This window comes from Bacillus yapensis (assembly GCF_005280205.1).
Classification (GTDB): Bacteria; Bacillota; Bacilli; order Bacillales; family Cytobacillaceae; genus Robertmurraya; species Robertmurraya yapensis.
Genome location: NZ_SUND01000005.1, coordinates 1 through 57,671, shown reverse-complemented (window position 1 = coordinate 57,671; position 57,671 = coordinate 1). Strand labels below are relative to the sequence as shown.

Annotated in this window: 48 protein-coding genes and 1 pseudogene; 42 read left to right on the top strand and 7 right to left on the bottom strand. The window is 39.9% G+C overall.

What is annotated here, in order from left to right:
- The first annotated feature begins 465 nt into the window (after positions 1 to 465).
- The 16 genes from FAR12_RS07950 (at position 466) to FAR12_RS23365 (ending at position 15,599) form a co-directional block, all read left to right on the top strand.
- Positions 466 to 840 carry an NADH-quinone oxidoreductase subunit A gene (locus FAR12_RS07950; protein WP_126408136.1) on the top strand — a complete coding sequence of 125 codons (375 nt, stop codon included), beginning with the start codon at positions 466 to 468 and terminating at the stop codon, positions 838 to 840.
- A gap of 26 nt (positions 841 to 866) precedes the next feature.
- The gene (locus FAR12_RS07945) at positions 867 to 1,343 is read left to right on the top strand and encodes a NuoB/complex I 20 kDa subunit family protein (RefSeq protein WP_425456151.1); all 477 of its coding nucleotides are present in this window, start codon (positions 867 to 869) and stop codon (positions 1,341 to 1,343) included.
- 3 nt (positions 1,344 to 1,346) lie between these two features.
- Positions 1,347 to 2,585 carry an NADH-quinone oxidoreductase subunit C gene (locus FAR12_RS07940; RefSeq protein ID WP_126408132.1) on the top strand — a complete coding sequence of 413 codons (1,239 nt, stop codon included), beginning with the start codon at positions 1,347 to 1,349 and terminating at the stop codon, positions 2,583 to 2,585.
- Between the two features lie 3 nt (positions 2,586 to 2,588).
- Complete coding sequence (locus tag FAR12_RS07935) at positions 2,589 to 3,689, top strand: NADH-quinone oxidoreductase subunit D (RefSeq protein ID WP_126408130.1); 1,101 nt, start codon at positions 2,589 to 2,591, stop codon at positions 3,687 to 3,689.
- Positions 3,689 to 4,690 carry an NADH-quinone oxidoreductase subunit NuoH gene (gene nuoH, locus FAR12_RS07930; RefSeq protein ID WP_126408128.1) on the top strand — a complete coding sequence of 334 codons (1,002 nt, stop codon included), beginning with the start codon at positions 3,689 to 3,691 and terminating at the stop codon, positions 4,688 to 4,690. Before FAR12_RS07935 ends, nuoH begins: the two co-directional genes overlap by 1 nt.
- Positions 4,691 to 4,754: 64 nt before the next feature.
- The gene (gene nuoI, locus FAR12_RS07925; RefSeq protein ID WP_126408126.1) at positions 4,755 to 5,180 is read left to right on the top strand and encodes an NADH-quinone oxidoreductase subunit NuoI; all 426 of its coding nucleotides are present in this window, start codon (positions 4,755 to 4,757) and stop codon (positions 5,178 to 5,180) included.
- Entirely contained in the window at positions 5,177 to 5,698 is a 522-nt protein-coding gene (locus FAR12_RS07920; protein ID WP_126408124.1) for an NADH-quinone oxidoreductase subunit J, read from the top strand. Before nuoI ends, FAR12_RS07920 begins: the two co-directional genes overlap by 4 nt.
- Positions 5,695 to 6,009 (top strand): NADH-quinone oxidoreductase subunit NuoK, encoded by a 315-nt coding sequence (gene nuoK / locus FAR12_RS07915; RefSeq protein ID WP_126408122.1) that lies wholly within the window; start codon positions 5,695 to 5,697, stop codon positions 6,007 to 6,009. The genes FAR12_RS07920 and nuoK overlap by 4 nt, the downstream gene beginning before the upstream one ends.
- A gap of 82 nt (positions 6,010 to 6,091) precedes the next feature.
- Entirely contained in the window at positions 6,092 to 7,960 is a 1,869-nt protein-coding gene (nuoL, locus tag FAR12_RS07910; protein ID WP_126408120.1) for an NADH-quinone oxidoreductase subunit L, read from the top strand.
- Complete coding sequence (locus FAR12_RS07905; RefSeq protein WP_126408118.1) at positions 7,957 to 9,444, top strand: NADH-quinone oxidoreductase subunit M; 1,488 nt, start codon at positions 7,957 to 7,959, stop codon at positions 9,442 to 9,444. The genes nuoL and FAR12_RS07905 overlap by 4 nt, the downstream gene beginning before the upstream one ends.
- A gap of 5 nt (positions 9,445 to 9,449) precedes the next feature.
- Positions 9,450 to 10,985 carry an NADH-quinone oxidoreductase subunit NuoN gene (gene nuoN, locus FAR12_RS07900; protein ID WP_126408116.1) on the top strand — a complete coding sequence of 512 codons (1,536 nt, stop codon included), beginning with the start codon at positions 9,450 to 9,452 and terminating at the stop codon, positions 10,983 to 10,985.
- Positions 10,986 to 11,289: 304 nt separating this feature from the next.
- Positions 11,290 to 11,526: a DUF1146 family protein gene (locus tag FAR12_RS07895; protein ID WP_126408114.1), complete on the top strand. Its 237-nt coding sequence runs from the start codon at positions 11,290 to 11,292 to the stop codon at positions 11,524 to 11,526.
- A 347-nt stretch (positions 11,527 to 11,873) separates the two neighbouring features.
- Positions 11,874 to 12,620 carry a YwmB family TATA-box binding protein gene (locus FAR12_RS07890; protein ID WP_126408112.1) on the top strand — a complete coding sequence of 249 codons (747 nt, stop codon included), beginning with the start codon at positions 11,874 to 11,876 and terminating at the stop codon, positions 12,618 to 12,620.
- A gap of 32 nt (positions 12,621 to 12,652) precedes the next feature.
- Positions 12,653 to 13,957: a UDP-N-acetylglucosamine 1-carboxyvinyltransferase gene (gene murA, locus FAR12_RS07885; RefSeq protein ID WP_126408108.1), complete on the top strand. Its 1,305-nt coding sequence runs from the start codon at positions 12,653 to 12,655 to the stop codon at positions 13,955 to 13,957.
- 224 nt (positions 13,958 to 14,181) lie between these two features.
- A complete protein-coding gene (gene spoIID, locus FAR12_RS07880) occupies positions 14,182 to 15,198 on the top strand; it encodes a stage II sporulation protein D (RefSeq protein WP_126408106.1) in 1,017 nt (338 codons plus the stop codon).
- 236 nt (positions 15,199 to 15,434) lie between these two features.
- Positions 15,435 to 15,599 carry a hypothetical protein gene (locus FAR12_RS23365; protein WP_170972134.1) on the top strand — a complete coding sequence of 55 codons (165 nt, stop codon included), beginning with the start codon at positions 15,435 to 15,437 and terminating at the stop codon, positions 15,597 to 15,599.
- An 81-nt stretch (positions 15,600 to 15,680) separates the two neighbouring features.
- Here FAR12_RS23365 and FAR12_RS07875 read toward each other — a convergent pair whose 3' ends face one another.
- On the bottom strand, positions 15,681 to 16,058 hold the full coding sequence (locus tag FAR12_RS07875) for a VanZ family protein (protein WP_126408104.1): 378 nt from the start codon (positions 16,056 to 16,058) through the stop codon (positions 15,681 to 15,683).
- 156 nt (positions 16,059 to 16,214) lie between these two features.
- Between FAR12_RS07875 and spoIIQ the strand changes: the two genes are divergently transcribed.
- The 15 genes from spoIIQ to ltrA all read left to right on the top strand — a co-directional run bounded on the left by spoIIQ (position 16,215) and on the right by ltrA (position 30,896).
- A complete protein-coding gene (gene spoIIQ, locus FAR12_RS07870) occupies positions 16,215 to 17,096 on the top strand; it encodes a stage II sporulation protein SpoIIQ (protein WP_126408102.1) in 882 nt (293 codons plus the stop codon).
- Between the two features lie 471 nt (positions 17,097 to 17,567).
- A complete protein-coding gene (locus FAR12_RS07865; protein ID WP_246010341.1) occupies positions 17,568 to 17,750 on the top strand; it encodes a hypothetical protein in 183 nt (60 codons plus the stop codon).
- Between the two features lie 143 nt (positions 17,751 to 17,893).
- A complete protein-coding gene (locus FAR12_RS07860; protein WP_126408098.1) occupies positions 17,894 to 18,196 on the top strand; it encodes a DUF4212 domain-containing protein in 303 nt (100 codons plus the stop codon).
- 39 nt (positions 18,197 to 18,235) lie between these two features.
- Entirely contained in the window at positions 18,236 to 19,906 is a 1,671-nt protein-coding gene (locus FAR12_RS07855) for a sodium:solute symporter family protein (RefSeq protein ID WP_126408096.1), read from the top strand.
- The gene (locus FAR12_RS07850; protein ID WP_126408094.1) at positions 19,884 to 21,758 is read left to right on the top strand and encodes a DUF294 nucleotidyltransferase-like domain-containing protein; all 1,875 of its coding nucleotides are present in this window, start codon (positions 19,884 to 19,886) and stop codon (positions 21,756 to 21,758) included. Before FAR12_RS07855 ends, FAR12_RS07850 begins: the two co-directional genes overlap by 23 nt.
- A gap of 195 nt (positions 21,759 to 21,953) precedes the next feature.
- A complete protein-coding gene (locus FAR12_RS07845; protein WP_126408091.1) occupies positions 21,954 to 22,601 on the top strand; it encodes a 3'-5' exonuclease in 648 nt (215 codons plus the stop codon).
- A 297-nt stretch (positions 22,602 to 22,898) separates the two neighbouring features.
- Complete coding sequence (spoIIID, locus tag FAR12_RS07840; protein ID WP_126408089.1) at positions 22,899 to 23,171, top strand: sporulation transcriptional regulator SpoIIID; 273 nt, start codon at positions 22,899 to 22,901, stop codon at positions 23,169 to 23,171.
- Between the two features lie 271 nt (positions 23,172 to 23,442).
- On the top strand, positions 23,443 to 24,444 hold the full coding sequence (gene mreB / locus FAR12_RS07835; RefSeq protein WP_126408087.1) for a rod shape-determining protein: 1,002 nt from the start codon (positions 23,443 to 23,445) through the stop codon (positions 24,442 to 24,444).
- Positions 24,445 to 24,648: 204 nt separating this feature from the next.
- Positions 24,649 to 25,485 carry a flagellar hook-basal body protein gene (locus FAR12_RS07830; RefSeq protein WP_126408085.1) on the top strand — a complete coding sequence of 279 codons (837 nt, stop codon included), beginning with the start codon at positions 24,649 to 24,651 and terminating at the stop codon, positions 25,483 to 25,485.
- A 24-nt stretch (positions 25,486 to 25,509) separates the two neighbouring features.
- Positions 25,510 to 26,352 (top strand): flagellar hook-basal body protein, encoded by an 843-nt coding sequence (locus FAR12_RS07825; RefSeq protein WP_126408083.1) that lies wholly within the window; start codon positions 25,510 to 25,512, stop codon positions 26,350 to 26,352.
- A gap of 13 nt (positions 26,353 to 26,365) precedes the next feature.
- Positions 26,366 to 26,650, top strand: a complete 285-nt coding sequence (locus tag FAR12_RS07820) for a DNA-directed RNA polymerase subunit beta (protein ID WP_126408081.1) — start codon at positions 26,366 to 26,368, stop codon at positions 26,648 to 26,650.
- Positions 26,651 to 26,907: 257 nt separating this feature from the next.
- The gene (locus tag FAR12_RS07815; RefSeq protein ID WP_126408079.1) at positions 26,908 to 28,050 is read left to right on the top strand and encodes a M20 family metallopeptidase; all 1,143 of its coding nucleotides are present in this window, start codon (positions 26,908 to 26,910) and stop codon (positions 28,048 to 28,050) included.
- A 93-nt stretch (positions 28,051 to 28,143) separates the two neighbouring features.
- A complete protein-coding gene (gene fabZ, locus FAR12_RS07810; protein ID WP_126408077.1) occupies positions 28,144 to 28,578 on the top strand; it encodes a 3-hydroxyacyl-ACP dehydratase FabZ in 435 nt (144 codons plus the stop codon).
- 148 nt (positions 28,579 to 28,726) lie between these two features.
- Positions 28,727 to 29,068, top strand: coding sequence for a hypothetical protein (locus FAR12_RS07805; RefSeq protein WP_126408075.1), 342 nt, complete (start codon positions 28,727 to 28,729; stop codon positions 29,066 to 29,068).
- A gap of 538 nt (positions 29,069 to 29,606) precedes the next feature.
- Positions 29,607 to 30,896: a group II intron reverse transcriptase/maturase gene (gene ltrA / locus FAR12_RS07800; protein ID WP_246010340.1), complete on the top strand. Its 1,290-nt coding sequence runs from the start codon at positions 29,607 to 29,609 to the stop codon at positions 30,894 to 30,896.
- 69 nt (positions 30,897 to 30,965) lie between these two features.
- Here the strand turns inward: ltrA and FAR12_RS07795 are convergent, their stop codons facing one another.
- Entirely contained in the window at positions 30,966 to 31,400 is a 435-nt protein-coding gene (locus tag FAR12_RS07795; RefSeq protein WP_126408073.1) for a YwpF-like family protein, read from the bottom strand.
- A gap of 274 nt (positions 31,401 to 31,674) precedes the next feature.
- Here FAR12_RS07795 and ssb point away from each other — a divergent pair, with 274 nt between their 5' ends.
- Positions 31,675 to 32,037 carry a single-stranded DNA-binding protein gene (ssb, locus tag FAR12_RS07790; protein ID WP_126408071.1) on the top strand — a complete coding sequence of 121 codons (363 nt, stop codon included), beginning with the start codon at positions 31,675 to 31,677 and terminating at the stop codon, positions 32,035 to 32,037.
- Positions 32,038 to 32,395: 358 nt separating this feature from the next.
- Here ssb and FAR12_RS07785 read toward each other — a convergent pair whose 3' ends face one another.
- Together FAR12_RS07785 and FAR12_RS07780 are read right to left on the bottom strand one after the other, a co-directional pair.
- Positions 32,396 to 35,200, bottom strand: a complete 2,805-nt coding sequence (locus FAR12_RS07785; RefSeq protein ID WP_126408069.1) for a DEAD/DEAH box helicase — start codon at positions 35,198 to 35,200, stop codon at positions 32,396 to 32,398.
- Entirely contained in the window at positions 35,193 to 36,809 is a 1,617-nt protein-coding gene (locus FAR12_RS07780; protein ID WP_126408067.1) for an SWIM zinc finger family protein, read from the bottom strand. The genes FAR12_RS07785 and FAR12_RS07780 overlap by 8 nt, the downstream gene beginning before the upstream one ends.
- Before the next feature lie 601 nt (positions 36,810 to 37,410).
- On the opposite strand from FAR12_RS07780, the gene FAR12_RS07775 reads away from it, so the two are divergent.
- The 5 genes from FAR12_RS07775 to FAR12_RS07755 all read left to right on the top strand — a co-directional run bounded on the left by FAR12_RS07775 (position 37,411) and on the right by FAR12_RS07755 (position 45,172).
- Complete coding sequence (locus tag FAR12_RS07775; RefSeq protein WP_126408065.1) at positions 37,411 to 39,687, top strand: YhgE/Pip domain-containing protein; 2,277 nt, start codon at positions 37,411 to 37,413, stop codon at positions 39,685 to 39,687.
- A gap of 534 nt (positions 39,688 to 40,221) precedes the next feature.
- Complete coding sequence (locus FAR12_RS07770; RefSeq protein WP_126408063.1) at positions 40,222 to 40,884, top strand: hypothetical protein; 663 nt, start codon at positions 40,222 to 40,224, stop codon at positions 40,882 to 40,884.
- 14 nt (positions 40,885 to 40,898) lie between these two features.
- A complete protein-coding gene (locus FAR12_RS07765; protein ID WP_126408061.1) occupies positions 40,899 to 42,134 on the top strand; it encodes an efflux RND transporter periplasmic adaptor subunit in 1,236 nt (411 codons plus the stop codon).
- Positions 42,135 to 42,246: 112 nt separating this feature from the next.
- The gene (locus FAR12_RS07760; RefSeq protein WP_126408059.1) at positions 42,247 to 42,795 is read left to right on the top strand and encodes a hypothetical protein; all 549 of its coding nucleotides are present in this window, start codon (positions 42,247 to 42,249) and stop codon (positions 42,793 to 42,795) included.
- 385 nt (positions 42,796 to 43,180) lie between these two features.
- Positions 43,181 to 45,172 (top strand): penicillin-binding transpeptidase domain-containing protein, encoded by a 1,992-nt coding sequence (locus FAR12_RS07755; protein ID WP_126408057.1) that lies wholly within the window; start codon positions 43,181 to 43,183, stop codon positions 45,170 to 45,172.
- 75 nt (positions 45,173 to 45,247) lie between these two features.
- Here the strand turns inward: FAR12_RS07755 and FAR12_RS23965 are convergent, their stop codons facing one another.
- Positions 45,248 to 46,315 (bottom strand): C40 family peptidase, encoded by a 1,068-nt coding sequence (locus tag FAR12_RS23965; protein WP_126408055.1) that lies wholly within the window; start codon positions 46,313 to 46,315, stop codon positions 45,248 to 45,250.
- Positions 46,316 to 47,035: 720 nt separating this feature from the next.
- Here FAR12_RS23965 and FAR12_RS07745 point away from each other — a divergent pair.
- Positions 47,036 to 47,290, top strand: a complete 255-nt coding sequence (locus FAR12_RS07745) for a hypothetical protein (RefSeq protein WP_170972133.1) — start codon at positions 47,036 to 47,038, stop codon at positions 47,288 to 47,290.
- Between the two features lie 242 nt (positions 47,291 to 47,532).
- On the opposite strand, the gene tagU is transcribed toward FAR12_RS07745, so the two are convergent.
- The gene (tagU, locus tag FAR12_RS07740) at positions 47,533 to 48,465 is read right to left on the bottom strand and encodes a polyisoprenyl-teichoic acid--peptidoglycan teichoic acid transferase TagU (RefSeq protein WP_126408051.1); all 933 of its coding nucleotides are present in this window, start codon (positions 48,463 to 48,465) and stop codon (positions 47,533 to 47,535) included.
- Between the two features lie 247 nt (positions 48,466 to 48,712).
- Here tagU and FAR12_RS23960 point away from each other — a divergent pair, with 247 nt between their 5' ends.
- The 3 genes from FAR12_RS23960 to FAR12_RS24155 all read left to right on the top strand — a co-directional run bounded on the left by FAR12_RS23960 (position 48,713) and on the right by FAR12_RS24155 (position 55,261).
- Positions 48,713 to 48,847, top strand: coding sequence for a hypothetical protein (locus tag FAR12_RS23960; protein ID WP_281275649.1), 135 nt, complete (start codon positions 48,713 to 48,715; stop codon positions 48,845 to 48,847).
- Positions 48,848 to 49,639: 792 nt separating this feature from the next.
- Positions 49,640 to 52,591: an N-acetylmuramoyl-L-alanine amidase gene (locus FAR12_RS07735; protein ID WP_170972132.1), complete on the top strand. Its 2,952-nt coding sequence runs from the start codon at positions 49,640 to 49,642 to the stop codon at positions 52,589 to 52,591.
- Between the two features lie 1,320 nt (positions 52,592 to 53,911).
- Positions 53,912 to 55,261 (top strand): LTA synthase family protein, encoded by a 1,350-nt coding sequence (locus tag FAR12_RS24155; protein WP_425456150.1) that lies wholly within the window; start codon positions 53,912 to 53,914, stop codon positions 55,259 to 55,261.
- A 298-nt stretch (positions 55,262 to 55,559) separates the two neighbouring features.
- Here the strand turns inward: FAR12_RS24155 and FAR12_RS24150 are convergent.
- Positions 55,560 to 55,743, bottom strand: a pseudogene (locus tag FAR12_RS24150) (IS5/IS1182 family transposase); the annotation flags it as partial.
- 601 nt (positions 55,744 to 56,344) lie between these two features.
- Between FAR12_RS24150 and FAR12_RS07725 the strand changes: the two are divergent.
- Positions 56,345 to 57,671, top strand: a 1,327-nt coding sequence (locus FAR12_RS07725; RefSeq protein WP_246010339.1) for a PA14 domain-containing protein, incomplete at its 3' end; no start/stop codon positions are given.

Sequence of the window (57,671 nt, the reverse complement as noted above, 5' to 3'; positions counted from 1 at the left end):
AATCTCTTTTACCCTGTTAATTCGTTGCTTATTGTTTTTTTTCGTAAATGTCCTAAAGCCGACATTTACACCTCATACGTGCTTTAGTGCAACATATTATTTTTGCAAGGCACTTTTCGCTACTTGATAATGAGTTTAAGAGGCACTATTACTATTCATTTAAAAAATTGATAGCTAGAAGCAATAATGTTTGCGAAAAGAGCCTTATTTTTAAGATTTCTGCAAATTTGAACAAAATTTGACAAAACTCACAGACAAACGATGCAAACTACCATTAAATAGTAATTAGAGAGAAAGGAGGAAAGTCACCGAAAAAAGCATTCCTTTTTTCAAAAAAATAGATTAGAAGATCAGTTGTTAAAAGTCTCCAGGCTTTGTCGACACCAGATTCTAACAATGTTATAATGAATTCGGTTACAAATTGTAAAGTTTTGAAAAGTTTTACGACTTTGGAGGGGAAGGGGTATGGAACTTTTTAACTTATATCAGAATAACTATCTGATTGTAGTAGTGTTTCTGTGTCTCGGGGTAATTTTACCTGTGGTGGCGCTTTTTTTAGCCAAGCTGTTACGTCCGAATGTACCGTCGGAAGCGAAATATACCACATACGAAAGCGGTAACGATCCATTTAATGATTCACTTGTTCAATTTAATGTTCGTTACTATATTTTTGCCCTGTTATTTGTCATTTTTGATGTGGAAACAGTCTTTTTGTATCCATGGGCTGTTGCCTATGAAAAATTAGGCATCTTTGCGCTCATTGAAATGCTAATTTTCGTATTCATGCTACTTATCGGACTTGTCTATGCATGGAAGAAGAAGGTGCTAAAATGGATTTAAAATTAGAGAATATTTCACCAGAAGAAATGGAAGAAGTGCAGCGTTCCGTACTAATGGCTTCATTAGAACAAATAAAAGGTTGGGCTCGGAGTAATTCATTGTGGCCAATGACATTCGGGCTTGCTTGTTGTGCCATCGAAATGATGGCGTCTAGTAGTGCCCATTACGATTTAGACCGATATGGTACTTTTTATCGTAACTCACCGCGTCAATCCGATGTCATGATTGTTTCGGGTACGGTGACAAAGAAAATGGCGCCAATCCTTAGACGTCTATACGACCAAATGGCAGAACCAAAGTGGGTTATTGCGATGGGGTCTTGTGCAACTGCGGGTGGACCGTATGTTAAATCCTATTCTGTGGTAAAAGGTGTGGATCAAATCGTACCGGTGGATGTGTATATTCCTGGTTGCCCACCAAACCCAGCTGCCCTAATCTATGGAATTAATAAACTTAAAGAAAAGATCCGTTACGAGGCGAAAACCGGGAAGAGGGTGATCTAATCGATGAGCGGGGAAAAAGATTTAGAACAACTTAAAAAAGAAGCGGCTGAAAAAGCGAAAGCTGCGGCTCTAGCAAAAAGAAAAGCGATGGAGCATAAGGAAGCCGCAGCTGAAAAGCCAGCTGAACCTGCATCAGAAGATGAAGACATGGCGAAGAAAAAAGCAGCTGCAGCGGCAAAAGCAAAAGCTGCCGCGCTAGCGAAAAAGAAAGCGATGGAGCAAGCGGAATCAGCAACTGAAGCAACAGCCGAACCTGAATCAGCAGCAGAAGATGATGATATGGCGAAGAAAAAGGCTGCAGCAGCAGCTAAGGCAAAAGCCGCCGCGCTAGCGAAAAAGAAAGCCATGGAGCAAGCGGAAGCTTCAGCAGAAGCACCAGCCGAGCCTGAATCAGCTGCAGAAGAAGATATAGATTTAGCAAAGAAAAAAGCCGTCGCTGCTGCCAAAGCAAAGGCCGCTGCAGCCGCAGCCGCGAAAGCGAAAGCTGCCCGAATGGCACAAGCGGAAGGCACAGAAACAGCACCAGCGAGCGATGATGAAAAAGCTAAAGCAATTGCCGCTGCTAAAGCGAAAGCCGCCGCAGCCGCGAAGGCAAAAGCTGCAGCAAAAGCAAAACAAGAAGGTGCCGATTCAGCTCTAGCTGGTGACGACGAAAAGGCGAAAGCAATTGCTGCCGCTAAAGCAAAAGCAGCCGCAGCCGCAAAAGCAAGGGCAGCTGCTGCAGGAAAGACAGCAGAAGCACCGGCAGAAGAGGTCAAACCTTCAGTCAATCAGCCTTATCTTGATAAATACGTGAAAGTCATTGAGGAGCACTTAGGGAAGGATGTTATAGAAGATTCCTATATTAATAGACTCTCCAAGGATGTTCCAACACTCGTGGCGAAGCGTGAATACTATTATAAAATTGCGCAATTCCTCAAATACAACGAGCAACTCGGCTTTGAATATCTTTCAGAGCTGCACGGGGTTGACTATGAAACGCATATGGAAGTGTATGTGCACTTGTATTCCTACATAAACAGTCAATCTGTTGCTTTAAAAGTGAAATTGGACCGTGATGAACCAGCTATTGAATCTTTGTCTACCCTTTGGGCAGGTGCGAACTGGCCTGAATGTGAAGCTTATGATTTACTAGGAATTCAATTCCATAATCATCCGAATTTACACCGGATCATGCTTGGTGAAGAATGGGTTGGTCATCCGCTTAGAAAAGACTATGAACCGTATGATGTGGAGGTGTAAAGAGTGTTACGAACAGAAGAAATGCTTTTGAACGTAGGACCTCAGCATCCGAGTACGCACGGTGTTTTTCGACTCATTTTAAAAATCGACGGGGAAACGATTAAGGAAGCAAAGCCGGTCATCGGCTACCTTCACCGTGGAACAGAGAAGCTGGCGGAAAACCTTCAATACACACAAATCATTCCCTACACTGATCGGATGGACTATGTCTCAGCGATGACCAACAATTACGTCATCTGTCACGCTGTTGAAACGATGATGGGAATCGAAGTACCAGAACGCGCTGAATTTTTACGTGTAATGGCAATGGAACTAGGACGTGTATCAAGCCATTTGCTTTGGTGGGGCACATTCGTCCTTGACCTAGGAGCGACAAGTCCACTACTCTATGCTTTCCGTGAAAGAGAAATGATTCTTAATCTATTAAATGAACTTTCAGGAGCTCGCTTAACCTTCAACTATATGCGTGTTGGCGGCGTCAAATGGGATGCACCAGAAGGTTGGGTTGATAAGGTGCGAGAATTCATTCCTCATATGCGCGAGCAAATCAAGGGCTATCATGACCTTGTAACGGGCAATGAAATTTTCCTTAACCGTGTAAAAGGGATTGGAAAATACACGAAAGAGGATGCTTTGAACTATTCTCTAAGTGGACCAAATCTTCGCTGTACAGGTGTGAAGTGGGATCTTCGTAAAAATGAGCCATACTCCATTTACGACCGTTTCAATTTTGATGTACCGGTTCGCGAAGAAGGCGATGTTCTCTCTCGTTACCATGTCCGATTTGCCGAGATCGAGGAAGCTTTGAAAATATTAGAGCAATGCGTCGAGCAGTTTCCGGAAGAAGGACCGATCCTCGCGAAGGTGCCAAAAATCATTAAAGCACCAAAAGGAGAAGCCTTTGTTCGAATCGAATCTCCTCGTGGAGAAATCGGCTGCTACATTGCAAGTGATGGTAAAAAAGAGCCATATCGTCTAAAATTTAGAAGGCCATCCTTTTATAACCTGCAAATCCTCCCGAAATTGCTTGAGGGAGAAAGCATTTCAAACTTAATTGCCATTCTAGGAGCAGTAGATATCATCCTAGGGGAGGTGGACGGCTAATGATTGAGGGTCTATTACATGATCAAGCTGGTCTATTAAACTTTGTCATTTTCTTTGTCCTCGGTGCCGTTTTACTATTAGTGATACTTGGTTTTGTTACATATGCAATTTTAGCAGAGCGGAAGGTAATGGGTTTTATGCAGATGCGCTACGGACCGAATCAGGTTGGGGGCCCATGGGGATTACTGCAAACTGTTGCAGACGTTCTGAAGCTTTTATTAAAAGAAGATACGATCCCGAAATTAGCGGACAAACCGTTGTTTATTCTAGCACCGGTGATCGCGTTTGCGCCATCCTTCATGGTCATCGCGACAATCCCGTTTACGGATAAGCTACAGTTTGCTGATATTGGCGTCGGACTGCTCTATTATATTGCTGTCTCTGGGCTAACGACGATTGGAGTTGTGATGGCAGGTTGGTCATCCAACAACAAATTCGCGTTACTTGGTGGAATGCGTGCCGCAGCACAGATGATTTCGTATGAAATTCCGTTAGTCATGTCCGTGCTCGGCGTCGTTCTTTTAACCGGCAGCTTAAACCTCAACGAAATTGTTTCAGCACAGGAGAATGTCTGGTATATCCTCCTTCAGCCGATTGGCTTTATCGTCTTTTTCATTGCTTCAGTGGCCGAATTGAACCGGATTCCATTTGACCTTCCAGAAGCGGAAAATGAGCTAATTGCTGGATACTTTGTTGAATACTCAGGATTCCGATGGGCATTCTTTATGCTCTCTGAGTACGTGTATATGTTTGCGATGGCGTCTTTAACAACCGTTCTATTCTTAGGTGGTTGGCTGCCATTATTCTCATTCCTGGACTTCATCCCAGGTGCTGTCTGGTTTGCACTGAAATTTAGTCTAGTGATATTCATTTTATTATGGTTCCGAAGCACGTTCCCACGTATTAAGGCGGACCAACTAATGGAATTCGGCTGGAAGGTATTATTACCAGTCGCACTCGCCAATATCTTCCTCACTGCCATCATCAAAAGCTTATTTTAGGTAGCAGGTACCACACTGTGAGGGGTTTAGTCATGGGAGTAAAATGTAAAAAGGGGTGAAGAACATGCTTGGGTTTGGATTAGCAAAAGGTTTAAAGTATACCCTGAAAAACTTAACGAAGGATAAGCCAACTTACGATTATCCGAAACAACCAATTCCATTACCCGATCGTTTCCGAGGCATCCAGAAGTTTTACCCGGAAAAATGTATTGTCTGCAATCAATGCGCCAATATTTGTCCGACGGATTGCATTCAATTAACGGGGAAAAAGCATCCGGATCCGACGAAAAAAGGGAAAGTCATCGATACGTATGACATCAACTTTGAAATTTGTATCCTTTGTGACTTGTGTACAGAAGTTTGTCCTACAGAAGCCATTGTCATGACGAATAATTTTGAGCTTGCTGAATACAGTCGCGATGATTTATTTAAAAATCTAGAATGGCTCGATGAAAATGACGAGAATGTTCGGAAGGTGAATAAGGCATGACCTTTTCTGGTGAATTATTAGCGTTTCTTTGTCTCGCTTTAGTCGCAGTCATCGGTGGTGTGCTTTTACTGAATTTGACGAAAGTCGTGCATATGGTCGTCGCACTTGTGTTCACGTTTATCAGTCTTGCAGGAATCTACGTGCTACTCTCAGCAGAATTCGTAGCTGTTGTTCAAGTGCTGATTTATTCAGGAGCCATCACGATTATCATGCTATTTGGAATCATGCTGACTCGACATAACGACACGAGCGAGCCCAAAGGTGGAACCCTCAAGAAAATCTTTCTTTTCTTAGGCGTTCTAGGGTTTGGCGTTGCAGTCTACATTGGCATTTATAATTTAGACTTCAACCCACAAGCAACTACTTTACATGAAAACAATACAGAGCAAATCGGGATGGCGCTCTATTCCAAATACATCATTCCGTTTGAGTTAACCTCTGTCTTGCTTTTAGTCGCATTGATCGGCGCGATCATTTTAGCGAAAAATGACAATAAGAAGGAGGCGGATAAGGAATGAGTAGTGTTCCCGTTTCAGCCTACCTAACCCTTGCTTTAATTTTGTTTTGCATCGGTCTATACGGTGCTTTGACAAAAAGAAATACGGTCATCGTATTAATTTCAATAGAATTGATGCTGAATGCCGTCAATATTAATCTAGTAGCTTTTAGCAAATTCGGCATGATTCCTTCTATTACAGGTCAAGTCTTTGCCTTATTTGCGATTGCGGTTGCTGCAGCAGAAGCGGCAGTAGGACTAGCGATCTTAATCGCCCTTTACCGCAACAAGAAAACCGTTAATATTGATGAAATGAATGACCTTAAATCTTAAAAATTTTCTACGACCCGCATCAAAGGCGGGCCCAATCAAACGCGCAGAGCATAGTAGTGCGTTCTAAAAGGGGATTGTGATATTGATGGAGAATGCATGGATCATACCGCTTTTCCCGCTTATCTCATTTTTGTTCCTTCTTCTATTTGGGAGGAGATTAAAGGAAAACAGTGGCTACGTTGGAATGGTGCTGACATTTCTTTCTTTAATCTACTCATTGGTGGTGTTGTTTGATCGCTTCAACCACCCGACGTATAAAGCCGAAGCAACATGGCTTGCAATAGGGGATGTGCAATTAACAGCGGGTTTTGAAGTCAATCAATTAAATGCGTTAATGCTCGTCATCGTATCGCTTGTTAGCTTTCTCGTTCATACGTATTCAAAAGGCTACATGCATGGTGATGACCGTTTTCACATTTTCTATGCGTACTTAGGATTATTTACATTTGCAATGTTAGGACTCGTCGTTTCTCCTAATCTACTGCAAACTTATATTTTCTGGGAGCTCGTTGGAGTTGGTTCCTTCCTCTTAATTGGATTCTATTTTTATAAGGAAGAAGCGAAGGCAGCAGCGAAAAAAGCTTTCATTATGACCCGTATCGGGGACGTGGGACTCCTGATCGGAATGATTCTCTTATTCTGGCAAGTTGGTAGCTTCGAATATGATGCTATTTTTCTAGCAGTCGAAGAAGGAGCAATTTCAGCAGGAATCATTACGCTGACAGCGATTCTGATATTTATCGGAGCTGTCGGAAAATCCGGTCAGTTTCCGTTACATACATGGTTGCCAGATGCGATGGAAGGTCCGACACCAGTATCGGCTTTAATCCATGCTGCGACAATGGTTGCGGCCGGTGTATACTTAGTGGCTGCGCTATTCCCGCTCTTTACAGCGAGCGAAACAGCACTCATGACAGTGGCCGTAGTCGGTGGATTTACCGCGATTTTTGCGGCAAGCATCGGTTTAGTTCAAACGGATATTAAAAGAGTACTCGCTTACTCGACCGTTTCCCAGCTCGGTTATATGATGTTGGCGCTTGGTTCAGCAGGGTATGTGGCTGGTGTGTTCCACTTAATGACACACGCGTTCTTCAAAGCCTTATTGTTCCTCGCAGCTGGTAGTGTCATCCACGCGGTGCACACACAAAACATCGAAGAGATGGGCGGTTTATGGAAAAAGCTTCGCCTAACAGGTCCGCTTTTCCTAATCGGGACACTTGCCATAAGTGGAGTTCCGTTATTATCAGGATTCTTTAGTAAAGACGAAATTCTCATTGCCGCTTGGGCAAATGGCAACCCTGTCTTGTTCTGGCTAGCTGTGATTGCCGCGTTCTTTACGGCGTTCTATATGTTCCGCCTGTTCTTCATGGTATTTACAGGGCAAGCCCGCAGTGAGATGAAAAATGTTCATGAATCACCGAAAGTCATGACAGTGCCGATGATTGTGTTAGGAGTTCTTGCGGTAGTCGCAGGTTACTTCAATACACCCTGGTTTGGAACATTCCTTGGCGATTGGCTAGTGGAAGGAAATGAAGCTTTAGGACACGGTCATACAGAAGGTCCGATTTGGATTATGATCGTTGCAACGCTTGTATCTTTACTTGGAATCTTCCTAGCATGGCTCATGTACGGGAAAAAATCTTTGGAGCGCGATTGGCTATCATCGCGGATGCCAACAACTTACAACATGCTTTACAACAAATACTATCTTGATGAGTTTTACGCATTATCTGTTGTAAAAACAACAAAAGGTGTTTCAGTTCTTTTGAGCTATATCGAAGCCTTCGTTGTCGAAGGAATCGTCAAAGGCGTGGCCGGAATTGTACATGGGCTTGGTAAAACAGGTTCGAAAATCCAAAGCGGTCAGGTTCAAGCTTACGGAACAGTAGCCTTTGTTGGCTTAGCGGTTTTAGTTGTCGTTTACGTCTTAGCAGGGGGGTACTTAAAATGAGCTTTTTATCAATACTCGTGTTCTCCCCGCTACTTGGCATTTTAGTACTGGCGTTACTACCGAAAACACAGGAATCCTTAATTAAGCTAGTTGGATTCTTAGCAACCTTGCCAGCCCTAGTGCTTGCACTCATTGCTTTTGGGACAGAGGACTTAACGAAATACGATGTAGTGAAGGAATGGATTCATTTTGGTTCAGACGCTAGCTTGTATGCAATCGACTATGAGTTAGGACTAAATGGATTCTCGCTCATCTTAATCGTCTTAACAGCTATAGTTTCGACACTCGCTGCGATTGCCTCCATTCATATTAAAAAAGAATGGAAGGGTTACTTCATGCTCTTTCTTTTACTGGAGATTGGCATGCTTGGAGTGTTTGCAGCACAAAATCTCGTGCTCTTCTTCATCTTTTTCGAGATTACGATGATCCCGATGTTCTTCCTAATCGGAAAATGGGGCTATTTTGAAAAAGAAAAAGGGGCATATAGCTATTTAATCTACAACGGGTTAGGATCTGCCATCTTACTGATTGTCATTATGGTTTTATTTGCGCGAACAGGTACCGCAAATATTAGTGACTTGGCGCAATTGATGGCAGTCGAGGATGCTAATACTCCTTCACCAATCTCTGAATCGTTGAAAATGGGTTTAGCGATTGCGCTTCTAATCGCATTTGGTGTGAAGCTACCAATCTTCCCGTTGCATACATGGATGTTGCGCGTGCACGTACAAGCACCGCCATCTGTCGTAATGATTCACTCAGGGATTTTATTAAAAATTGGGGCATTCGGTTTGATTCGCTTTGGCTTTGGAATTTTCCCAGAGCAATTCAAATCATTGGCTTTATTGCTCGCCATTCTTGGAGTCGTGAACCTTTTATACGGAGCATTCTTAGCGTTCATTCAAACGGACTTCAAAATGGTTCTTGCCTACTCATCGATTTCCCATATGGGAATTGTCTTGATTGGATTAGGGGCATTAAATGAAGCAGGTATCCAAGGAGCAATTTTCCAAGTCGTTTCCCACGGATTGATTTCGGCTTTACTCTTCTTCTTGGTCGGCGTCTTCTACGAACGATTCCAGACCTCGACGATTGCGAATCTTGGTGGAATGGCAAAAGGAATGCCGCTTGCTTCAGGCTTCTTACTAGCAGGGGCACTGGCATCGCTAGGATTGCCAGGCATGTCCGGCTTTGTCAGCGAATTTATGGCCTTCCTCGGATTGTTTGAGGTACATCCAGTAGTCGCTGCAATCGGTTGTATCGGCATCATTATGACAGCTGTTTACCTATTGCGAGCGGTACTTGGCATGACCTACGGAAAAGCAGGTCGTGAATTTGCAGGAATCACTGATATAAAGTCAGTTGAATTTGTGCCAGTGCTCGTTTTACTAGCACTGATTGTGTTAATTGGTGTTTACCCAAGTGTACTAAGCGAACCGCTACAAGCCACACTTGAGACTATCATGCTTGGGTTAGGGGGTTGATTTGAATGGATGTGGATACTTTATTATCGTTTGAGTGGGGCGCGATGGCACCGGAATTCATCATTCTCGGAGTTGCCACCATTCTATCCATTGTCGACCTTTTTGCACCAAAGCATTTGGATCGAAAAATATTTGGCTGGATCGGTTTTGCCGGCATTTTACTCGCGTTAGCGTCTTTAATCAATTTGGTAGGTCTTGAGCCTATCTCGATTCTATACGATACATTTAGATTAGACGGATTCGCGAAAGCATTTAAGATTTTACTGTTGATTGGTGCAGCACTTGTAATGCTTCTCGCTCTAAGTTACAAGCCGAAAGAAGGAATGGAAGAATACAAAGGGGAATTCTACTACCTTCTTTTAGCAGGACTATTAGGTGCGATGATGATGGCATCCAGTGGTGATTTAATCACATTGTTCGTTGGATTGGAGCTCTTATCTCTGTCTTCTTACATTTTGGCAGGGATTCGGAAAAAGCATCTGCCATCCAATGAATCTGCGATGAAATACGTGGTGAACGGTGGAATTGCAACGGCTTTTACACTGTTCGGAATGAGTTATGTGTACGGATTGACTGGAACAACGAATTTGATCGAAATGACAAACGTCTTGCCAACTCTCGCTAATGCACAATATATCTACATTTTAGGCATTGCCTTCTTCATGATTTTTGTGGGATTATCGTTCAAACTGGCAACGGCTCCATTCCATATGTGGGCACCAGACGTGTACCAAGGTGCACCAACTCCAGTTACAGCATTTTTGAGTGTTGTTTCGAAAACAGCTGGATTTGTGATCCTGATTCGGATTTTGCTTACGGTTTTTGGAAATGCATTTGCAGGGAATTCTGGAGTTGCGAAGATGACCAATTTCTTGGTTGGCATGCAGGACTACATCGCGGTTCTTGCAGCGGCAACGATGATTATTGGAAATGTCGTTGCTCTAAGACAGCGTAACATTAAGCGAATGTTTGCTTACTCGAGTATCGCGCATGCAGGGTATTTGCTTGTTGCGGTGACGGCGATGTCTTCATTCATGTATGATGCATTATGGTTCTATTTAGGAGCATATCTGTTTATGAATGTGGGAGCATTTGCGGTAATTCAATTGCTAACACAGCATACAGACAACGAAGATATCGGAGCCTTTGCTGGATTGTATAAGCGGGCACCATGGCTAGCGCTGGCAATGGGTGTGTTCATTCTGTCGTTGGCAGGTATCCCAGGTACAGCTGGATTTATCGGAAAGCTGAACATTTTTATTGGGGCCTTAGCGTCAGATCCAGCACATTACGTGCTCGCATCTATCATGATTGCGACCACGGTTATCTCGTATTTCTATTACTTCGGCATACTCACGCAGATGTTCTTTAGACCAGCTGCAGCGGAAGAAGCGGATGGTGGAAAAATTAGAATGCCGATCGGACTTGGTGTGGCGCTTGTGATTTGTGTGGTAGCCACGATTGTATTTGGTTTATTTCCAAATATCGCACTCGATTTCTTCCACACGAACTTTGAAGGGTTTTCAGATTTCTTGCAATAAGGATGGGAGTCAAACAAGGGGCTTGTATATAGCATTACCGAAAAAGAAGGGGAAAAGGGGCCCCTTCTTTTTGTTTTGGAGTTGAGAGATTCTGATCCACAAGACGAAACATCCATCCAAAAAACTAAACAAACATCTTCCGACAAAATTACACAAACCAACCACCCCACCCCAAAACATCTATTCCCTCAAAAAACTTCAGCCTACATCTGCAACTTTTTACTTTTTTCTACGTCCAATAAGAGGAGATTCCTCCCGAATGGTATAATAGAAGGCAGTGTGATTATAAGGAGGCATTTTTTTTATGATTTCAGGTTTTGGAGACCAGGCACTCATTAGCATTATTTCACATCTTGTCTTTATTGCGTTAGCTTGGTGGGCGTTGCAAAGCATCAATTACGAAAAGTTCATTCGTGGAAGCCATGTGTTTCAGGCGCGCTTGTTATTCATATTGTTATCCATTGTCATTGGCTCTAGCGTAAGCAATTTTTTCCTGGATTATTTGCTTTGGTCCCAGCAACTGCCAATGATATTTCAGTAAGCTACCTACTGGTGTAAATTACGACATTTTTCCCTAATAATTGTCCCATAATTGTAATGTACGTGAATCAATGAGCAAAAAGGATCGAAAAACCAAGTAAAACAACGATTTATTGTGAAATTTTAGTGCTTTAAGCTTGTGTAAAATGGGGTAAATAAACTTACAAAGATAGCCCTTTATACCTTTCCTAATTAGATTCTTTTTATGTACAATTCAGTTTGTGTGAATCTGCACAACCTAGGTGAATTTTTAAAAGCTTAGCATAAATGTCAAAAAGTGACGACAACTCTCGAGTATGCTAATCCCCGACTTGGTAACAATGGTATTAAGGGGAGGAGAGACGAGAGATGAAGAGAAAAATCATGGCAATTTTGGCATTAATTGCAGTTATAGGAACATCACTTTTTTTCGCAGGAGATAAATTTGTAAAGGCAAAGGGACAAGAGGACCTTCTGACACTAGTGACAGTTTTACAAGGTGAGAATATAGATATCAGTGGATGGTCTCTACATGCAAGAGAAAAAATCGAAACAAGTAAGTTAGAGGATGTGCAAAAATATGTCCAAACCCTCAAAACGAAATTTCCAGACTGGACATGGCAGGTAACCTCTACTTCAGATAAATGGGAAGCAACTGCAAAAAAGGCATCTTCTCAAGGTTTTCAAGAGAACATTCAAATTTTATCTACCCTCACAATGGAAAATCCACAAACTTACATCATTTATGAGGTACAAGGTAAGAATTTTACGGAAAAAACAGAGCAATTTATAAAAGAGGACCTAAAGGGAACGTTTTCTGACATTTTTCGGGAAAATACCACAATTTTCTCTTGTATAAAAGGCGAATTCAATGATAAGATGAATACAAATTTGCCTTTTACGGTAAATCGAATCCTTGATTTATTCGAGGCGAAAGAGATGGAATCCATCGAAGAAGAAAACTTTGTTTCCACATCGGCTTATTCGCCATTATTCGCAGATGGGTTAACAACCAATGATAAAGAAATGAATTTACAGCTAGGAATTCGAACTGAAAGGTTGGGCGCACAGACTACCCTTGTAGTTGGCACACCAATCATTACGATTGAATATTAATATAGAGAAATTGGACGCGGAGGGGAATACATTTGGAAAAAATCATCGTCCGCGGCGGTAGAAGGCTAAGCGGTTCTGTAAAAGTTGAAGGAGCAAAGAATGCAGTTTTGCCAGTTATTGCCGCAACACTATTAGCAAGTGACGGAAAAAGCGTAATTCGTGATGTGCCAACTCTCTCCGATGTATACACGATCAATGAGGTATTACGCTATTTAAACGCCGATGTGACGTTTAAAAATAACGAAGTCACTGTCGATGCATCTAGAGAGTTAAAAGTTGAAGCACCTTTTGAATATGTTCGTAAAATGCGTGCTTCCGTTTTAGTAATGGGATCACTTCTTGCAAGACTAGGCCGTGCACGTGTAGCATTGCCAGGTGGTTGTGCAATTGGTTCAAGACCGATTGACCAACATCTAAAAGGCTTTGAAGCGATGGGTGCAACGGTAAAGGTTGGTAACGGATTTATCGAAGCAGAAGTAGAAGGTCGCCTGCAGGGTGCCAAGATTTACTTGGACTTCCCAAGTGTTGGGGCAACTGAAAACATTATGATGGCTGCTACGTTGGCACAAGGAACAACAATCATCGAGAACGTGGCAAAAGAGCCAGAAATCGTTGATCTCGCAAACTTCTTGAATAAAATGGGTGCGAAGGTACGTGGTGCTGGAACAGGAACGATCCGTATTGAAGGAGTAGACGTTCTGTTTGGTGCTGACCACAACATTATTCCTGATCGTATTGAAGCTGGAACTTTTATGGTTGCTGCAGCAATTACAGGCGGGAACGTGTTGGTTAGAGGAGCAGTTCCAGAACATTTAACTTCCCTCATTGCTAAGATGGAAGAAATGGGCGTTATGTTCGAAGAAGAAGAAGATGGTCTACGTGTAATCGGTCCAGATAAGTTAAAGGCAGTGGATATTAAAACAATGCCTCACCCTGGATTCCCAACTGACATGCAGTCGCAAATGATGGCGTTGTTATTGCATGCTCAAGGTACAAGTATGATCACTGAGACTGTTTTTGAAAATCGATTCATGCATGTGGAGGAATTCCGTCGCATGAACGCGGATATTAAAATTGAAGGTCGTTCAGTTATTTTAAATGGCCCTGCAAACCTACAAGGTGCAGAAGTAGCTGCTACTGATCTACGTGCAGCTGCCGCTTTAATTTTAACAGGCTTAGTGGCCGACGGAACGACTCGCGTTACAGAATTAAAGCATCTTGACCGTGGATATGTAGATTTCCACCTCAAGCTTGCAGGACTGGGAGCTGACATCGAGCGCTACTCTGAGGTAGAAGAAGCAGAAGTAGTCTCAGCAGCTTACGATTTAAACGCGTAATATAGGATTAGACGAAAAACCGTGAAATGGATCTCCATTTTTGCGGTTTTTTTGTGCTTTTTAAAGGAAGATTCCACCAATGATATTTGTCTAACATAAGATATTGTGGTTTAGGATAGAAAAACTTATGCATATAAGATGATTATTTTTTTGTGACATATTTGCAAGACAGGCGCCATATGTATAGAAGTAGGTTTGACCAAATTACATATGGAGGCTCTAACATGATAAAAATGAAACCATTCGCACTATTAGCTGCAGTACTATTTGTTGTCACCATCATGATTCCGACATTACTTGTCCTCCCTTTTATGGAAAAAAGTTCAGGAAATGAAGTGGAAGCGACTCCTAAAGTTGAGGTAGACGCTACCCAGCCTGCTGTAGAGGTCGCTGTCTATCGTTCCGGTCAGGAAAAAGTTGAAAAGCTTCCTCTAGAAGAGTATCTTGTAGGCGTTGTTGCCGCAGAGATGCCAGCAGACTTTGAATTAGAAGCCCTAAAGGCACAGGCCTTATCGGCGAGAACGTATACCGTGGATTGGTTAATGTCAGGCTCAAAGGCAGAGGTGCCTGAAGGAATAGATGCAGATATATCGGATACTGAAAACAATCAAGTATATAAAAATGATGAAGAGCTACGGAAGCAATGGGGCAAAGAATACTCGTGGAGGATTAAGAAGATAAAAGAAGCGGTTGCTGCGACGAGTGGGCAAATTCTTACCTTTGAGGGAGATCCGATTTATGCCGCATTCTTTTCGACGAGTAATGGATATACGGAGAATTCAGAGGATTATTTTCAAGAGACACTGCCCTATTTAAAAAGTGTGGAAAGTCCTTGGGATGTAAATACGGAAAAGTTTCATGGCCAAACGATTATCCAGGTCACTGATTTTGAGAAGAAGTTAGGTGTTAAGATCGGTGAATCCGCAGAAGTAGGAAAAATACTTGAAAGAACAAAAGGGAATCGCGTTGCTAAGGTCGATATCAATGGGAAGCAATTAACGGGAAAAGAAGTACGAGAAGGGCTTGGACTGAAGTCTTCGGATTTCACATGGGAAAGAAAAGGTGACAAGATCGTCATTAATACAAAAGGAAACGGCCATGGGGTGGGCATGAGTCAATATGGTGCAAACGGTATGGCACAAGAAGGAAAGAAATATGATGAGATTGTTCAGTACTACTACAACGGGGCAACGATTGACACAACGAAGACGCTGCTGACAAAAATAACAGCAAGTCGCTAGACGGACATTTTAGGGGAATGTCCGGTAAGAAAGAGCAGATAAAAAAGAAAGCTGTTCCCGGAAGGTTAGAACCTTTTGGAGAACAGCTTTTCTTATTTGATTGTGGATCTTTATGGAAGAGCCTCTGAAAATAGGTAATCAAATATTTGTCCGTCAGGAAGAGTAGAATCCTTCTCTATCTTGGCGTGTAAATCAGATTTATCGGTCAGGAAGAGCAGAAAAGCCTCTAACTTGACGTGCAAACTAGGTTTATCGGTCAGGAAGAGCAGGATAGTCCTAATCTTGGCGTGCAAACAGGGGTTGTCGGTCAGGAAGAGCAGGATAGCCCTAATCTTGGCGTGCAAACAGGAATTGTCGGTCAGGTCGAGCGGAATCGGCCATATCTTGACGTGCAAACCTAATTTGTAGGTCATGTCGGGTAGAAACGCCTCTAACTTGGCGTACAAACGGAAACTCCGTTTAGAGCCCCCGAACTAAACCACCTATCTAAAATACCCCATTATCCGCTCAAAGCCATGCTTCCTATATCCACGCATTACAAAATAACTCGCCACCACAACTCCGGTAACATCCTTTACGAAGTCAATGACCGTTGCAGAGCGCGCAGGAACGAACGACTGGTGAATCTCGTCAAGTAAGCCGTAAGCCGCCGCGATCACTGCACAAATCAAGCTCAGCTTAAAAGAAAATCTTCCTGTTGTCAGCAAAGCCGCTACCAACAGCAAATACAAAATCGCAAACTCCACAAGATGAAGGGACTCTTTGACAAAGCTGTCCACTGCAGAGTCTGGAAGCTCTACAACGGCATTGTCAGGCATGCTCGATAGAGTCCAAATCAAAATCATATACGCGAACGGCATCAGCCGCAGTAACCATTTTACAAAGAATTTCAAAAAAATTTCCTCCTACATGAATAATTTCAAAGTCGTTGTCGAAAAATAAGACAAAAAAAATTTTTTCCGAGAATGTATATATTTATCATGATCTGTTCAGAATGATTGCTGAGGTGATGATAAATGAGAGAGGAAGAAAAGAAACGATCTTCTCAAGATTCAAAGTTGAAGCGCTTCATGAAAAAGCGTTGGGTATACCCAGCAATTTATCTTGCAAGTGCTGCAATCATTCTAACCGCGGTTCTTTGGTACCAAAATAGCAACAATGCAACTGATGACCAAGTCGATTACGAAGCTACTGATCTTTCAGGCAAAAAATACGATGAGCCTGCACTCGAAGTAAACAGATCAATGGAAAACTTCTCAATGCCTGTGAAGGATCCAGATGCTGTCGTCATTCAAAAGCAATTCTATGAATACGATGGCACGGATGAAGAGCAAGAAGCAGCATTAGTTTTCTACGACAACACGTATCGTCCGAATACTGGTATTGATATTACTCAGGAAAACGGAGAAACATTTGACGTATTAGCTGCGTTAAGTGGAACAGTAACGAATGTAACAGATGATTCTTTACTTGGAAACGTAATCGAAATTGAGCATGATAAGGGTATTGTAACACAATATCAATCAGTTACAGACATTGATGTGAAGGTTGGAGACCAAGTAGAACAAGGTCAGCCACTTGCAAAAGCAGGTAAGAGCTTATTGAATGAAGAAGCTGGTACACACTTACACTTTGAAATTCGCAAGGACGATGTAGCAGTTAATCCACTTGATTACTTCAACAAGCCATTAAGTTCTTTACAAGAAGCAAAGGTTACTAGTACTGAAGAAGAAGTAGATGATAGCGGCAAAGCTGATGATTCATCTACAGTAGCTCCTGATGAAGACAAATCAGCTACAGACGAAGATGCAACAACAGATGAAGAGGGCACAGATGCAGAAAAGACAGATGATGAGTCTACAACGAATGAAACTGACTCTGAATCTGCTGGTGCATAATCATAATATGTAATGTAAGACCCGCAGCCTTTGTGATTGCGGGTTTTTTCTGTTTAGCACTGTAAAAGTGGGTGTTGATTTTATGTGATGTGAAAAATAGGCGGAAAAGTTCCGGCTAAATTAAGAAATTAACCTATTCCCCCCACCAATAAACGGATTTCTTTCGGTTAAGCTATCCATTTCCATGTTTTTAAGGCCGTTTAGGTTATTTAAGCGGAAAATCTACTCCAATTTCACCCAATATGCATTCATCTATCTAAATAGACGGAATTTCTCCGGTTAAATGAGTACACTTCTCGAAAATCAAAAAATTAACAATGATCCTAGCAGAGCCTTCTTTTTTAAAGTAACACATTCGACAATTTCCCCTAATTTTAATTGCTTGACCTTGAAACGGTTTACATAGATAATGATATTATGTAATTTTCTAAATATTTAATAAACTAAACAAATTATCAAAGGGGGAATTTGATGACAGTACTTGTCTTTCTCATCATTTCAGCAATTTGTCTCTTTTTCGCATTACGTAGGAAAAAGACGATCTTCTTAGTAATCCCATTCCTAACTATCTTTCTGTACTTTATCGTCCAAATTGCCCTTGTACCACTACCCTTCCTAGACACAATCAAATTCATTTTCAGCCTGAACAATTGATAATTCGTTTGAAAGCGCTTAAACAAGCCTTTCGAAAGAATTATAGATATCCAATCAATGAGAGGAGGTACGTTTAAAGGGGACGCCACAACTATGTCTACTTTCTAAAGCCGCAAGGGGTAAATTTTTTTGGAGGTGAAAGCATGAAGAAAATTGAAAAGGAAGTAGCAGACCGTTATTTCCGCGAGAAAACCCGCAATATTGTGATCTATTTTATCATTTGGTTTATTGTGTCTTATGGTGTTGTTCTATTTGCTGAGCCGTTAAGCAATGCGACATTCATTGGCTTCCCACTGCACTATTACATGGGAGCTCAGGGAGCGGTATTAACCTTTATTATCCTGCTCTTTGTGAATGCAAAGCTTGGAGACAAGTTGGATCAAAAATACGGCATCGATGAAAGCAAAAATGAGCAAATTAGTGCAGGCTCTACTTTGAATCACTAAATTTATAAGAGAAACGTTTAAAACAAGGGGGTATCACATTTGGACGGACAATTCTTGGTCTCATTAGCCATTATTCTTGCAACCTTTGCCTTGTACATTGGGATTGCCATTTATAATACGGCAAAGGCTACCTCAGATTTTTATGTAGCAGGACGGGGAGTTCCACCGATTTTTAACGGAATGGCCATCGGTGCAGACTGGATGAGTGCAGCTTCCTTTATCGGGATGGCTGGTACGGTTATGGTACTTGGTTATGATGGGCTTGCCTACATTATGGGCTGGACTGGCGGGTACTTATTCCTGACATTTTTATTAGCACCGCAATTGCGAAAATATGGTCGATACACTGTTCCGGAGTTCATAGGGGACCGTTATAATAGTCACACCGCTCGCGTAATAGCAGCGATTTGTACGATTATCATTAGCTTCACCTATTCGATTGGTCAGCTATCTGGTTCTGGTGTGGTTATCGGACGTCTTTTCGAGATTGATGCAAAAATCGGTACGATGATCGGTGTTGTTCTTATCGCATTCTACGCGGCATTCGGGGGAATGAAGGGAATTACATGGACGCAGGTCGCACAGTACTTAATTCTAATCATCGCATATTTAATTCCGGTTATCTTCATGTCTCTGCAAATCACTGGCAACCCAGTGCCGTGGATTTCATACGGAGAAGTTGTAAGCAAACTAGGTGAGCTGGATCGAGAATTAGGGATTTCAGAGTATTTCGCGCCGTTTACAAACGGTACGAAGTGGCAATTCTTAGCCCTTATGTTCACGTTAATGGCTGGTACTGCCGGATTGCCGCACGTTATTGTTCGATTCTATACCGTATCAACGATGAAAGCAGCTCGTTGGTCAGGAGCTTGGGCATTGCTCTTTATTGGCCTACTTTATTTCTCCGCTCCGGCTTATGCTGCATTCTCTCGTTTCATCCTCATGACACAAGTTGCAGGTAGCCAAATTTCCCAACTACCGGCTTGGACGACAAATTGGGTCAATACAGGCTTGCTAAAAGTAGCTGATGGCAACGGAGATGGTATTTTGCAATGGAGTGAGCTTGTCATTGCCAATGATATCGTCGTAATGGCAACTCCGGAAATTGCTAATCTCGGGGTATTTGTTATCGGACTTGTCGCAGCTGGAGCAATGGCAGCAGCCCTTTCTACTGCAGGGGGATTAATGATTTCCCTATCGTCTTCTTTCGCGCACGATATTTACTATCGCGTTTGGAAGCCGCAAGCAACAGAGAAAAATCGTCTACTAGTTGCTCGTTGGTCGATTGTTGTTGCGACATTAGTAGCGGGGTTAATTGCCCTTAATCCACCTGGAGTTATTACACAGATCGTCGCCTGGGCGTTCGCGATTGCGTCTGGTACGTTCTTCCCGGCGCTAGTGCTCGGGGTATGGTGGAAGCGTTCCAATACAAAGGGTGTTATCTCAGGGCTCTTAATCGGGTTAGCGGTCACACTGACATATATCTTCGCAGCAAAATACGGTGGCTTTACGATTCTCGGTATCATTGATACAGGAGCAGGTATTTTCGGAGCAATTGCTGGTTTCTTAGCTAATATCATTGTTTCCTTATCAACAGCCGCACCTTCACAAAAGCTTCAAGACGAAGTCATCAACTTGCGTTACCCAGAACAAATGGTTTATAAAGATGGCGAGGTTTGGATGCACGATGGAGAATCCGAAACAGTTTAATAAAAAATGGTTGGAGGCTGTGCAATCCCATCCCTTATTTTTAGGGATGGAGGTTGGCACGGCCCTTTCTCTGCAATCCCAAACATTTGAAAAACATGAAATCATCCTGCACAAGCACAAGCATCGGGAAGGCTTGTTTCTTATATTAGAAGGAATGGCAGAGGTTTATGTGAAAAATGAGTTATCTGGCCAAATTGAGGTGCTAGAAGTCGTTCAGAAAGATGAGTTAATCGGGTTTTCAAGCTTCGCTCAGTTTCTAGGAGACTCAGAAATAGAAGACAGTGTGGTCGAAGTCCGAGCGGTTCAACCCGTTGAAGCTCTCCTGATCCCTTTTTCACTGATTCGAAAAAGATGGGAGGAACCAAGTGTTCGTGATTACTTGTTTAGGCAAGTTTCACGGCGGCTTCGAGATGTGTATGATTCCTTAGCAGAGCAAATCCAGTTAGCTAGTGATTTTGGTGAAAACGAACCAATAATGCTACGAGTTCAGGATATTATGTCTGGAAAAATAGTTCAGGTGGATTCCAACACTAGCATTATGAACGCTGCAAATATCATGCATATGGAAAAAGTAAGCTCAGTTCTGGTGATTGATAGCGATGTATTACAAGGGATTATTACAGAAAGAGATATGGTCTCCCGTGTCGTTTCTACAGGTCTCCCGACTTCTCAACCTGTTAGAACCATCATGACGAACAATCCAATCACTATTTCAGCAGTATCCTATTATTATGACGCGCTCTCTACTATGCTTTTAAAAGGCATTAAACATTTGCCTGTATTTCAACATGATAAAGTTGTAGGAATTGTGACTCTTTCTGATCTAATGAGGAAAAAGAATGAAAATGTTATGAAGATGATTAAGCAAATTGAAGAAGTCGATGTTGCTAATTTAGCGAATGTGAAAAAGGCGATTTACTCAGTCTTTGACACACTCCTTCGTGAAAATGTCCCAATTTTAAAGGCACTTGAGATGATTACAAAACTATATGATCGGCTGGTAGTTCGAATTGTCGGACTATCGATTAAGCGTCTTGAAGATCAGGGTCTCACACAACCAGCGGACTTTGCTTTTAATCAAATGGGCAGTAGCGGTCGAGGGGAACAATTTATGCTAACTGACCAGGACCATTTTCTTGTCTACGAAAAGGATGATGCCTATTTTCAAAGGCTTGGACAGGAAATTACTTCACTCATGGAGGCTGCTGGCTATGAACGGTGTAAGGGGCTAATGATGTGCAGTGAAAAGCAGTGGCGAGGAAAGATTTCCGATTGGGAAGACCGGATTCGGTCATGGTCACTTCAATCGACAAATGCCAATCTACTCTTGGCACAAAACTTTTTTTCCTATCGGTTTATTACCGGAAGCAGTTCGTTAAACAAGCAGTTTCAGAATACAATTAAGACACTACTGGATAGCTCGAAAATCTTTTTATACAGAATGGCAAAGGTGGAGCGGGAGCACCCAGTTCAAACCTTTGACCAACGACTTCTTTCCTTGTTTCGTCTTGAACGAAAAGCGCTTGATATGAAAAAATCGGTGTTATTTCCCTACCATCACAGCTTACAAATTCTTTCTCTCCTACACGGCACTGCTTCAGGAACTTCCATCGAAAGGATCAACTCACTTGCTGAAAAAGGAGTCCTATCTCAAGAATTCGCCCACGATTTAAAGGAAGCAGTGAGTCATCTGTTAACCTTATACGTCAACCAACGATGGAAACAAGGAGAAAAGGGAGATTCAATTGTCAATTTGTCGAAACTATCATCCCGAGAAAAGGATGAACTGGTTTTGAGTTTAAAAACCATTAAGGAACTGCAAAGTCTAGTATTTGGTCATTTTTCGATCTGAGCTATAAGTTTGAATCTTTACTTTGAGAATTGTCTAGCTTCAGCGCCTATCGCCTAGCAAACTTCAGGTCCCCTCCCTACGATAAGTCAATTGTAAATTGCTCTGCAATTCAAATTTTCTATATCTCATTCGAGGCCCTTCCAGTTTGTACGGCGATGTTCAAGGAGCTTACGCATTTCGATCTAGGGAGGTCATATGTTCTTTCAACGTAAAGCTATTTCCTGTCCGTTAACATATGCAGAGATTCCTTTAGCAACAAAGCTCGAGAATTTACGCTTTGTTGTCTTCGATACAGAAACGACTGGCTTTCACGTGTCTTCAATTGATCGCTTAATTGAAATAGGTGCAGTTCCTGTCGAAGGCTTTCAGGTACAGGATAAAGAGTATTTCCAAACCTATGTGAACCCAATGCGACAAATTTCTCGGGAAATATCGGAGTTAACGTCGATTACGGACGAAAAAGTGGAAAATGCGCCGGAGTCATATGAAGCGATCCAGCAGTTTTTCGACTTTGTCGAAGCATGGGAAACGGTCTGTCTTGTTGGCCATTATGTCAGCTTTGATGCCCTCGTAATCAAAAGTGAGCTGAAGCGTGCGAAGGCTACGGTAAAAAATATTTACACGATCGATACGCTCGATTTAATCGGCGTGATTTCCCCGTCATACGATATGCGGGACCTGGAGCGGTACGCGAAAATTTTTGGCACGAGAATCTATGAACGTCATAGTGCATTAGGTGACGCGTTAACAACAGCTTACCTGTTTGTCGAGTTACTTTGGCATTTCAAGCAAAGGGGTTATCAGACATGGGGAGAGTTGATGGAGAGGTCCAATTCGGTGTGAATTGGACCTCTTTTCATTAAATTCGTCTTATTTTTCAAAAAATTTACCGTATACCTTGTCCCTATTGAGCTTTTCGTGCATATTCCGTTATCCAAGCTAATAAACTGTTACAAACCTTACAAAGAGAGTGTTTGAGGTGAGGAATCGTTTGATGACGAGAATGTATATTCAATAGGAGACGTGATTATGACTTGAAATCCCTGCACAATTCATCGTGCGGAACAGCACTATTTGATGAAGCGAAAGAGCGAGTCTCATTTCACACTTCTCACATCCAATTTAGGGAGGGCGAGTGGTGTGCACGATTACATCAAAGAGAGAACTATCAAGATTGGAAAGTATATCGTGGAGACGAGAAAAACAGTTCGCGTAATTGCGAAGGAGTTTGGCGTATCCAAAAGTACAGTCCATAAAGATTTAACAGAGAGGCTTCCTGAAATAAACCCAGAACTTGCAAATGAAGTAAAGGAAATCTTAGATTATCATAAATCAATTCGCCACCTGCGAGGTGGAGAAGCAACAAAGATGAAGTATAAGAAGGAAGAACTAGAAGGCGAACCGATTCAATAAGGAAATTGTGAAAATGGAAATAAATCGAAATCCCTAGCGAGAGTTCTAACCAATCTGACAAATTTTACGAAAAAATACCACAATTTTTGACAAATTGCTACGTTCTTGATAAGAAATGTGATAGAATAATCAATTAGGATAGAGTATGCATTTGCATGCATAACAAATACAATAACTTCTAAAATTCGACATCAAGTAACGAACAATGAAAGAGTACGAATTTCGTGCTTTTAGATTAGATTGGGACCATTTTCAAGGAGGATTTATTAAAATGCTTGCTAGGGATATTGGAATTGATTTAGGAACAGCTAACGTACTGATCCACGTTAAAGGAAAAGGAATCGTATTAAACGAGCCATCTGTCGTGGCGATCGATAAGAACACAAATAAAGTTCTTGCAGTTGGTGAGGAAGCAAGACGCATGGTAGGACGTACACCTGGAAACATCGTGGCGATTCGTCCATTAAAAGACGGCGTTATCGCTGACTTTGATGTAACAGAAGCAATGTTAAAGCATTTCATTAACAAATTAAATGTAAAAGGTTTTCTATCAAAGCCTCGCATCTTAATTTGCTGTCCAACAAACATTACAAGTGTTGAGCAAAAAGCAATCAAAGAAGCTGCTGAAAAAAGCGGCGGTAAGAAAGTGTATCTAGAAGAAGAGCCAAAGGTAGCGGCAATTGGCGCAGGTATGGATATTTTCCAACCAAGCGGAAATATGGTTGTTGATATCGGTGGTGGAACAACGGATATCGCTGTATTATCAATGGGGGATATCGTAACTTCCGCTTCGATTAAAATGGCTGGAGATAAGTTTGATAGCGAAATTCTTCAATACATTAAGCGCGAATACAAGCTGTTAATCGGTGAACGTACAGCTGAAAATATTAAAATCCAAATCGGAACAGTTTTCCCTGGCTCTCGCAATGAGACAATGGAAATCCGTGGCCGTGATATGGTATCAGGATTACCAAGAACGATTACAGTTAGCTCTGAAGAAATTGAGCAGGCATTACGTGAATCAGTTTCTGTTATCGTTCAAGCTGCAAAAAGCGTCCTAGAACGCACACCGCCTGAATTATCAGCGGATATTATTGACCGTGGTGTCATCATCACAGGTGGGGGAGCCCTTTTACACGGATTTGACCTTCTTTTAGCAGAAGAGTTAAAAGTTCCAGTACTTGTGGCAGAAAACCCAATGGATTGCGTAGCAATCGGAACAGGCATTATGCTTGATAACATCGATAAAATCAAAGGCTATAAATTTGCCTAAATAGTGTGGGGAAATGGTGAACGGAACCGGTGGTAATACTGGTATCTTTCACCATTTCTATGTTTTTTGCCCTATTTCTACAAAAATATAATGTTTATTCGTCAATTTTTTCTTATAATAGAAGATAAGTATGATTTTGGATATGTAAACAGTTGATATAGATGACGATATATAGAAGAGAGTAGTTTAAAAAGGGGTGAGCCTATGTTTAAAGGGTTTTACACGGTAGCATCAGGGATGCTTGCTCAGCAACGCAAAACTGAAATGTTAACGAATAATATGGCCAATGCCAATACACCAGGTTTTAAAGCAGAGCAATCTTCCATGAGAGCTTTCCCAGAAATGCTCTTAAAAAGCTATGAAACAAAACAAATTCCAACGGAAAAAGGCATGAGTTTAACATCAGGTCAAATCGTTGGTTCTATAAATACAGGTGTCTACATGCAAGAAGCGATGCCGAATTTTATCCAAGGAGCCCTTCAGGATACGGGTCAAAAAACGGATCTGGCTTTAATTGATTCGTTAATGCCTACAAATGAAGATGGGATCAAAGGAACAGTCTTTTTCACCGTGCAAAATGCTGCAGGGGATACTCGCTATACACGTAATGGTGATTTCACTTTAGATGGACAAGGTTATCTAACAACTGGAAGTGGTTATTATGTCCTTGACCGAGAAGGAGATCGAATTCAGCTTTCAAGCGATCAGTTTGCGGTTGATGGGAATGGATATCTGCAAGGCGCTGCTGGAGAGAATGCGAATCTTGGGATTGCATTTTCTGCGAACCCTTATCAAATGGTTAAAGAAGGCAATGGCCTTTACCGTACAGCAGATGGTGTTGAGCTTGGAGATGCAAGAGCGGCAGCAGGTGTTGATTTTAACCTACAGCAAGGATTTTTAGAAGGTTCGAATGTGGATACAGGTCGAACAATGACGGACATGCTTACGGCATACCGTGCATTTGAAGCAAACCAAAAAGTCTTACAGGCTTACGATAAAAGTATGGAAAAAGCGGCCAACGAGGTTGGACGTATCGGATAATTTAAAAGGGAAGGAGGTTAACAGATGAACCGCACAATGATTACGGCAACGAACACATTGGCCCAGCTGCAAAAGCAAATGGACATGATCGCCAACAATATGGCGAACATTGATACGAATGGGTATAAAAAAAGAGACGCAACCTTCACTGAGTTGATGTATCAACAATTTGATAATCAACGTCGAGATGGTGCTGAGGTGGGTCGCCTGACACCAAATGGTGTTCGCCAAGGAACTGGGGCTCGAATCGGACAAACCCAACTTGATATGACACAAGGAAACGTGAAACAAGCGGACCGCCCATTGGATACGGCTTTCACAAAAGAAGGTCAGTTATACAAGGTTCTTGTTCAAACGGGTGTAGGCAACGAAATTCAATATACGCGTAACGGGGCGATGTATTTATCTCCAGTTGGAGAAAATGAGGTAGCGCTTGTGAATGCGGATGGTCATTCGATTGTTGATGCGAATAATAATCCGATTTACATTACCGGTGAAGCGAAGGAATACAACATTGATAGTTCAGGACAATTGTCTGTGACGATGACCAATGGAACGCTTCAGACCTTCGAATTAGGTGTTGTTCAAGTGAACAAGCCGCAATTTTTAGTGTCAAAAGGGAACAATCTGTTTGGACTTCCTGAGAACTTTGCTGAGTTGAATGTAGGTGTAGATGAGATTCTTACGGATATGGTGGGACCACTACGCGGGGAAATCGGTATTCAAAGTCATGCACTTGAGTCGTCCAATGTTGATATGGCAAAAGAAATGACCTCACTTATGAACGCACAGCGCGCTTATCAATTCCAATCTAGAGCCGTTTCGATGGCAGATCAAATGATGGGACTTGTGAACGGAATTCGTTAAAAGGGGATAAAACATGTCGTTAGATAACAGTAACCAAAAAGTAGCAGAAACACGCGAACAGGTGAAACAGGCAAAAAATGAAATGAAGGCCGAGAGAGAAAGTGGCGAGAAGCGAAAGAGAATTCGCATTCGTCTTATTCCCCTATGGCTTCGACTTCTTATTATTGCGGTATTAATCGTGTTGTGCGTCATTCTGGGTGCAATGTTTGGTTATAGTGTCATGGGGAATGGCAAGGCTACAGATGTCTTTGAAAAATCCACGTGGACACATATCACAGATTTAATAAAAAAAGAGTAGAATTTTTCGCGGAATCGGTTCTAAGTACCGATTCTGTTTTTTTACATATTAAATAGACATAATATTCAAGTATTTGTACGAAGTTACTTTGAAATACATATAAATAAGTAAGAGGAAATGGCCGATATAAGCTTAAACCTGTTCTTTTCTCATTGGATTTAGGCTTTCAATCTTTGAATTCATGGTTTATCACTATATTGAAGTTCTTAAAGAGAAGAACTTTAGCTATAAAAACACTTTTTAGGGGATGCAGACATATGCAAAAGTTTTTACAAGAGAAAAAAGGGGAAATGTTAGAGCTTCTTGAGCAGCTCGTCAACATCGATAGTGGTTCGTATGTGAAGGAAGGTGTCGATCGTGTAGGGACCATTTTAAAAGAAAAATATGAGGAACTCGGGTTCGTTGTCGAAGTCAAAAAGGAAGAGGAATACGGGAATAACTTGGTGATTCAGCACCGAGATGCAAAGGATCCGAAAATCATTCTCGTTGCTCATATGGATACGGTTTTTCCAGAGGGGACGGTTGCGGAACGACCATTTCGTATTGAGGGAACGCGAGCTTATGGACCAGGTGTGGTGGATATGAAAGCGAGCCAAGTGGAGCTTCTGTACGCCATGAAGACGCTTGTGGAATTTGGACTAACGGGATACGAAAATGTCCAAATCGTGCTAAACAGTGATGAGGAAATTGGATCGATCACGTCCCGACCTTTGATTGAGAAGCATGCGAAAGGAAAACGGTATGCGTTAGTCGTTGAGCCTGCTCGAAAGGATGGCTCTCTTGTGACGGCAAGACGTGGTGGTGGAACGTATACGCTTATCGTCAAAGGGAAATCGGCGCATTCAGGGATAGAGCCAGAAAATGGACGGAGTGCGATCGAAGAATTAGCTTATAAAATTATTCAGTTGCACCATTTGAGCGACCATGAAAGAGGCATTAGCGTCAATGTTGGGCTAATTGAAGGGGGAACGGCGGTTAATATCGTCTCACCAAATGCTGTGGCTCATATTGATATTCGTATATCCGAATTAGAACAAATGGAATACTTGGAACAACGCATCAAAGAAATTTGCGCCACAACAGAGGTACCAGGTACTGAAATCGAATTAGAAGGGGACATTAGTCGACCGCCAATGGTGAATAATGAAAAGACACAAGCGTTGCTCAGTGTCGTTCGCGAGGTTGGAAAGGAAATTGGCATCGAGGTTCATGATACGTCAACCGGTGGTGGGGGCGATGCATCTTTTACCTCAGCTAGGGGAGTTCCGACGATCGATGGCTTAGGGCCTGTTGGCGGCAATGTGCATAGTGAAGAAGAATATTTGGAAATCGATACATTGCCAGAACGGACACTACTGCTGGTGAAGACAATTGAGCGATTGTCAAAGCGGACAAGATAAAATAGGCAAGACTAACTTGCAACCCTCCTACTATATCCGCTACAATAGGGGTATATGTATGAAACCTAGTATTAGTAGGAGGTACTAATTATTATGTTAGATATTAATGAAATTAAGAAAATTATTCCCCATCGTTATCCATTTTTACTCGTAGATAAAATTGTGGAAATTGAAGAAGGAAAAAGAGCTGTCGGCATTAAGAATGTGACAGCAAATGAAGAGTTCTTCAATGGCCATTTTCCTGATTATCCGGTAATGCCTGGTGTGTTAATTGTCGAGGCACTTGCTCAAGTTGGAGCAGTAGCTGTGTTAAAAAAGGAAGAAAATAAAGGTCGTCTAGCCTTTTTTACAGGGATCGATAACTGTCGCATTAAACGTCAGGTAAAGCCAGGGGACCAGCTTCGTTTAGAGGTTGAAATGACGCGTGTGCGTGGTTCTTTTGGAAAAGGAAAAGCAATTGCAACTGTGGACGGAGAGCTTGCGGTTGAAGCAGAAATCAGCTTTGCTCTTGGGGAAAAACAGGAATAGATTGAAGGAAATGTTCTACTTTGGTAGGGCATTTTTTTTGTGGGAATTTTTTCCGAAGAAAGATGCAAGTAATTTAACTTTTTGGGCATCCTAACATCAGACCGAAGTAAGAGGTCAAATTTGAATACATGTGAAAGGAGCTTTTACTATGCAGAAAAAGCTTTTAGCTTTACTTGGTTGTTCTCTGTTATCGGTAATGGTGTTTGCAGGATGTGCGAATAATGATGATCAGGACCCGCCTCCAGAGGACGATGTGAATGTAGAGGACCCAGTGTTAGATAATGAAGATAATAACAATGGGGATTTAAACGGTGATAATAACGGAACTACGAACAACAATGGCAATAACGGTGTAAACAATGATAATAATAATAATGGTGATGTCAATACCGATAACGACGGGGATGCAATGACGGACAATAATGATCCAGGTGAAGACATTATTGAAGACAATAATGATATGAATGATAAAGACAATAAAGACCAGTAGATATGCGAAAAACTCCCTTTATTAGGGAGTTTTTGCTATTTGTGTGCCGGGCATGTTCACTAGCTAGGCGGTGCAAGTCCGCTATGGGCGTTGGGATATGCGAACCATTAGCCGAAGGCAAGGGTGTCCGTGGTGACGCGGAATCTGAAGGAAGCCCTAGGCAAATCCTCGGTCTGAGGTATACGAATCACATTTGAGGTTCTCATTTCAGGACGAGTTTGCAAAACAAAACGAAGTCCAAAATATCCCCGGATGAAGTGAGGATAAATGTGGCAGATATATGAGGAGAAAGCGAGTGAACTTACCCCGGGAGATCTCTTGAAAACCCCTATGGGAACCTATTTAGTGATAAATAGCTGAATCAAGAGAAGTCAGCAGAAGTCATAGTATCAGACCTACGGTCTGAGAAGGACAGAACGAAAGGAGCGACCGTGCTAGAGTCATTGATAAGGAAACGAAGACACAGCCAACATAACGGCTATTTAGGAGCGAAAGGCTCGGAAAGCTGGGGACTTCTAAATAGAGTGGAGTTATTCTTATGCAACCTCAACAGTACGGGAACAGTATGGAATCTAATTTAAGTTTAATCGAAAAGATTGTAGAGTCCGATAATTTGAACAAAGCTTTCAAGAGGGTTAAAAGCAACAAAGGAGCAGCGGGTGTCGATGCGAAAGATATAGAAGCTACTCGCCTTTACTTGAAGGAAGAAGGTCAAATGATTATCGAGCTTATTAAAGAAGGAAAATATAAACCTCAACCAGTAAGAAGAGTAGAAATTCCTAAGCCGACTGGTGGGAAAAGAAAACTTGGAATCCCTACCGTAACGGACAGAGTTATCCAGCAAGCCATCGTACAGAAACTTACACCCATTTTCGAAAGACAGTTTAGCCCTTTTAGCTACGGATTTAGACCAAACAGAAGTGCACATCAAGCGATTGAACAAGCAAGACAATACATCGAAGATGGATACAAATTTGTTGTAGATATAGATTTAGAGAAATTCTTTGACCGAGTCAATCACGACAAACTCATGTCTCTTATAGCTAAAACGGTAACAGATAAACCAACTCTTAAACTAATCAGAAGATATCTTCAAGCAGGAGTTTTGGAAGAAGGTCTAGTCAAACCGAATAAAGAAGGTACTCCTCAAGGTGGACCACTAAGTCCTTTACTAAGCAACATTGTGCTCAACGAGTTAGATAAAGAATTAGAGAAGCGTGGTCATAAATTTGTGAGATACGCAGACGACTGTAACATCTTCGTTAAAACATTAAAGGCAGGAGTACGTGTTAAGGAAGGAATTACTCAGTTCATAGAAAGAAAATTGAAACTGAAAGTAAATCAGGAGAAAAGTGCCGTGGGAAAGCCGAAGGCACGGATATTCTTAGGAATAAGTTTCTACCAAAATAGAGGTAAAACTAGAGTGTTCGTGCCGAAGGAGAGAAAGAAAAGGTTTGAAGAGAAATTAAAGAAATTGACCAATCGAAACTGGGGAGTAAGTATGGAATACCGTATCTTGAAAATAAACCAGTTAATACAAGGCTGGGGGAACTATTTTAAGATTGCGGATATAAAGAAGTATGCCCGTGAACTTGATAGCCACATTAGGCGAAGGCTAAGGGCGTGCAGATGGAAAGAATGGAAAAAGGTTAAAACCAGACGTAGAAACCTTATAAAACTAGGAATTTCGGAAGAGGAAGCAAAAAGGAACGCCAATTCCCGGAAAGGATATTGGCGTCTATCAAATAATCCTATCTTACATCTTGCCTTAAGTAATCAATACTGGCAAGAACAAGGTTTAAAATCCTTAACTAATGTGATTTCATAAAACTTTCGAACCGCCGTATACCGAACGGTACGTACGGTGGTGTGAGAGGTCGGCACGGTAACGTGCCTCCTACTCGATTTCCTTGGTTGTAAGCTTCGGTCTAGTGATCATCTTTGATTTGAACTCATCTAGCAGTTCATCCCCAGTAAGTCCTTTTTCAAGTAAGTCTCCTAAGAGTAACTCTGCATAATGATTTTTTGCTCTCTTTAATGTACCCTCAAGTAGCACGCTGATGTGATTTTCAAAAGTTTGTAGGGAACGAGCCTTCACTTTGAATGGTGCCGGATCATTTTCCTTCTTCGTGATAACCACTTGCACGAGTAATTCCTTTTCTTGGTCAATGCATTCATAAAATAAATCATAAAAGGATTTATCCGTGTAGCATTCCATCAACCACGTATTGTTTTCATCCTCTTTGTTAATGATTAGTCCGTCCTCTAACGGAATGTCGAGCCATTCGTCCTGTTTGACAATTTGCAGGGAGATTAACTTAAATGTTTTCATTAGTACCTCCTTCAAAATTCCGATTTGATGAAATTATAACATACATATGCTCAAAGGCTGAACCTCAACAGGTTATGTCGGAATATGTCGAACGAAATCTGTCGAATAAAGGAAAAAAGTTATTTGCTCCGAATTTGCAGGCGGAAATAGATAATATCAGACTGGAAATTCTCATTTTGCCCCGAATTTGACGGTGGAAATGGAAATTTGAACGTTTTACTAGAAGGAATAAATTGGTTATGATGGCGGCATCAAGATGAAAGGAGATGAACAGATGATAAATCAAGTAACGTTGGTTGGTCGGTTGACGAAGGACCCCGAGTTGAAAGTCACAACAGAAGGAAACTCGGTGGTGAACGTAACGCTGGCAGTGAACAGAAATTTTAAGAATCAGAAAGGAGAAATTGAGGCTGATTTTGTGCAGCTAACGGTTTGGCGAAAAAATGCGGAAAATTTATCCCTCTATTGTAAAAAGGGGGCTCTCATCGGCGTAACCGGTCGAATTCAAACGAGAACCTACGATGATCAAGATGGAAAAAGAAAATATGTGACAGAGGTCATTGCAGAATCTGTCCGGTTTTTGGACACCAGAAGGGATCATGTGGCCAACATTGAAAAAGAGGTGTCGATGACGTGAAAGAAATAAGCAAGGACAAAAGCTTAGAGATTTTACTTGAGCGGCTTATCATGATGGTTGGCAAGTCCAACGAGCGGGCAGAACATTTACACGAACGCGTCCTCCAACTCGAAAGAATTCTCTTAGAAGAGTCCTCAAAACCAGCTCCCGAGAAGAAGACCTTCATCATATGATTCCCAATTCAAACACTTTCCCCACATTTCTCCGTAAAGTCTACAATAGAAAAAATCAATCAAATCCACAAACCCCACACGTATACGGCGGTAGCTCCCGCCGTATTTTTTCATGTGTTAATTTGAGAATTATGTCATTTGAAAGGATTCTGTTCGACGTGAAAATTCTAAAAAAACTCCACATCTCACCCTAAATGGATGAGTTCGCGGAGTTCATCTGTAGAAAGCTCTGTAATCCAACTATCACTTTGAATGATTTGATCATTTAATGATTGCTTCTTCTCAAGCATCGCATCAATTTTTTCCTCAAGTGTTCCTGTGCTAATGAATTTATGGACATGCACAAAACGTTTTTGTCCAATTCGGTAAGCTCGGTCGGTTGCTTGGTTTTCAACGGCAGGATTCCACCAGCGATCATAGTGAATCACGTGGTTGGCAGCAGTTAAATTCAGTCCTGTTCCACCAGCTTTCAATGACAAGATAAACACTGGGAATTCTCGTTCCTGAAAACGAGCAATCATCTCATCCCGTTTTCCTTTTGCTACACTTCCGTTTAAAAACGGAGCTTCAACGCCAAATTTCTTCTTCAACATAGAACGAATCATTTCACCCATTTCGATATACTGGGTAAAAATGAGACAGCTTTCCTTCTGTTCAAGCACAGCTTCAACCAGTTCGCTCAGCTTTTCCATTTTCACGGAACGGCCCAACACATCATGAGGCTTCTCTTCCTTTAAATAAAGGGCAGGGTGATTGCAAAGCTGTTTCAAGCGACCTAACAGCTGCAAGATCAAACCTTTTCGTTCAAATCCGGTTAACGTTTCAAGCTGCTCGAACGTATCGCGAACCAACTGTTCATAAAGGGAAGCTTGTTCAGCAGTAAGAGGACAATATTCTTTCTGCTCCTGTTTATCAGGCAAGTTCAATGCGACTTCTTCATCCTTCTTCGTTCTACGCAATAAAAACGGACGAATCAACGACTGCAACTCTTGAACCTTTTCCTTTTGGTCCTCTTTTTCAATCGGTAAGACGTAATTTTTCTGGAATTGTCCGAGGCTTCCTAAAAAGCCATGGTTCGTAAAATCAAAGATCGACCATAACTCAGACAAGCGATTTTCCATCGGCGTACCCGTCAAAGCAATATGATGCTTTCCTCTTAGCTTACGTATTGCACGAGACTGCTTTGTGTTGGCGTTCTTAATATTTTGCGCTTCATCGATGGCGATTGTACTCCATTCAACACGTTCGAACTCAGGTAAATCTAAATGGGACAGCCCGTAGGATGTGAGTACAACGTCTACATCCGCCACCGCCGAAGCAAACGCATCCTCTTTCAAACGATTCCCGCCGTAGTGCAAATAGACATTCATCGAAGGGGCAAAGCGCTCAATTTCCTTTTGCCAGTTCCCTAATACGGACGTTGGACAAATGATCAACGCCGGACCACCGGATTCACTAGACTTCACTGACAACAAATAAGAAATCAGCTGAATTGTTTTTCCAAGACCCATGTCATCAGCAAGACAAGCGCCAAATCCATATTTTCGTAAAAATAACAGCCAGCTCATCCCTAGTACCTGATACGGTCGCAGTTCACCCTGAAAGCTCCCTGGAACAGGTTCGAGTGGAATCGACTTAATATCTTGCAAATGCTTAATCATTTGCTTCCATTGACGATTCAATTCGATTTGCACGCGAGCAATTGCATGAGTATCTTCATCCGCATTCTCATCAGAATCGCTACCAAGTAGTTCCTGTTCAATTAAGTCACGAACATGAATACCTTCTTTTTCTGCCCGTTTCATTAAATCCTGGATTTGATGAATAAAGCCTGGGTCAAGTTTAATCCAACGCCCACGAATATAGACAAGACGTCTTTTTTCCTCGACAAGCTGGTTAAATTCGTCCTCGGAAAGCTCGACACCATTCATAGAAAAACGCCAATTGTAGTCAAGCATCGCGTCTAATCCAACAAAGGATGGACGATGGTTAGCTGTCGACCCTTTTAGTTTCGCCTTCACCTTCAGGTTAGCATTTTTCATCGCTTGCCACCAAGATGGCAACAGAATTTCAACGCCCAGTGCAAGCAAGGTTTCACTCGCCTCGGTTAAAAACATCCAAGCTTCGTCTTCAGTCAACTGACTCGAAATTCCATTACGACCTTCTAACCATGGAAAAAGCTTTACCCAACGCTCTTCTTCACGCTTCACGCCTTCAAGATGTCCCGACCAGCCGCTAGGCATATTCGTTTCATCCCCAACGTCGACAATCAAATCTGGATTTGCCTTTCCTCGTAAAAAGACCTCTAAATCCCAGGTTCCATTGATGTCTGCCGGTTCCTCCAAACGAAGACCAATCGCAAACGGCAGACTATTTTCCTTTAGACCAATCCATTCGCTCCACGTTTCTTCGTCAAAATAGGCCGCTAATGCCTGCGGAGAAACTGATTGATTCTGCAACGCCTCAAGCTTTGTCCCAACCTTTTCCTTCCACTCTCTATTTTTTTCGAAAAATGTATGTAAGGAGGCACTGAACCAATTTTCGACAAATTCTCGAACAGGCTGGTCATCAAAAATAGTCTGCTCCCAAAAACCAGGTCCAAACTCATCTCTAACCTTTTTTGGTAGCTTCCATCTGAATTCGTTGTGCTCAAGAGCAGAGAAATCTGGAATCCAGTCTTTCTCCTGAATCGAATCATAAATCGGTTGTGCAGCAGCGAGACAGATCTCTCCTGTCTCATCCCAATCCCACTCAATCAAATGATTGAATTGCTCTTTCGCAAGAAGCGTGACCAATTGCCAACTATCGGTGATAACCCCATCAACTTGCTCCTTAATCAGCATGCCATAATAGCTCTCCTCATGCCGGTTAAATAGGAGATTTTTCCACTCAGAAGGTGGCAAGTATAGATCGTCACTTTTGACGGTGATAAAAAAATGATCTTTTTCAAACGGCTTGATCAAAATTATTAATGTGTTCAACTCAAGCATGGGTTAGCTTACCCCTTTCGCACTCCTGGTGAAATGCCCGGAGCCGTTTCGTACGCTCTAATAGGATATCTAAAAATTGTTGGAAATCATCAGAACGCTTCAACTTTTTATATAGTGTCCGCAACTTCTTTAACTGCTTAACCGCCTCACGATAATTTCCGCGATTTTTCATCTCAATATGCTGTTGAATCGAATGGTGATAAAGTGGCAGCAAAATATCTGGACGTTCTTTTTGTAAAATTGTCAGCTTATCCTTCGGAACATAGCTAATATCATAGCCGATATAGGCTTGCAGATCGCTCCATTTTTCATACCAGCCCAGATCAAAAAGAAACTCATCATAGCTACGATAGCTATACGGAAGAGTTTGAATTAAGATTTTTTCATAAAGATCAAACTTTTTATTATCTAACGCATATTTGCTCACCGTCCGAATGGCGGTACGGGCAAAGTCAATTTTGGCATAATGATCGGAAAGGGTGCGGATATATTTTTTCGCCATCGAAGTAAATGTATCGACATAAGGTCCCATTCGGCGCCACTCTTTACCTGCAGTCATTTTTTCGAGCCAAAACAGCATAAATGGCGTGGCGTGTTCGTCTAATATATGTAAAATGCGGAGCGCTTTTTCATCCTCTTTTAACATGACATGCTGATGGGTCGTCGCAATGATCATCGGAAGTGTCTGTTGCTCTGTTTGCAGGATCCGCGTTAATTCCTCTTCATGCCACACTCGCTTTTTGAAAAGCTTTGTCCAAAGAATCATATACAAATAGGTCGGCTCGAAATCGAGGATATATTCCTCTGAAATGAGTCTAGTTGAGTCATCTTTCAGCTTCTTGATAAATTCATCAAAAGCGAAAGGGAGGGCATGAACATTTAGTTTCTCGACAAGATTTTCGACGTCGTCCATCGCATCATAAAAAAGATCTCGATAATAACGAGAAATCTCTTCTTCTTTAAAGCCCTGATCTGTACTGAGCTTAAGTAAATTGTGAAAAGAATGAACGGTCGCAATCAGGTAATAGAGTTGTCTCCATTCCTGTTCGACGGGAGCACTCGCCTTTATTTTTCGTGAATATACTTGAAATAGTTCTGAAAGAAGGTAGGGCTTCAAATTTTTATGGCTGCGAATCATCGAATCGAAGCTTACCTGAAAGCTTTCTACCCATGCATCGTAATCTGGCTTCATTACGCCTGACGCCTTGAGCAAATCCTTAGCGCGCTGCAAACCGAAGTCCTTGGCATTTTTTCGATCGTGAATCGGCTGGCGCCAGTTCTCAACCCACTCCATCACACTGGCAATTTTTCCGTAGGCATAGAAAAAGGCAGCCAATTGATGCCGACAAATTCCTTCAGATGGACAGGTACAAGTACTTGTTTGGAAAAAGTTTAGGTTTAACTCGACTTGTACTGGGGTAACATCCTGTACAGTGGCCGTGACTTGGTCCTCTTCTAATCGGACCTTGTTTACAAGACCCTGTCGGTAGAGCATGAGCCCTTTTTGGACGAGCTTGGCGTCCTCTTCTTGCTCGGACCATAGCAGTGTTCGTAATTCTTCTGCTGCACCTTGCAGCAGATCTCTATATTTATCTGGAATCGATGACATGTTCGACACCCCGAATCGTAAAATAACGTATTTCTCTATTATAACAAATTTTGTATGGGATGAGGGAGAGGGGAAGCTTCCTTTTGAAATTTTGCATTTTGTAACTGGTGAAATAGACTTACATAACTTTGGTATAATAGACAATTAATGGAACTTATTTCGGTGAAAATATTCCTATATTTATATTCTGAAACAAGAATGTGTGAAAAACGGAGAATTATATGGAAAAGGTAGAGAAAATGGCTGATTTCGGCGAAATCATGTATCGGAAATATATGATTTAATAGTACTAACGAAACGCATTCGAATATCTCTATATTTGGATTGCGCCCATTGTTCAATTTCTTCAAATGAACAAAACCAATCTCCATTTCTACACCCCGGGATTTTATCCCGGGGTGCTTTTTTTACAAAAAAGAAGGATTTTTGATAAAAAATTTAGAATATTAGAATAATGCGAATGGAGGTGGATAAGGAAAAAGACAATTGGCGTTGTGCCAACAATTGAATAAGGCGCATGGAAATGCACAACAAAACGTTTTTTACTTAGCCTAACTCCATCTTTATATAGAATGAAAGATGAACCTAAGGGGGAAAACAGATGGAGGCTTTAAAATGGTTTAAGGCTGAGATGGCAAAGCTTACGAAAAACAAAGGGGTGCTCATTTCAATCATCGCAGTGTTACTAATTCCAATTGTGTACGCAGCTGTGCTGTTATCAGCAACATGGAGCCCTTATGACAACCTATCCAACCTACCGGTAGCTGTTGTCAACCAGGATGTAGGAGCCATGTCGGGAGATGAAGAAATCAATGTGGGAAGGGACTTAATTGAGGACTTCAAAAAAGGTAGGGATTTAGGCTGGAAATTTGTCAGTGAGGAAGAAGCAGAAAAAGGACTCGAAGATCTAGACTACTATATGGTTATCGAGATTCCAGAAGATTTTTCAAAAAATGTCACGACGGTGTTAGAATCTGAACCACAGCAGCTGGAGCTTCGCTATATTCAAAATGAGGGGCTTAACTTCATGGCTGCTCAGGTAACAAATAGTGCTACTGAAAGAATACGCGAGCAATTGGGTAACAAAATCACGGAAACGTACGTGAGGAATTTATTCACTCAACTTGGTGGACTGTCTGATGGAGTTCAATCAGCCGCGGATGGATCAGAACAAATTTATACGGGTTCTTCTGAGCTCAAGGATGGAACAGGTCAATTGTTAACCGCCTTAACAGAAAAGTCTGGAGACATTGACAAGCTAGCCGACGGTGCAAAGCAATTAGAGGCTGGAACGCTCGAATTAATGAGAACGCTTACATCTGAGCAGGGCGATATTTCGAAGCTTGCTGGTGGAGCGAAGGATTTGAATGGAGGAACAGGATTACTTTTGCAGACGCTGAAGGAAAAGGCTCCAGGTGTAAATGGTTTAGAAGTGGGTGCAAAAAAACTGGATGCTGGTGTGACAAGTTTTCAATCAGAGGCTATGGGTCCATTGGTCGCAGGTCTTGAAGGGACACAGAAGATATTAGGGGAGAAACTGACGGATTTTAAACCGAAGTTGGAGAAATTAGTTACTAATACAGTTGGCTTGAATACAAAAACTGCCTCAACAAATGCTACCGAATTGAACAAGCAACTAATAGCCGATCTAGGAGATGGAATAGTAGATAGCGACGAGGCGAAAAACCTTCTCTCTTTAAGTCAGACGGTGGTTGATGAACATGCAGAAATTAAAAATTCTGCAGGTGAAGTCTTGACGGAAGTCAAGTCTGTGGTTGGAGACTTTTCAGGCCTCTCATCAGGAGATGATTCCCTTGTTGCGGGTATCGGTCAATTGGTCGATGGAGCAAAACTCGCTAATAGTAAAGTAACAGAAATAAAAGCAGGTACAACAGGGTTAGCAGCAGGAGCAGATGAAATTAATACAGGTTGGAATTCACTCATCACAAATGTATCCAAATTAAATCAAGGGGCTACTCAAATATCTGCTGGAAATCAGACAGTTAATCAAGGCTGGAGACAACTATCAGCTGGGGCCACACAACTTAACTCAGGTATGAAGCAGGTAAGTGATGGAACTTCTACCGTACAAACAGGTTGGGGCTCATTAACAGATGGAGTTACACAAGTAGATGAAGGACTGGTCCAATTGAATGCGGGTAGCGAGGAGCTCGCAACAGGTCTGAAGAGCGGTGCTGAGGAAGCAAGTGCGCTTGACGTGACCGATAAAAACATTTCCATGTTCTCATCACCTGTAGAACTTGCACCAGAAAAAGTGAATGGATACCAATACTACCGTGATTCAACAGCACCATATATTTTATCTTTAGGGTTATTTGTTGGAATCTTACTTATGTCCTTCGTGGTCGATTTCCGTAAACCATCAGAAGTGACTTCCGGAATTTCATGGTTTATTGGAAAGTTCCTAAACCTAGCAGTATTAGCAATTATTCAGGCAGTTGTTGTATCACTTTTTGTATTATTGGTCTTAAATCTTGAAGTTGGAAATAGCTTCGCATTCATATTGTTTGCGTGTTTTGTCAGCTTAACCTTCTTAACAATTATTTTCTTCTTAGTAGCGGCTGCAGGAAATATTGGTCGTTTCATAGCGTTTATCTTCATCGTTCTTCAGTTGTCAACAACAGGTTCCAACTTACCAATCGAAATGCTACCAGAAGGTTTACGTTCACTAAGTAATTTCCTACCATTGACGTATACCAATGCTGGATTCAAAGCAATTATCTCACTAGATAACGCAGGTTCGGCATGGGGGAACACAGGTATTTTGTTCGGTGTACTTCTAGCTTTCCTCATATTGGCGTTTGTAGTTGTTTCTTTCAAAAAGGGTCGTCAAACTACAGTTGACGTAGCAAAGTAAATATAAGAGAAAATGAATGGTTGCTCATTCATTTTGAGCCGTCTAGAGATTATCTAGGCGGTTTTTCTGATTTTCCCGCCTATTTGGAGGAAAATTGTGAGAAGAACGGAATGAACTAGGATTTTGGATAGTGTATTGCGGACTGAACTCATGAAGATGGCCTATTCATTGAAGCCATCTTTTATTGAAACTCAACAAAAGTAGTCCGCATGAAAGGCTCATGAAACCATCTTTTGCTGAACCCCAACAAAAGTAGTCCACATGAAAGGCTCATGAATCCATCCTTTAGAGAACCCCAACAAAAGTAGTCCCCATGAAGGCCTTCTAGAAGTAATCGCACATCATTACAAGGTGAACGCTCATATCCCGAGAATCAATGTGCATATCACAAAGCCCCCTCACCCTTCCTCTCGTCCCTCATCACCTAGTACCATTTCACCACTTTCAACAATATTCTGACTAATACGTGCCTACTTCCAAAAATTGTTGTAAAATGAAAATAACAGATTATGACAAATCGTTGGAGGTTTCTACATGTTCTTTCAGATTCGACTATGGAAAGGCCTCACCACTCCTTATGTAACCGCACATCAACTACGCAAAGCAGAAAGCTATAATGGCATTTGGAAACGAACCACCATCCTGCTTGTCATTGCCCTCATACTCTCAAGTATCTCGGCTTATTTTGGTATCGGCAATGAACAAATGTCCAAGCTAATCTATCAATCTAGCACATCAGAATTCGAATCACTCAAAGGATTATTCGCGTTAGGGCAGGTACTCCAATACGTGCTCGTCACCGCCATCCTGATTTTTTTACCAGCGCTTATTTTTTGGATTTTCACAGATGTCGAATATCGAAAATTAGTCGTAATTCAGTTGTATGTCGTCACCATCTTTCTTTTTGAAAAAATAATTGCGATACCCATGCAGTTATTCCTTGGATTGGACTACGCTTCCTCTCCATTTTCTCTAGGGGTAATCGGCCAACATCTATCCGAACACGAGCTAATACAAAATTTATTTGGGGAAATCTCTCTGTTTTCGATTTTGGCGATCCTCATCCAATTCACTTATTTAAAAGTTGTCACAGAAAAAAGTAAAAGAATTTTACTATTACTAATCCTATCTATCAATCTACTCATTTGGATTTTTACAGCACTATTTTCATTCATTAAATTTGAGGTTCTTTTCTAAAGGGGGCAGCAAGTGTGAACTGGAAAAAATGGACGGTTGTTACAGTAATTGTACTCTTTGTTGCTGTGAATTTTTATCTCATTTCTAAAAAGGACAGTGAAATCGCGCGGGCAGCATACATAGATGAGTGGCGCAAGATCAAAGAGCAGAATCTCATTTTATCAAAGGAGAAGCCTGGCGTTGTCGCCCCAATTGAGGAAGAGTTCGTCTATTTTCAAAATGGAGCAGGAGATTTCGAGCAATTCCTCGTGAAGGAAGGGGACGAAGTACAAATTGGTACAGCCCTTTTCGAATATTCACCAAAAAATTTGGAAGAAACGATCGACCAATTAGAAGCGGAAATCACGAGGCTGGAAAGCGAGGAAGATGCCCTCGAAGATAACATTGATAATTTGGAGGACATTGTCCTTGACTTAGCGACAAGCGAGGATGAAGAAAGCCCTTCAAATGAGGCTATGATCGCTTCGATTGATGCAGAAATCTACGAAAAAGAGCTGCAATTAAGTCGAATAGAAGCGGAAATCGACAAATATGAGGATTTGGTTTCAATTTCAGATGACGGTCTAAGTAGCCTAACGGTAGATAGCCCAATTGCAGGTGTTGTAAAAAGTATTTCTCATGATCTACAAAACCCAGTTGTCACGATAACGTCCAATGACCAGCAAGTAGTTGGTTTACTTGATGAAGATGACATGCTGGAAATTAAAGAAGGCATGTCGGCAGTCGTTTATGGTTCATTTGGAAAAATGGAAGGAACGATTGCAAAAATTGGGGTCAATCCGGAGCAAGAACCGCAGGTTGGTACGAAAAGTGAGTATCAATTTGTGGTGGAAATGGGGGAAGAGGAAGTTGAATCAGGAGAGGTAGATTCAGATGAGCAGTCTGAAGTAGCCGAAGAAACCCCGATTCTCTCCGGCACCCATGTGAATCTCAAAATTACTACATTAGAAGTTGAGGATGCACTTACTTTACCTGATGAGACGATCCATGTCGGTAATATCTATGTTCTAAAAGATGACGGAACCATTGAAAAGCGCAAAGCCAAAACCGGCATCGAAATTAATGGAATCCACGAAATCACAAGCAAAGCTGAACTAGATGAGCTAGTTGTCTATGAACCAGGTAATCTTAAAAACAAAACAGCGTTCTTTACACCGATCGATATTGCGAAAATGAAGAAAAAGGACTTTAAAGATATGGGCAAAAAAGAAATCTTCCGCTATTTAGGAAGAGGTTTCCTAACGAGATGATAACCGTGTCGCTTAAATGACACGGTTTACTTTTGAAATTTCATTTCCATTTTTCTACAATTTTCTACTGATATACTCTGTTACAATGTTGGTGTTCAAAGGGGGATACAAGATGGGTTGGAAGAAGTGGTTACTGATTATACCGGGGATACTCATTCTCTTTGGTGGTAGCGTGTTGCTAGGTTGGAGCATCCTTCAAATTTCAAATCAAACAGACGCAGTTGCAGCGAATACAGGCTCTTCTGCAACACAACAGAAAGAAGAATTTTCAAAAGAGGTTATCAACACGCCTGTTTCTGAAGAGATCCTTGTATTAGACAATGGAGAAAAAGGACATGATTTCATAAGTGAAGTTCACTCTTTCTATGATGAAACATTAACATGGGGCAGAATCGACACAGCAGATTACGAAGAACAAAAAAAGAAGGCTGAGTCTATTATCGAAACTATTACTCATATTAAAGAAGTAAAAAATGAGGAACTGAAGGCTGATTTTACAACCATTCAAGGTTTAGCGGAAACGGTCGTGAAGTCCGATGACCGGGAAGCAATGAGAAAGCTACATCGTTATTTTCATGATTTAGATATTATTTTACACGGTTATGATTATGATGAGACCTTCCAAATTACTAAGTTTAGAGGGGAAAAGCAAATAGAATGAAAGAAAGAGCCGATGTAAATAGAGTCGTCTTTTATTAACCTCGAAATTGAAAACGGATGAATACATCCATTTCGCATCGAATTCAAATGGAATCTTGAACTTGGTTAATTTGGAAAATAATGGGCGTGTCCCCCTGTCGGAATAAAAGAAACGGAAGTTTGATGCTCAACGTCGTGACATTTACAGAAGGGTTGGCAAGTGCATACAGATGGAAAGATATTTAAATGAAAGTCAGTGCTGGTATCAAATCAATAGGGTTAACTAATACTGCTTTAATAAGTGCACCTATCTCCCGTAGGGTGCTTTTTAGTATTCTACTAATATTAATTTCTTTTTTTAGAAAAATATTCATGCTAAACTAATCCATAGGGAGGTTGGAAAATATATGAAAAAAGTTTTAATAGCAGCTTTGGTTCTTTTTCTTTCGATCGTCATTGCTGGATGTAATAAGGAGTCGAAACCGGAGGAGCGATTTTCAGAGTATATAAAGCTTTGGAATGAACAACATTTCGACAAAATGTATGCGCTTTTATCAGCGGAAACGAAAGAGAAGATTTCAAAAGAGGATTTCAATGAACGCTATTCTAAGATATATGGAGATTTGGAGATTGCTAATTTGCAAGTTCAATTTACACCACCTGAAGAAGAAACGGATACAAAAGAAGAAAAAATTAGCTTTCCGTTCAAAGTAGAGTTGGATAGTCTAGCTGGGAAAATTTCATTCGAGAATAAAGCAACTCTTACAAAGGAAGTACGTGATGATGATACGAACTGGTACGTGAACTGGGACACAACCTTTATTTTTTCGCAGTTACAGGACGGAGACAAAATCGGCATAAAAACTGAGTCTGCAAAAAGGGGAGACATCCTCGATCGAAATGGTGGGACCCTGGCAACAACAGGAACAGTCTTTGAAATAGGAATTGTACCTAAAAATATGGAAGGTCAGGAAGCAGAAGTTATCGGACAGGTATCTGAGCTGTTAGGAATAAGCCAAGAACAAATTGAGAATGCCCTTAATGCTTCTTGGGTGAAACCAGATTATTTTGTTCCAATTAAAAAGGTTTCGCCAGATGAAACGGAGCTTTTGGAAAAGCTTTTTGCTATTCCGTCCGTATTGAAGCAAAATGCTGAAGCAAGAGTGTATCCGTTTGGAGAATCAACGGGGCACTTAATTGGCTATGTGGGTCCGATAACAGCGGAGGAGTTAGAAAAGAATCCAGGATATAGCAGTACAGATGTTATTGGAAAAAGGGGATTAGAGCAGATATTAGAAAAACGCTTAAAGGGGGAAAATGGTGTCACTATCTACATAAAGAAAGAAGATGGATCTGAAGAGATTCTTGCGACAAAAGAGGTCAAGGACGGAGAAAATGTTCAGATAACCATTGATGGAACATTACAAGCTACAACCTATGCTGAATTTAAAGGGGAACCGGGAATGGCTGCGGCACTCCATCCTCTTACAGGTGAGACATTAGCACTTGTTAGCAGCCCTAGTTTCAATCCGAATATTTTGGTATTAGGTGCGACTGATGCTCAGTGGAAGCAGTTAGAAGAAGACGAAAGAAATCCGCTGCTTAATCGATTTAAATCGACTTATGCACCAGGTTCTGTTATGAAGCCAATCACAGCATCGATAGGCTTAGAAAGTGGTGCAATTGACTGGGATGAAACGATGACAGTAGAGGGATTAAAGTGGCAAAAGGATTCATCTTGGGGGAGTTATCAGGTAACTCGGGTCAAAGATCCAATAGGTCCAGTTAATTTAGAGAACGCACTTTTATATTCGGATAACATCTACTTTGCACAAGCTGCATTAAAAATCGGCAAAGAGAATTTCATCGAAGGGTTAAAGAAGTTTGGCTTCGATGAGGAATTTCCATATTCGTACCCAATTGAAACTTCGAATGCGGGTAGAATGGACAAAGAAGTCACGCTCGCTGACTCAGGGTATGGTCAAGGACAGGTAGAGATGAGCGTGATTCATCTGGCAAGTGCTTATACCCCACTAATAAATCAAGGGAATTTGATTAAACCAGTGCTGTTTGAAGAAGAAAAGAAGGGTCAGATTTGGAAAGAGAATATCGTAGCGGTAGAACAGATTGAAAAATTAAATGCCGCCCTGACAAAGGTTGTGCAAGATCCAGAAGGAACTGCCTATTCTGGAAGAATCGAAGGATATCCGATGGCAGGAAAAACTGGTACAGCAGAGTTAAAGGAGTCTCAAGGAGAAAAAGGGAAAGAAAATGGTTGGTTTGTGGCTTACAATACTGAAAATCCTGAACTGTTAATAGCTTTAATGGTAGAGGGTGTTGAAAACAGCGGTGGATCGAAAGAGGCTGTACAGAAGGTAAAGGCGATTTTAGAAAATTAATGAAGGTAAGGCGAGTTCTCTGATGTCTGGAGGACTCGTTTTTTATAAAAGAAAAAAGGCACCAACTGGCGCCTCTTAATAAAATCTCTTAAACCCATCAAATCTTTCCTTATAATAAGCCTCATTTAAGCTAGAAATTGTAACACCTTTTGAAGAACTAGCATGCATAAATTGATTGTTTCCTAGATAGATTCCCATATGAGAGATTCCTTGTCTATAAGTATTTTCAAAAAATACGAGGTCTCCGACTTGTGGATCATCTACATAATAAGAGCGGCTATAATAGCCATCTGTCGAAAGGCGGCTGATTTTTGTACCAACTTGATTGTAGACATAATAAATAAATCCACTACAGTCAAAGCCTTTTACAGTGCTACCCGCCCATAAGTAAGGAATGCCTAATAGCTTTTTAGATGCGTCTACCAAACTCTGATTTATGACTGATGTAGGCGTAGTATTCGTTACTTCCTCTTTTGGCACTACTTTTGTTTCCTCTTTGATAGTAGTGTTCGTAGTAGTAGCCTTTAAAGATTGTCCAATAAAAATCAAATCAGAACTCAGATTATTTAGTTCCTTTAATTGCTTAACGCTTGTACCGTATCTCTTACTAATATGGCTAAGTGTGTCTCCTTTTTGTACTACGTAGATCAAAGTAGATGTTTGTGAGACATTTTCCGTTTGTTTGTTTTTTTCAGGCTTTGTTACAGGTTGTGTAGGTGTAGGAGATTGAATATTTGAAACGTTAAGATTTTGACCTGGATAAATAATATGGTGATCGAGATTATTCCACTCCATTAAATTTTTCAAAGAGATATTATGTTGCTTGGCAATTTTACTAAGAGTGTCACCTTTTACCACCGTATAGCTTGAGACATTAACTACAGGATTATTTACTGGAGTTGTCTGAGGTGATGTTTTTACAAGGTCTGTATCATTGAAAACTTTTAATACTTGATTCACAAAAATCAAGTCCGAACTTAGGTCATTCAAATTTTTAAGTTCTGTAACGCTAGTTTGATACTTTTTTGCAATATGTAATAAAGTATCTCCCTTTTCGACTTTATATGTACTGGCAAATGCTGAAGTAGCGAATGAAGTAGAAAGTAATGCAACTGTTGAAAGAATAGCGACCTTTTTCTTCATAATTTGACCTCCTCTACTAAATATTTCTAGTATTCTTCAATTATTTTATCACAGAAATCTGTATTCCGATTTATTAGTGTTGAAAAATAGTAGAAAAGGTCTAGGTGCATTTTAATAGAGGATTCCTATCCCTTTTTGTAAGAGTGTATAACTTCTTGAAAAATCCAAACTCTTAAATTAAAGTCTGGAGCTTGTATTATTCCTCTTTTTCAAAAAAATTTGCTAGAAAAGAAACAATTTTTACAATGAAATGTTTCTTTTCGGTGTTTGTTTGTACTACCCTCCTGAGACTCAGAATCAGAGGGCTAAGTAATAAATATCTCAGCTTGCTTCTCCTCAACACCCTTTTTGAAGTCATTACAAAATAATCATATCCCATTAGAACATCGGTTTTGTTGAAAGGTATAATACCGATTTTTACTCTATTCTTAAGAATATCAGTTGTTGTATTTTGCAGGACAGTAATTCCAACCTTTCACACGATAAGTTTAATGTAAAAATTACAAAATTATTAGAGGAATTTTACAACTAAATTAGATAATTTTCTTTGTACAGGTCATAACTTAGGAGGAAATTATGGCTAAAAGCCTTGCTATTTTTGTTAGTTTGATTTTTCTTTTGGCACTTATTTTGTATCTTGCTGCTATTTCACTTAAAGAAACACTGCAGATAATACTCATGTTTACTTAATAAAGATGAGGCTGTTTCAAAATGCCAGTTATGAACGATTTTTTAATATCAGCTTTTTCATTTGCGCTAGTTTTTGGGTATTTTGGTTATTTTTTAATGGATAAAAAAGGAGGATTCTCTCTCTCTTACTTTATACTTCTTGCTATTTTTGTTGAGGTTTCCCACTTTTTCAATTTAAGGGCAACGAAGGATAAATGGTATGATACAGGAATAAGTAACGGCTATCTATCAAGGAGATTTGAGGAAGAAACCTATTATAAAGAAGCAAATAAGAAGAATATATAGAAAAAGTAGAGTAAAGTATACGAGAAACTCTAAAAGTACTGGCAGCCACTTATGGTAGATTTGATTACAAATACGGAAAAGATTACATTATTAATATATTCGAAGCTATTAAAAATGAAGGTGAAACGAGACATACTTACCATTTGGAGGGTATGACCTGATGAATGAAATGGACAACATCAGAATAGTTTGTTGGATTATAGTCTAAGAAAAAAGCTAGTGAAATTTTAAACTCCAATAGCTCATTTTATCTCTAAATGTTCTTTTAATTCTGATACAATAGGTTGTTTTTCTTCATCAAAGACGATTTGATAGTAAATACCGTTGATTAGCTCGCCTTTACCTTTAAGCTGAAGTTGTTCAATATTGTGACGAGCATCTTTATAATTTTTTTGAATATCCATCATCTCATCAAAGGACATATTGGTTCGGACATTCTTCCCTAATGCACCAAAAATATCGTCAAATCGAGTTAAAGAGCTAAAATTTGCTCCCTTGTTAATAACCCCTTGAATTACTTGGCGTTGTCTGTCCTGGCGTCCGAAATCACCATTTGGATCCTCTTTGCGCATCCTTACATAAGATAGAGCTTCTTGTCCATTAAGACTAAGTTGACCCTCATTAAATTGGTGACCACCCTGTACGAAACTCCTAGAATTATTCACAGTAATACCGCCAACGGCATTAACTATATCCTGGAAACTTTCCATGTTCACTTTAATGAAATAGTCTATCGGAATATCCAAAAAATTTTCGACAGTAGCCATTGCCATTTCTTCATTTCCAAATGCGTAAGCGTGATTAATTTTATCTTGGGTTCCACGACCGACAATCTCTGTTCTAGTATCACGAGGAATACTTAACATTTTTACTGACTTTAGATCCGGATTTACTGTTAGAACAATAATCGTATCAGAGCGGCCCTTATCACCTTCTCTTTCGTCCACTCCTAATAAAAGAACTGAGAAAGGAACTTGTTTTTCAAAGTTTACTTTATCTGTCCGTTTTTCTGAGATTTCTCGTGAAATAGGTTGGTGCATGGTGTCAACGGCGTTGGTTAGTGATTTATAAATAGAAAACAAATATACTACGACCCCGATTAGGAGTACTAAAGCAATTATCCCAGTAATACGGAGCCACTTTCTGCTAGTTTTAATTTTCTTATCTGATCTCATCAATACTAACCTCCAAAAAATCAAATGATCAATACTCCTAATTATTAGAATACCAAATAAAATTGAAGTTTAATACAAGAAATCTCAGGTATAGTTTATTTTTGTCATATAGCTAGCAAAATATGATATTTGGTGTCGAATGACTCCTAACAACTTGATATATTTTAAAGGGGGATAATGTCGATAGTTTGAAAGTTATTAATCAAGGTCAACAGGATCTACTAGTGAAGAAATCCTTCTTTTTGCAGTGAGTGATTTAATAGAATCAACTCAAGCATTAGAAATTAGTGAGCAAATAGAATTTTTTAAACTGACCATGGAAAAGGTTTTCGAGTTAGTTGTCAAAGGTGAGTTTCAACATTGCGGCGGAACGGGAGATTAAGTATTAGGATGTATAGAAAAATGGCACAGGATGGTTCGAGGCAGTCAATACGGAGCATCCACCTCTCTTAATGGCTATGGATGTAAAGAACGGGAGTCATGATGTGGTAACTAGGGTAAAAGCAGTATTCGAAAAGATAATGAAATAACGCGACAAAAGCTGGTATAAGTAATATTTTACCAGTTTTCTTTTTTGCAACATCAACAATTTCCGAGGATATATTACATAAATTTCATAAAAAAGCTAAAAAAATACTATTTTATATTGTATAATTTAGTAAATTAGTCGTATTTTGTTTTGGGCTATATAATGAAAAACTATTTGTAATGGCAGTGATATTACTTTCCAATGGTGCTGTTGTAATAGATAAGTTTCATTTGAACAACAAACTTTAGGCAACCGCCAATATTCCAAAAGCCGAATAGACAGATAAAGTCAAAATAAGAACAACAGTGAAAGAGAATCAAAAAGATAAAAAGAAAGTAGAGGCATATTTAAAATATTGCCAAAGGAAATACAATCAAAGCTTGTATCAGCCGTTCAAGATGGGGAGCCTGTTAATTTTGTGATAACTGGCCCAAGTTCCAAACCAGAAGATCCAACCACTGGGATAACGTTCCTAAAGATCATTGGGAGGCATGGTCAGACCTTCAAATCGAAAAAGGCCATGAGGTTTGGGCAGGGTATTTGACAAAGTATTTTATCGTAACAGAGTAATTCATAGTATCTCACATAGTAGATTACTATTATATAATAAAAATCTGACATCTAGAAAGGATAGAAGAAATGAGCTTGAAGAGAAATATTTTAACAGTATTATTAGTGTTGGCTTTTGTTATGGTAAACAGTGTAGTCCAACATTCGGTATCTGCGCAAAAAAATGAGAGGACATTTGGTTATTTGGATAGTCCAATCTCTGATGCAAATCTAAAAGGTACACAAACTATTACAGGATGGTTTTTAAATGAAAGTGGAGTAGCAAGTATTGATGTGTTGGTAAACGGGAATGTTGTGGGACAGGCAACATATGGTGATGCAAGATCTGATGTTCAAAATACATATCCGGAATTTAATAATGGGAATGCAGGATTTCATTTTGTGTTAGACACTACCCGATTTAATGACGGTCAGTATACTATCGCTTTCAAGGTTAAAGGGAATAACGGCCAAGTGACCACGTTTTCTCCTATTACAGTCAGGGTAATAAATGATACTACTAGAAGCTATGTTGATAACCCAGTATCAGGAGCAGTTATAAAAGGAACTCAAAATTTGAGTGGATGGTTTTTAGATAAAAATGGAGTAGATAAAATAGAGGTGTTAGTGGACGGGAATGTTGTGGGACAGGCAACATATGGAAATACAAGACTTGATGTACATAATGCATACCCAGAATTCAATAATAGAAACGGGGGGTTACATTACAAACTTGATACAACTAAATTTAGCAATGGTCAACATTCTATTACAATCAGGGAAACTGCAGTAAACGGACGTGTTATGATATTGCCTCCTTTTACTGTCACAATTGCAAATGAAGAACCTAGAGGCTATATTGACAGTCTTACTTCTGGAACAGTGATTAACGGTATGAAAAACGTGAGTGGATGGTTCCTTAATAGAAGTGGTACTGAAAAAATAGAGGTGTTAGTAGATGGTAGGCTAGTTGGAGATGCAACATATGGAATCGATAGATTGGATGTCCAAAGAGCTTATCCTGAGTTTGATAATGCAAAGTCTGGATATACCTATTTGCTTGATACAACAATATTTAGAAATGGTGAACATTCTCTTCAAATCAGGGAAACTTCGGCAAATGGTCTATTTACGACACTACCTGTTTTGAAAGTCATTATTGCTAATGAGAATCCTAGAGGATATGTTGACTATCCCAATGAAGGTGTTGTACTAACAGGAACTAAAAATGTGAGTGGATGGTTTTTAGATAGAAGTGGGACAGACAAAATTGAAGTTTTAGTAGATGGTAAGCTGGCCGGACAAGCAATCCTTGGTCATGATAGGCCGGATGTCCAAAAGGCTTATCCAGAATTCAAAAATGCAAAGTCTGGCTATCATTTTAGTCTTGATACGACTAAATATGGGGATGGTGAACATAAGATAACAATAAGGGGAATAGGTAAAAATGGTCAAGTAACAACATTAGGTGATGGTAATGTAAAGTTTGAGAATGTTAAAGGCTATGTTGATTATCCTACTTCTAATGCAATTTTAACCGGCCAAAAGAGTGTATCAGGTTGGTATTTGAACACAACTGGTGTAGAAAAAATAGAGGTATCTGTGGACGGAAATGTAGTAGGTGATGCAACCTATGGAGATGAAAGATTGGATGTGGGGAGAAACTTCCCTGATTTTAATAATGTTAATTCTGGTTATCACTACCTTTTAGATACAGCTCAATTTAGCAATGGTCAACATCGAGTTACAATTAGGGGAATAGGTAAAAATGGTCAAGTAACAACATTAGGCGATGGGAATGTGATGTTTGAAAATGTTAAAGGATATGTAGATAATCCAAGCTCTAATGTAGTATTAGCTGGTATCAAAAATGTATCAGGTTGGTTTTTGGATATAAATGGTGTAGAGAAAATAGAAGTGTTAGTGGACGGAAATGTAGTAGGAGATGCAATCTACGGAGATACTAGGCAAGATGTGGAAAAAATGTTTCCAGATTTCAATAACGATAAAGCTGGCTTTCACTACTTTTTAGATACAACTAAATTGAGTGATGGTCAACATACGATTGCCATTAAAGAAACTGGAAAGAATGGACAGGTTACAACACTGTCACCAAAAACTGTGACTGTTGAAAATGTAAAAGGATTTATTGATAATCTGTATCCTGGAAATGTCCTAAAAGGAAATTATCAAATATCAGGTTGGTTTTTAGATATATATGGAGTAGATAAGATAGAAGTTTTAGTCGATGGTATGGTAGTTGGGCAAGCGGTTTATGGGTCAAATAGACTAGATGTCCTCAAGGCTTATCCGGATTTTAACATTGGAAATTCTGGTTATCAATATACTCTTGACACATCACGATTTAGCAATGGCCCTCACACAATAGCCATTAGGGGCATAGCAAAAAATGGCCGTGTTACAACGTTGCCTGGAATAAATGTAACATTTAGGCAGTCTAGAACAGTATTTTTAGATCCTGGGCATGGTGGATCTGATTCTGGTGCTATTTATGGGTCTGTTCGTGAAGCAGATTTAAATTTAGCTGTCGCTAAGAAGGTGGAATCACTATTAATAAGTCGTGGTTACGAAGTAATGATGTCACGAACCAATAATACTTACGTTACATTATTAGATCGTTCAGTTATGGCGAATGCTTTAGGTCCGGAAATATTTGTAAGTATCCACCATAACAATGCTACATCGACGAGTGCGAATGGTATTGAATCGTATTATTATGAATATAATCCGGGGTACCCTTCAAAGATTAATCAAAGTTTGCATAATAATATTGACAGAATTACAAAGAGTGTTACACTGACAAACTTAATTCAGAACAATATGGTAAGTTATACTGGGGCAAATAATCGTGGAACAGATGGCGCAGCTTTTTCGGTTATTCGTGAAGTGACTATGCCCGCTACCTTATTAGAGCTCGGATTTTTAAGTAATAACAATGAACGTCAAAATTTGCTGAATGGTTCTTACCAAGATAAATTAGCTAGAGCAATTGCAGATGGGATAGATGAATATTTCAAAAGACTATAGATTCTATTTTTGAAAATGTGACTTAACAAAAGTGAGACAATGAAATTCCTGCCCTTTTTCTGTGAAAATAAATCAATCTCAAGTAGAACGGTGTATGAATTTCATATATGGTAAAGGTATTGATTACTTAAAAAGTCAATAGAAAAGCGGAGTTACCTGAGGGAGGGTAACTTTGAATAAAGCTAATGGGTTCTGGTAATACTTATTGTGCCAGTAATTGTATTAAGAGATACAACTGAAAGTTCAGAAGGAATTCAAGTTGAACGTTGGTATTGGCGGAACTGAGGAAGAAAGTAATTATCAAATAACAAATAGAGTAATTATAAATGTCGAAGGCAACTAACCCATACTGTGATGGTAATGCCTCAAAGAGAATTGAAAAAAACTATTTTTTATCACTTTGGCATAGAAGCTGAAGTAACGGAACAATTTAAATATTATTAGTGGAAAAATCACACTCTAGCTTTGAGTGTGATTTTTTGTTGTTGGTTCCTTTGAAAATGCTTGTAGTACTTGCTAGACTTTCTTGAATTACTTTTCTGTGGTATAGTGGTGCTAATTTTATTAGAAAGGATCCGTAATATGGCGCAAAAAAGAACTGGATTATTTGTAACTTATATAGGTGCATTTATACAAGCAGTAATAACTGTCCTAATAATTGAATACCTCTATAGAGGAGGTTTTAATGAATTGATATATTATATTAATGAGTTAACTAGACCCTTTGCCTATAACTGTCTCCTTCTCTTTTTATTATTTAGTGGAATAAGGGCTTTCAAAAATAGGATGGTACTATTACTATCTGCAATAACCACTATTCCTTTGTTAGTTCTTGCATATGGAAGTAAGGTAAAACAAGAAATCAGAGGAGAACCAATAATGCCAAGTGATTTGTTCTTAGCTTCTGAGGCAAAAAATATGATTGGTTTCTTTTCAAGTGCTACATTGATCTGGCTGGTAATAATATTAATCTTACTTGTATTACTAATTTCATTTTCTGTGTATGTAATTCCGAATCAAAAAAAATTATCAAAAATACAAATTTCTATTTCATCTGTTTCTCTCTTATTATGCTTTACTCTATTTTTTGTAGAAAGCAGAAATATTGATTCATTTTTAAAAAAGGAGTTAAGGATAGTAAATGTAGCGTGGGATCAAAAGGCGACATATGGACAAGATGGGGTACTTGCTGGATTTGTTTTGAATTTGAATTGGCTAATAATTGAAGAACCTAATGTTTATTCAAAAGAAAAAATAAATGAAATTATTAAAAATAACCAACCTCAAAAATATATAAGTTCAACTAAGCCTGACATAATCATGATAATGTCTGAAGCTTTCTGGGACCCTACACTTTTTAGAAATGTCAATTTTAGTCAAGATCCTCTGCCTTTTTTTCATGAGATAGCAAAAGAACATACATCAGGGTATGTCAGTGTGCCTGTATTTGGAGGTTCTACAGTTAATACTGAGTTTGAAGCCTTAACAGGGATGTCGACACAATTCTTACCCCCGGGGGTTATTCCCTATCTTACTTATGTTAAAAAACCATTACCAGCATTACCGAATATTTTAAGAAGTTATGGGTATGAAACAACAGCTATTCATTCCTATCATAATTGGTTTTACCAAAGAACGAACGTATTGAAATATTTAGGTTTTGACCAATTTATTCCTTTAGAATTTATGGGGAATCCCACCTATGGACCGATATTTATGAAGGATAAAACGATAGTGGATGAAATTTTACAGAAACTAGATTCGGAAAGTGATTCAAATTTTATTTTTGCTATAACTACTCAAAACCATGGACCATATAATTCAGAAGAGAAACCAGAAAATTCATCAATAGAAGTTGATTTAAATGGTGAGCAGGATTTTACAATCGAATCCGAAAACTTACTTGTGAATTATTCAAATAACTTGCTTGAAATTGATAGTGAGTTAAATAGATTAATTAGGGAACTTGAAACAAGAAAAAAGGATACCATATTAGTGTATTTCGGTGATCATCTCCCATTATTGGGCGACGATTATCAGGTGTTTCGAGAAGCAGATTATTACGGTGGAGATAGAACATATGAAGAATATAAAAAGATGTATTCTACACCTTTTATAATCTGGGATAATTTCACTGAAAATATTGAGGAGCTAAATATTAGTTCCTCCATGTTAGCGCCATTAGTGTTAGATCGAGCAAACTTAAACGGTAATGCACTTACAGACTATCTCATAAATCAATATAAAAAAAATGCGTTAACTAATATACCAAGGCAGGATTTTTGGGAGGAAGAACATATTAAACAAAATACTCTAAATGATATGAAATTATTGCAATATGATATCCTTTTTGGAAAGATGCATTTAATTAAAGATAAAAACAGTATTAATGTAAGTAAGAATTATCGGTTAGGTTATAAAGATCCTAAAGTAACGAATGTCATTAAAGAAAAGAGAGAAGGTACAAGTTTATTGATAATAAAAGGGGAAAATTTTACTCCATACAGTAATGTTTTCGTTAACGGTAAAAAAATTGATAGACAGTATGGGAATGAAGAAGAGATTGTAGTTGTTGATCCTGGAGAAAATGGTGTTGTAGAAATTGTTGTTAAAGTTACGGACGTAAACGATGACATATTAGCTGAAAGTAATCTTTATACAATTGAATAATTCAAATTTATTTTTATGTATAAATTACTCTATTACCTTAGTTGTGGCAGTGGAATTTCTTAAATTCACTGCCTGCCGTTAACGCGAGGTCCATTTCGTTTTCTGCCTTCGATTTTTTTTTCGTACAGAGAATCGAATGAAACAAAAATTAGCCTTCGAGAATTCAAAAGCTAGTTCCACATCGATTTTGAGTTTTCTATAGATGGCACTTATGCTCTCATCGGAAAGCTTCTTTTTCTTTATACTGTTCCCATTTTTTCATTCACTATTAGTTTTCGGTTGTTGCCTTCTTTTGCTTTTGTAAATTGTAACCGGCTTTCAATTGTTCGTTTTTCATATAATCATCTTTCATTCGCATAAATGTCGCATCATTCCGTTTTAGAATACCTATTTCGAGTGCCAAAGATTTCAAAGTCTTTTTCTTATTTCTCTTTTCGTAATGAAAAGTCAATCAACTGTTTGCGGACTTGTTTCGGGTATTTGTATTCACTTCTTAAGACTTTTCGTTCTTCGTCTGAAGATGCTTCAATTTGTTTAACGTACTCAGTTGCTACCTCGTCTATTTATTGAACCAATTGAGTGATCTCTTTCAATGTTAGTTGTTCATTGTTTTCAAGTTCAATTTTAGGCATGATTTCATTCTAAAGTAGCTCGTTGTATAGCTCGTTTGACTTTTCAATTAAACTCTTATGATATTTATGAATTGATTTCTTCTAGACAAACGTATACTCGCTTCAATCTTTGTATCATCGATAAATATCGCTTCTTGATCGAACAGTTTTATCAGATGGTGCCCTTTTATTGATAAAAATAATCAAAGTTGGTGAAATTTTACTTGTTGTAAAATTTCATCAGCTTTTTGTTTTAGAGGAGGTTTGATTCTGGTTGTTTTTGTTAAAAAATGGATATTATAGAAAAATTATAACCAATTGGGCAAAAGATGGTGAAGAAAATGTCGGATTTTATGTTATTATGGTTACTGGATAGTAGATTAATATCCTTCTAGAATACTATTTTATAAATGGAATGGGGTTGATTGGGAAGTTGTACCAAAACTTAATAAGGAGTATAGGATGTACAGTGTTGATAGGTCTATTAAGTAGTGGGGTCGCATCAGCAAATGAATCTTATCCTGTATTTACTCCAACTCATGGTAGTAATGTCCATTATAACTGGGGAGCTGGAAGCCCAGAAAAGGGTATTCCAAATGATAATTTTGGAGCAATATTTAATCAATCAGGATTTTACTCTAAGGGAGATTACTTTATTCAAACATTTGCAGATGATAAAGTTAAAGTGTCGATTAACGGTAACAAGATCATAGACCGATGGAATGAAAATTATTGGGGAACGAAAGCAAGGGCCATATGGCTAAATGATAAAGAGGGTCAGCATACAATTGAAACTGAGTATTATGAAAAAGTTGGAGATGCTGCAATTTTTTCAGATATTGTACCTTTTGATTCCTGGCTAGCTTATTATTATGAAAATAATAATTTAGCTGGTTACCCAACAGCTGCAAAAGTAATCTCACCGGACGGTACTCAGAAGAATTTACAAGAGGACTTTGGAGCCAACGGACCAGTACCAGGCTATAAGAAGGATAATTTTTCTGCGCGATATACAACAGCAACACGAATTCCAGCAGGTGAGTATATTCTACGAACAAAGGCGGATGACGGAGTAAGAGTATACTTAGACGGAAAGCTAGTGCTTGACCGATGGACAAATAGTCCTTTACGAGAGGATGCTACCAAAATTCAAATAGGAGACCGAAGTGGGGTGAATGCAGTTGAAAAGGATATTCACTGGATAGACGTAGAATATTATGATGCTGCAGAGCTTGGAAAGATTGACTTTTCTATTCTCCCTTTTGAAGGAGAGGTTGAAAATTCATGGGTTGGGGAATATTACCCAAACATATCGTTAAGTGGTAATCCATTTATTGTTGGAGGGGAAAATTCTACTACTAAATTTTCAAATTTAAACCTAGACTGGAAAAGTGGATCTCCTCATTCTTCTATTCCATCTGATCAATTCTCAGCAAGGTTTACTAAAAAAGAAAACCTTGAAGCCGGGCTTTATATATTTGAGGTAAATTCAGATGACGGAATTCGCGTATGGGTAGATGACGAGCTTGTAATCGATTCTTGGGTAGGATCAAACGGTCTACCTAAGAGTGGAAAAGTTTCTTTAGAGGGCGGACAACACACAATTAAGGTTGAATACTTTGAGGGTATAGGTGATGCTCACATAAAACTCAATTACCGAAAAATTCCTTCGATAACTAAGGCCGATCAAGATGTCCATTATAATTGGGGATATGGTAGTCCAGTTGGATTTCCCAATGATTACTTTATGGGTGTTTTTGACCAGTCAAGACATTTTGCTCGTGGAGACTATTTTGTCC

Coding starts and splice junctions, on each gene's coding strand:
- FAR12_RS07950 (WP_126408136.1), top strand. CDS start 466: ATGGAACTTTTTAACTTATATCAGAATAACTATCTGATTGTAGTAGTG.
- FAR12_RS07945 (WP_425456151.1), top strand. CDS start 867: ATGGAAGAAGTGCAGCGTTCCGTACTAATGGCTTCATTAGAACAAATA.
- FAR12_RS07940 (WP_126408132.1), top strand. CDS start 1,347: ATGAGCGGGGAAAAAGATTTAGAACAACTTAAAAAAGAAGCGGCTGAA.
- nuoH (WP_126408128.1), top strand. CDS start 3,689: ATGATTGAGGGTCTATTACATGATCAAGCTGGTCTATTAAACTTTGTC.
- nuoI (WP_126408126.1), top strand. CDS start 4,755: ATGCTTGGGTTTGGATTAGCAAAAGGTTTAAAGTATACCCTGAAAAAC.
- FAR12_RS07920 (WP_126408124.1), top strand. CDS start 5,177: ATGACCTTTTCTGGTGAATTATTAGCGTTTCTTTGTCTCGCTTTAGTC.
- nuoK (WP_126408122.1), top strand. CDS start 5,695: ATGAGTAGTGTTCCCGTTTCAGCCTACCTAACCCTTGCTTTAATTTTG.
- FAR12_RS07905 (WP_126408118.1), top strand. CDS start 7,957: ATGAGCTTTTTATCAATACTCGTGTTCTCCCCGCTACTTGGCATTTTA.
- nuoN (WP_126408116.1), top strand. CDS start 9,450: ATGGATGTGGATACTTTATTATCGTTTGAGTGGGGCGCGATGGCACCG.
- FAR12_RS07895 (WP_126408114.1), top strand. CDS start 11,290: ATGATTTCAGGTTTTGGAGACCAGGCACTCATTAGCATTATTTCACAT.
- FAR12_RS07890 (WP_126408112.1), top strand. CDS start 11,874: ATGAAGAGAAAAATCATGGCAATTTTGGCATTAATTGCAGTTATAGGA.
- spoIID (WP_126408106.1), top strand. CDS start 14,182: ATGATAAAAATGAAACCATTCGCACTATTAGCTGCAGTACTATTTGTT.
- FAR12_RS07875 (WP_126408104.1), bottom strand. CDS start 16,058: ATGCCGTTCGCGTATATGATTTTGATTTGGACTCTATCGAGCATGCCT.
- spoIIQ (WP_126408102.1), top strand. CDS start 16,215: ATGAGAGAGGAAGAAAAGAAACGATCTTCTCAAGATTCAAAGTTGAAG.
- FAR12_RS07865 (WP_246010341.1), top strand. CDS start 17,568: ATGACAGTACTTGTCTTTCTCATCATTTCAGCAATTTGTCTCTTTTTC.
- FAR12_RS07860 (WP_126408098.1), top strand. CDS start 17,894: ATGAAGAAAATTGAAAAGGAAGTAGCAGACCGTTATTTCCGCGAGAAA.
- FAR12_RS07850 (WP_126408094.1), top strand. CDS start 19,884: ATGGAGAATCCGAAACAGTTTAATAAAAAATGGTTGGAGGCTGTGCAA.
- FAR12_RS07845 (WP_126408091.1), top strand. CDS start 21,954: ATGTTCTTTCAACGTAAAGCTATTTCCTGTCCGTTAACATATGCAGAG.
- mreB (WP_126408087.1), top strand. CDS start 23,443: ATGCTTGCTAGGGATATTGGAATTGATTTAGGAACAGCTAACGTACTG.
- FAR12_RS07830 (WP_126408085.1), top strand. CDS start 24,649: ATGTTTAAAGGGTTTTACACGGTAGCATCAGGGATGCTTGCTCAGCAA.
- FAR12_RS07825 (WP_126408083.1), top strand. CDS start 25,510: ATGAACCGCACAATGATTACGGCAACGAACACATTGGCCCAGCTGCAA.
- FAR12_RS07820 (WP_126408081.1), top strand. CDS start 26,366: ATGTCGTTAGATAACAGTAACCAAAAAGTAGCAGAAACACGCGAACAG.
- FAR12_RS07815 (WP_126408079.1), top strand. CDS start 26,908: ATGCAAAAGTTTTTACAAGAGAAAAAAGGGGAAATGTTAGAGCTTCTT.
- fabZ (WP_126408077.1), top strand. CDS start 28,144: ATGTTAGATATTAATGAAATTAAGAAAATTATTCCCCATCGTTATCCA.
- FAR12_RS07805 (WP_126408075.1), top strand. CDS start 28,727: ATGCAGAAAAAGCTTTTAGCTTTACTTGGTTGTTCTCTGTTATCGGTA.
- ltrA (WP_246010340.1), top strand. CDS start 29,607: ATGCAACCTCAACAGTACGGGAACAGTATGGAATCTAATTTAAGTTTA.
- FAR12_RS07795 (WP_126408073.1), bottom strand. CDS start 31,400: ATGAAAACATTTAAGTTAATCTCCCTGCAAATTGTCAAACAGGACGAA.
- ssb (WP_126408071.1), top strand. CDS start 31,675: ATGATAAATCAAGTAACGTTGGTTGGTCGGTTGACGAAGGACCCCGAG.
- FAR12_RS07785 (WP_126408069.1), bottom strand. CDS start 35,200: ATGCTTGAGTTGAACACATTAATAATTTTGATCAAGCCGTTTGAAAAA.
- FAR12_RS07780 (WP_126408067.1), bottom strand. CDS start 36,809: ATGTCATCGATTCCAGATAAATATAGAGATCTGCTGCAAGGTGCAGCA.
- FAR12_RS07775 (WP_126408065.1), top strand. CDS start 37,411: ATGGAGGCTTTAAAATGGTTTAAGGCTGAGATGGCAAAGCTTACGAAA.
- FAR12_RS07770 (WP_126408063.1), top strand. CDS start 40,222: ATGTTCTTTCAGATTCGACTATGGAAAGGCCTCACCACTCCTTATGTA.
- FAR12_RS07760 (WP_126408059.1), top strand. CDS start 42,247: ATGGGTTGGAAGAAGTGGTTACTGATTATACCGGGGATACTCATTCTC.
- FAR12_RS07755 (WP_126408057.1), top strand. CDS start 43,181: ATGAAAAAAGTTTTAATAGCAGCTTTGGTTCTTTTTCTTTCGATCGTC.
- FAR12_RS23965 (WP_126408055.1), bottom strand. CDS start 46,315: ATGAAGAAAAAGGTCGCTATTCTTTCAACAGTTGCATTACTTTCTACT.
- FAR12_RS07745 (WP_170972133.1), top strand. CDS start 47,036: ATGAACGATTTTTTAATATCAGCTTTTTCATTTGCGCTAGTTTTTGGG.
- tagU (WP_126408051.1), bottom strand. CDS start 48,465: ATGAGATCAGATAAGAAAATTAAAACTAGCAGAAAGTGGCTCCGTATT.
- FAR12_RS24155 (WP_425456150.1), top strand. CDS start 53,912: ATGATAATGTCTGAAGCTTTCTGGGACCCTACACTTTTTAGAAATGTC.